Below are 57671 nucleotides of genomic sequence, written 5' to 3'. Positions count from 1 at the left end.
CCCTGAGCCTGAAAATCCTGCTGGACAACGCCGTCAAGTTCAGCCCGCAGGGCAGTCCCATCACCGTGTCGGCCAGGCTGGTGCCCGAGGGCGGCGTGGCGCTGTGCGTGCGCGATGCGGGGCCCGGCTTGCGGGAGGAAGAACTGGTGCAATTGTTCGAAAAAGGTTTCCGTGGAAGCTATGCCACGCATCCGGGCGCGGGCCTGGGCCTGTACATGGCGCGCGCCGTGGTGGACGTGCATGGCGGGAGTTTGCAGGGGCATAATCTGCCCGAAGGCGGGGCGCTTTTCCGCATTTGGCTGCCGCTTCCTGTCTAGACAAGGAAAAGCCTTGCTTCCGCTGAAGGCAACCGTGATAATTCCTTGACGTAAACATGGTCTGCCGTCCATCATGGTGCAGAAGTACATGGCATGGTCTGCCCACGGTAGCTCACTAACGGAAGAATGGCGTTGCAATGACGAAAATACTGATCGTCGAAGACAATCTCGACTACGCCGAAGACATGGCGGAGTTCCTCGTTGAGCTCGAACACGACGTCCATATCACCAGCTCCGCTGGCGGCATGTGGACCGCGTTGAGCCATGGCAATGTTGGCGTGGTTGTGCTGGACCTGGGCCTGCCCGATGAGGACGGCTTCAACGTCATCCCCCGCATGCGCCAGCTGTATCCGCAAATCGGCGTGCTGGTGCTGACGGGGCGCGTCGCCTTCGACAGCCGCATCCTGGGCTTGCGCCTGGGCGCCGACCACTATCTGACCAAGCCGATCAAATTCCCCGAACTGGCCGCCCACATCGAGGCGCTCGACCGCCGCGTCGGTCCGCAAGATCCCGTGCCCGAGCCAGGCAAGTGGACCTTGAAAGTGAGCGCTCGCCAACTTGAGCTGATGGGGGCCGTCATCGCCCTGACGGAAAAGGAATTCAACTTCCTGCACCTGCTGACCATCAACACCCGCCCGGTGCCGCGCGACGTCATCGTGGCCGGCATGGGCGGCGAAGACCCCGATGCGGGCCGCCGGGTCGACATGCTCGTGTATCGTTTGCGCAAGAAAGCCAAGACGGGCCTGGGCCAGGACTTGCCGCTGCGCAGCGCATATGGCGAGGGTTACAGCCTGTCGGCCAGTTTCAACCTGTCCTGATCGTCGCTATTGCGCCGCCCGCAAGTGGCTGGCGCAATAAAAGGGACAGAGTCAAACGCTTTTTTTGCGATTTCAAATAAAACAGGGTCAGAGTCGTTCCTGGCGCGCGCAAGTGTGTAAAATCAAGGCCTTAGCCTTCTTTTTACCGATTCTGCCATGGCCCGTCTGCCCCGTCTCATCATCCCTGTACTGCCCCATTACCTGATCCAGCGCGGCAGCAACCGCCAGCCCGTGTTCCAGGATGCGCTCGATTACGCGCAATGCTTGTCCTGGCTGAAAACGGGCGCGAAAATGTTCAAGGTGGCCATCCACGCCTATGTTTTGTTGCCGGATCAGCTACATTTATTGGCCACGCCGGCCGATGCGACGGGCCTGGGGCAGCTGATGCAGTGGCTGGGGCGCTATTACGTGCCGTATTTCAACCAGAAATACGGCCGCGAAGGTGCCTTGTGGCAGGGACGCTACAAAACTTCCGTTATCGATCCCGACAATTTCTTCCTCACCTGCTGCCGCTACCTGGAGTGCGTGCCCGTGCAGACGGGCCTGGCGAGCCAGGCGCTCGACTACAGCTGGTCCAGCTATGCCCACCATGCGGGTGTGCGTCCCGATCCCGTCATCACCGACCATGCGCTGTACTGGGCGCTGGGCAACACGCCATTCGACCGCGAGGCGGCCTACCTGCGCCTGTTCGAGCAAGGCCTGGGCGGCAGCCAGGTCAAGGTGGTGGAGCAGGCTGTATTGAAGGGCTGGCCGCTGGGTTCCGACGCTTTCAAGCAGGCGCTGGAGCAGAAAATGCAGCGGCAAGTGCTGCCGGCCAAGCGGGGCCGTCCCCGCAAAATCGTGCCCGCAGCGGACACCGTGAAAAGTATTGGCAGCTAAAACAAAAAATGGTTTCTTTCCGCGCTTTTATTGAAATTGCTTTGACTGTGTCCCTATTAAATTTTTAGGGCGACAGAATTGAATTTAATTCGACTCCGACCCTAATTTTTCTGGTTGAGTTTTTTGTTGCGTTGCACTACTCTAGTTTTTCGATAGTCATATGCAGCGGAGAAGCCCATGAAAGCGCAAGGCCTGTACGACCCAGCCAATGAACACGATGCCTGCGGCGTCGGTTTCGTCGCCCATATCAAGGGCAACAAGACCCATTCGATCGTCGAACAGGGTTTGCTGATTCTGAAGAACCTCGATCACCGGGGCGCCGTGGGCGCCGATGCGCTGATGGGCGATGGCGCCGGCATCCTGATCCAGATTCCCGACCAGTACTACCGCGAAGAAATGGCCAAGCAGGGCGTGGAATTGCCGCCGCCTGGCGAATACGGCGTGGGCATGGTCTTCCTGCCGAAGGAGCACGCGTCGCGCATCGCCTGCGAACAGGAAATCGAACGCGCCGTGCGCATCGAGGGCCAGGTCGTGCTGGGCTGGCGCAACGTGCCCATCGATACCGACATGCCGATGTCGCCCACCGTGCGCGCCAAGGAACCGGTGATTCGCCAGATCTTCATCGGCCGCGGCCCGGACATCATGGTCACCGATGCGCTCGAGCGCAAACTGTATGTGATCCGCAAATCGTCGGGCCACGCCATCCAGGCCTTGAAACTGCTGCACGGCAAGGAATTCTTCGTGCCGTCGATGTCGGCCCGCACCATCGTATATAAAGGCTTGCTGCTGGCCGACCAGGTGGGCGTGTACTACAAGGACTTGCAGGACGCGCGCTGCATCTCGGCCCTGGCCCTCGTGCACCAGCGTTTCTCGACGAATACCTTCCCCGAATGGCCGCTGGCCCACCCTTACCGCCTGATCGCCCATAACGGCGAGATCAATACGGTGAAAGGCAACTTCAACTGGATGCGCGCGCGCGAAGGCGTGATGAAGTCGGCCGTGCTGGGCGACGACCTGCAAAAGCTGTTCCCCCTGATCTATGAAGGCCAGTCCGACACGGCGTGCTTCGACAATGCGCTGGAACTGCTGTTGATGGCCGGCTACCCGATCGCCCAGGCGATGATGATGATGATTCCGGAAGCGTGGGAAAACCACACGACGATGGATGACAACCGCCGCGCCTTCTATGAATACCACGCGGCCATGATGGAACCGTGGGACGGCCCGGCCGCCATGGCGTTTACGGACGGCCGCCACATCGGCGGCACCCTGGACCGCAACGGCTTGCGCCCGGCCCGCTACATCGTCACGGACGACGACCTCGTCGTGATGGCGTCGGAATCGGGCGTGCTGCCGATTCCCGAGTCGAAGATCATCCAGAAATGGCGCTTGCAGCCTGGCAAGATGTTCCTGATCGACCTGGAAGCGGGCCGCATCATCGACGACCAGGAACTGAAAAACACCTACGCCAACGCCAAGCCATACAAGGCGTGGATCAACTCGGTGCGCATCAAGCTCGACGAGATCAAGCTGGCCGAAGGACAAGCGAAACAGGACCGCGCCCAGGGCGAAAAAGCCCAGCCATCGTTGCTGGACCGCCAGCAGGCGTTCGGCTACACGCAGGAAGACTTGAAATTCCTCATGGCGCCGATGGCGCTGGCCGGCGAAGAGGCGACGGGTTCGATGGGCAATGACTCGCCGCTGGCCGTCATGTCGAACAAGCTGAAACCGCTGTATAACTACTTCAAGCAACTGTTCGCGCAAGTGACGAACCCGCCGATCGACCCGATCCGCGAAGCGATGGTGATGTCGCTGGTGTCCTTCATCGGCCCGAAACCGAACTTGCTGGACACGAATAACGTGAATCCGCCGATGCGCCTGGAAGTGGCGCAGCCCGTGCTGGGCTTTGACGACATGGCGCGCCTGCGCAACATCAGCGCCCACACGGGCGGCAAGTTCAAGTCGTATGAACTCGATATCTGCTACCCGCTGGCCTGGGGCAAGGAAGGCGTGGAAGCGTGCCTGGCCTCGCTGTGCGCGGAAGCCGTCGACGCCGTCAAGTCGGGCCACAACATCCTGATCGTCTCGGACCGCGCCATCTGCGCCGATCAGGTGGCGATCCCCGCGCTGCTGGCCACCTCCACCGTGCACCAGCACCTGGTGAGCAAGGGCTTGCGCGCCTCCACCGGCCTCGTCGTGGAAACGGGCTCGGCCCGCGAAACGCACCACTTCGCCTTGCTGGCCGGCTATGGCGCGGAAGCCGTCCACCCCTACCTGGCCATGGAAACCCTGGCCGAGCTGGCGCACGGCTTGCCGGGCGACCTGTCGGCTGACAAAGCCATCTACAACTACACCAAGGCCGTGGGCAAGGGCTTGATGAAGGTCATGTCGAAGATGGGTATTTCGACGTATATGTCTTACTGCGGCGCGCAAATCTTCGAAGCCATCGGCTTGAACAAGTCGCTGGTGGACAAATACTTCAAGGGCACGGCCTCGAACGTGGAAGGCATCGGCGTGTTTGAAGTGGCGGAAGAAGCGCTGCGCCTGCACGCGCTGGCCTTCGGCAACGATCCCGTGCTGTCCGATAAGCTCGACGCGGGCGGCGAATACGCGTTCCGCGTGCGCGGCGAAGACCACATGTGGACGCCGGACGCGATCGCGAAGCTGCAGCACTCTACGCGCAGCAACAATTTCTCCAGCTATAAGGAGTACGCGCAAATCATCAACGACCAGAGCCGTCGCCACCTGACCTTGCGCGGCCTGTTCGAGTTCAAGCTCGACCCGACCAAGGCGATCCCGCTCGATGAAGTGGAACCGGCCAAGGAAATCGTCAAGCGTTTCGCCACGGGCGCCATGTCGCTCGGTTCCATCAGCACGGAAGCGCACGCGACCCTGGCCGTGGCCATGAACCGCATCGGCGGCAAGTCGAACACGGGCGAGGGCGGCGAAGATCCGAACCGCTACACGCAGGAATTGAAGGGCATCCCCATCCGCCAGGGCGACACCATGGCGTCCGTCGTGGGCGCCGAGCAGATCGTCGTCGATATTCCCCTGCAGGAAGGCGATTCCATGCGCTCGCGCATCAAGCAGGTGGCGTCGGGACGTTTCGGCGTCACGGCGGCCTACCTGAATTCGGCCGACCAGATCCAGATCAAGATGGCGCAGGGCGCGAAACCGGGCGAAGGCGGCCAGTTGCCGGGCCATAAGGTGTCCGAATACATCGCCAGCCTGCGCTTCTCCGTGCCGGGCGTGGGCTTGATTTCGCCGCCGCCGCACCACGACATCTACTCGATCGAGGATCTGGCGCAGCTGATCCATGACTTGAAGAACGCCAATCCGCGCGCCTCGATTTCCGTGAAACTGGTGTCGGAAGTGGGTATCGGCACGGTCGCGGCCGGTGTCACCAAGGCGAAAGCCGACCACGTGGTCGTCGCCGGCCACGACGGCGGCACGGGCGCGTCGCCTTTGTCGTCCGTGAAACATGCGGGCACGCCGTGGGAGCTGGGTCTGGCCGAAACGCAACAAACGCTGGTCTTGAACGGCTTGCGCAGCCGCATCCGCGTGCAGGCCGACGGCCAGATGAAGACGGGCCGCGACGTGGTCATCGCCGCCCTGCTGGGCGCCGACGAGATCGGTTTCGCCACGGCGCCGCTGGTGGTCGAAGGCTGCATCATGATGCGCAAATGCCACTTGAATACGTGCCCGGTGGGCGTGGCCACGCAAGATCCGGTGCTGCGCGCCAAGTTCTCGGGCAAACCCGAGTATGTCGTCAACTACTTCTTCTTCGTTGCCGAGGAAGCCCGTCAATTGATGGCGCAGCTGGGCATCCGCACGTATGACGAACTGATCGGCCGCGTCGACTTGCTGGACAAATCGAAGGCGATTTCGCACTGGAAGGCGCAAGGCCTGGACTTCTCGTCCATCTTCCACAAGCCGGCAACACCGGATGGCCAAGCCTGCCGCCACGTGGAGTTCCAGGACCATGCGCTGGAAAAGGCGCTCGACCACAAGCTGATCGCGCAGGCGCGCGCGGCGCTGGAAAAGGGCGAGCGCGTCTCCTTCATCTCGCCCGTGCGCAACCTGAACCGCACGGTGGGCACCATGCTGTCCGGCGAAGTGGCGAAGAAATACGGCCACGCCGGCTTGCCGGACGACACCATCCACATCCAGCTGCAAGGCACGGCGGGTCAGTCGGCCTGCGCCTTCCTGGCGCACGGCATCACGATCGACCTGGTGGGCGAGGGGAACGATTACGTGGGCAAGGGCTTGTCGGGCGGACGCATCATCGTGCGGCCGAATACGGAATTCCGTGGCTGGGCCGTGGACAACATCATCATCGGCAACACGGTGCTGTACGGCGCCATCGCCGGCGAAGCCTTCTTCAATGGCGTGGCCGGCGAACGCTTTGCCGTGCGCAACTCGGGCGCCACCACGGTGGTCGAGGGCCTGGGTGACCATGGTTGCGAATACATGACGGGCGGCACAGTCGTGGTGCTGGGCAACACGGGACGCAACTTCGCGGCCGGCATGTCGGGCGGCATCGCCTATGTATATGACCCGCTTGGTGACTTTGCCAGCAAGTGCAACACGGCCATGGTCAGCCTGGACAAGGTCGTGTCCGCGGCGGAACAGCACGTCGACCGCGACGCCTGGCATACGCAGCACCGCGACGGCGTGCCGGAAGCGGACGAGGTCATCCTCAAGCGCCTGATCGAGCGTCACTTCAAGCACACGGGCAGCACCCGCGCCCGCGTCCTGTTGGACGACTGGGCCGCGGCGCGCGGCAAGTTCGTGAAGGTCTTCCCGAACGAATACAAGCGCGCGCTGATCGAGATGGCTGCCGATGCCGCCATGGAAGTGCAAGCCGTCGCCGCCTGAGCAAGCCAAGCTCATTGCCAAATGAATGAGCAGGGAGCGGCCCGGCCGCTCCCCGCCAGCCAAATACAAAGGAAACATCGTGGGTAAAATTACCGGCTTCATGGAATTCAAGCGCCAGGACGAACACTATCTGGAGCCTGCCGCGCGTCTGAAGAACTACAAGGAATTCGTGCTGCACCTGTCGGACGCGCAAGCGACCGTGCAGGGCGCGCGCTGCATGGATTGCGGCATCCCCTTCTGCACCACGGGTTGCCCCGTGAATAACATCATTCCCGACTGGAATGACCTGGTGTACCGCGGCGCCTACCGCGAAGCGCTCGACATCTTGCATTCGACAAATAACTTCCCGGAATTTACGGGCCGCATCTGCCCGGCGCCGTGCGAATCGGCCTGCACCCTGGGCATCCACGAAGATCCGGTCGGCATCAAGTCCATCGAACATAAAATCATCGACATGGGCTGGGAGCATGGCTGGGTCACGCCGCAGCCGGCAAGCTTCAGCACGGGCAAGAAAGTGGCCATCGTCGGTTCCGGCCCGGCCGGCCTGGCGGCGGCGCAGCAGCTGGCGCGCGCCGGCCATGCCGTCACCGTGTTCGAGAAGAGCGACCGGGTCGGTGGTCTGCTGCGTTACGGCATTCCCGACTTCAAGATGGAAAAGTCGCACATCGACCTGCGCGTGAAACAGATGGAAGCCGAAGGCGTGGTGTTCCGCACCAGCGTGTTGGTCGGCAAGGATTTCCCTGCCCACGTGAACAACTGGGCCAAGGAAACCATTTTCCCGGAAGACCTGGAAAAGGAGTTTGACGCCGTCATCATGGCCGGCGGCGCCGAGCAGCCGCGCGACTTGCCCGTGCCGGGCCGCGAACTGAAAGGCGTGCACTTCGCCATGGATTTCCTGCCGCTGCAAAACAAGGTCAACGCGGGCGACAAGCTCAAGGACCAGATCAAGGCCACGGGCAAGCACGTGGTGGTGATCGGCGGCGGCGATACGGGTTCCGACTGCGTCGGCACCTCGAACCGCCATGGCGCCGCCTCGGTGGCCCAGTTCGAACTGATGCCGCAGCCGCCGGAACAGGAAAACAAGCCGCTCGTGTGGCCGTACTGGCCGACCAAGCTGCGCACTTCGTCCTCGCACGAGGAAGGCTGCGAGCGCGACTGGGCCGTGGCCACCAAGCGTTTCGAAGGCAAGGGCGGCAAGGTGGAAAAGCTGATCGCCTGCAGAGTCGAGTGGAAGGACGGCAAGATGAGCGAAGTGCCGAACTCGGAATTCGAGATGAAGGCGGACCTGGTCTTCCTGGCCATGGGCTTTGTTTCACCAGTGCAACAAGTGCTGGAAGCGTTCGGCGTCGATACGGATGCGCGCGGCAATGTCAAGGCGACAACGGATGGCGCCGGCTGCTACCAGACCTCGGTGGCCAAGGTGTTTGCGGCCGGCGACATGCGCCGCGGCCAGTCGCTGGTGGTGTGGGCCATCCGCGAAGGGCGCCAGTGCGCGCGCGCCGTCGATGAGTTCCTGATGGGGGCATCCCTGCTGCCGCGCTGATTAACGAGCAATTGTTCGTTTTTTGACAGGGCCACGGCGCCGAGCGCGACGTGGCCTTTGTTATTTTTGCCTGTCAAGTCAACAGCCGCGAAGACGATCGGGCAGGGACGCGATGGGGTGGCCAAATTTCCACTACAATATCTGACTTTCGATTCATTAGTGTTGTATTCTTCCCCTTTCCGGGGCTGTCCCAAGGGGTGTCTCAGCAGAGGTTGGCGTTTCTGCACTACAATACGCCATTAAAATAGTGAGTTTCGTCGTGCCAAATCTTGTTGAGATCCGTGATTTACACTTTGCCTATGGAGAACGTTCGATTTTATCGGGCCTTCAAATGGATTTCCCACGTGGAAAAGTTGTGGCCGTCATGGGTGGCTCCGGCAGTGGCAAGACGACCGTACTGCGCCTGATCGGCGGCCAGTTGCGCCCCGGTTCCGGCTCCGTGAATGTGGACGGCCAGATCGTGCATACGCTGGGGACCGACGAGTTATATCAGTTGCGCCGCAAGATGGGCATGCTGTTCCAGCACGGCGCCTTGTTTACGGACTTGACGGCGTTCGAGAACGTGGCCTTCCCCCTGCGCGAACACACGGATTTGAATGAAGAGCTGATCCGCACCCTGGTGCTGATGAAGCTGCACGCCGTGGGACTGCGCAATGCGGCGCAATTGAAACCGGCCGAGATATCGGGCGGCATGGGCCGCCGCGTGGCGCTGGCGCGCGCCATCGCGCTCGACCCCGAATTGATCATGTACGACGAGCCGTTCGCCGGCCTGGACCCGATTTCCATGGGCGTGACGGCCAATTTGATCCGCAATCTGAACGATGCGCTGGGCTCCACGTCTATCCTGGTATCGCACGACGTGAAGGAGTGTTTCGCCATCGCTGATTATGTCTATTTTCTGTCATCGGGCAAGATCGTGGCGCACGGCACGCCGGCCGAGATGGCCGTGTCGACGCATCCGTACGTGAAGCAGTTCGTCAATGCCGAGGCCGACGGTCCCGTGCCGTTCCACTATCCGGGCAAGTCGCTGGCCGACGACCTGGGTCTGCATGCGGGAGCGGGCCGATGATCGCGCGTTTCCTGGCGGCGATCGGAGCATGGTTGCGCAATGCGGTACAAGACCTCGGCTTTGCCATGCGGTCGTTTTTCATCATCATCGGCTCGTCGGGCGGCCTGTGGCGCCGTCCGCGCCTGGTGATCGAGCAACTGTTTTTTATCGGTAACCGCTCGCTGGTGATTACCGCCGTCTCCGGTCTGTTCGTCGGCATGGTGCTGGGGCTGCAAGGCTATTACACCCTCACTACGTATGGCGCCGAGCAGTCGCTGGGCTTGCTGGTGGCGCTGTCGCTGACGCGCGAACTGGGTCCGGTCGTCACGGCCCTGCTGTTCGCCGGCCGCGCCGGCACCTCGCTGACGGCGGAAATCGGCTTGATGAAGGCGGGCGAGCAATTGTCGGCCATGGAAATGATGGCCGTGAATCCGATCCAGCGCGTGCTGGCGCCCCGTTTCTGGGCCGGCGTGATCGCCATGCCGATCCTGGGCGCCATCTTCACGGCCGTCGGCATCATCGGCAGCTACCTGGTCGGCGTGGTGCTGATCGGCGTCGATGAAGGCTCGTTCTGGTCGCAGATGCAGGGCGGCGTGGATGTCTGGAAAGAAGTGGGCAACGGCACCATCAAGAGCCTGGTGTTCGGCATCGCGGTGACCTTCATCGCGCTGTTCCAGGGATACCAGGCGCAGCCGACGCCGGAAGACGTGTCCGGCGCCACCACGCGCACGGTGGTCATTTCGTCGCTGATGGTGTGGTGGCTCGATTTCATGATGACGGCGTTGATGTTCAGCAAGTAATTGCCCATCAACGGCAAACAGCGGGCCTGGGCAAGATGTTGCACAGGCGGCAGCAAGTAAAAATTATTTAGGATTGTTTATGCAACGTAAATCTTTGGATGTCTGGGTCGGCTTGTTCGTCTTGCTGGGTGTGGCGGCATTGATGTTTCTGGCGCTCAAGGCCGGCAATATGAGCTCGCTGTCTTTCAGCAAGACGTATACCATTAGTGCCAAGTTCGACAATATTGGCGGCCTCAAGCCGCAGGCGCCCGTCAAGGGTGCTGGCGTGGTGGTGGGGCGCGTGGCGGAAATCCGGTTTGACGACAAGACTTACCAGGCGCTGGTGAAACTCGACATCGAAGATGGCTACAAATTTCCGAAAGACAGCTCGGCCAAGATTTTGACGGCCGGTTTGCTGGGTGAGCAATATATCGGCCTGGAAGCAGGCGGCGATCTGGCGAACCTGGCGGAGGGCGACAAGATCGCCCGTACTCAATCGGCCACAGTGCTGGAAGACCTGATCAATCAGTTCATCTACAGCAAGGCAGCGGAAGGAAAGGACAGCAAATGAGCGAGTCGACCAAGCAATCCCAAGGCAGTCTGGTACGTATCGGCCTGGCCCTGGCCATCGCCGCCAGCGTGAGCGCTTGCGCCACCGGCACCAATCCGCGCGACCCGCTGGAAGGGTACAACCGCGCCATGTTCAAGTTCAACGACACCGTCGACCAGGTCGCCCTGAAACCGGTCGCCACGGCCTACAAGACCGTCACGCCATCGTTCGTGCAAACGGGCGTGGGCAACTTCTTCGGTAACTTGTCCGACGTGTGGAGCGCCGTGAACAATTTGCTGCAAGGCAAGGGTGAGGCGGGCTTGCAAGACGTCGTGCGCGTCAGCATGAACTCGACCTTCGGTATCTTCGGCCTGATCGACATCGCCTCGCAGGCCGGCATTCCCAAGCATAGCGAAGACTTTGGCCAGACCCTGGGCTGGTATGGCGTCCAGCCTGGTCCGTACGTGATGCTGCCGCTGCTGGGCCCATCGACCGTGCGCGACACGGTGGCCCTGCCGCTCGATATCACGGGCGACCCGTGGCGCTACAAGGACCCGGCGTATGTGCGCAATATCGGCACGGTGACGCGCGTGGTCGACAAGCGCGCCGCGCTGCTCGACGCGACCAACCTGATGGAAGCGGCCGCGCTGGACCGCTATGAATTCATCCGCGACGGCTTCCTGCAGGCGCGCGAAAGCAAGGTGTTCGATGGCGATACGGACCGCCGCGACCGCAAAGTGCCAAAAAACGACAGCAGCGATTATGAGCCGGAGTACGAGGCAAAACCGCAAGCCGTCCCAGCGGAAACGCCGCCCGCGACGGCAGCGGCCGACGTGGCTCCGGCTGAGCTCGTAACATCTGGTAGCAATACCGTGGCTTCCCAGGCAAGGCCTCAGGAGTAAACTACGGTACAGAAACACCATGGCTGCGATCGACGCCAGCCGGTGCATAGCAACACCATGAAAGGTAGAACCATGAAATTGATGAAACAACTGCTGGCGATGGCCACCATCGCCTTTGCCACCGCCGCGCAGGCCGCCCCCGCCATGGAAGCGCCGGACGTCCTGGTCAAACGCATCAGCCAGGACGTGATCGACACGGCCAAGTCCGACAAGGCCATCCAGGCTGGCGACATCAAGCGCGTCACCGAATTGGTGGAAAGCAAGATCTTGCCGTACGTGGATTTCCAGCGCATGACGGCCCTGGCCGCCGGCCGCCACTGGCGCGACGCCACCCCGGACCAGCAAAAGCAGCTGGCCGCGGAATTCCGCACCCTGCTGATCTACACGTATTCGGGCGCCCTGTCGCAGATCAAGAACGAAACCGTGGAATTCAAGCCGCTGCGCGCCGATCCTGGCGATACGGAAGTGGAAGTGCGCTCGCAGGTGAACGTGGCGCGCGGCGAACCCGTGCCCCTGAACTACCGCGTGGCGAAGACCCCGTCCGGCTGGAAGATCTATGACATCAACGTGCTGGGCGCGTGGCTGGTGGAAACCTACAAAAGCAGCTTTACCAGCGAAATCAGCAAGGGCGGCGTCGATGGCCTGATCAAGACCTTGCAGGCAAAAAACAAGGCTCTGGCCAGCCGTCCCGTCGCCAAAGCCAAATAATCGGCTATCATATAGCTCCTGACCCAGCTCCAGACCAGCGCAGCCCGACGCCATGCCCGACTCTCTCGACACCTTGCAGTCCCTGACTTCCCTGACCGTGCACAATGCCACTTCGGCATTGGAGCAGGGTCTGGACGCCATCCGCTCGGGTCAGACGAAGTTCGACCTGCGCAACGTCAAGGCCGTCGATTCGGCGGCCGTCTCCGTCATGCTGACGTGGCAGCGCGCCGCGCAGGATGCCGGCGCCGTGCTGGAGCTGAAAAACCTGCCGAACAACCTGAAAAACCTCACCAAGCTGTATGGCGTGTGCTCGCTCGTGTCGAGCACCCTGAGCGCCGACGACTGCGCCAGCGCCGGCGGCCACGCCGAACGCAGCCCGTCCGACCTGCATCATCATTGATCCTGTCCCACTCCCCGCATCAGCAGTAGCTTTCAAGCCGGCAGGCCAGCAGCGCCGCCGGATTGATCTCCAAGTGTTCCACGAAGTTTCCAACTATAATTGACTGTTGCGCCGTCCTCGCCTGAAGGCGGCGCCCTGCACCGGCCTGCCGGCCTGGATGTCCCCGGCAACTGGCGCATCACACCAGACGCATTACACTTGAAACAAGCACATGACCGCAATTCAAATCACGAATGTAGAAAAGAGCTATAAATCGCTCAAGGCGCTGGGCGGCGTGTCGCTGGCCATCGAGGAAGGCGAGTTCTTTGGCCTGCTCGGCCCGAATGGCGCCGGCAAGACGACCCTCATTTCCATCATCGCCGGCCTGATACGCCCCGACGCGGGCAGCGTCAAGATCCACGGCCACGACGTGGTCACGGACTTCCGCAATGCGCGCCGCAACCTGGGCGTGGTGCCGCAGGAACTGGTGTTCGATCCGTTTTTCACCGTGCGCGAAACCCTGCGTCTGCAGTCCGGTTACTTTGGCCTGCCGAACAACGACAAGTGGATCGACGAGGTCATGGAAAACCTCGACCTGACCGGCAAGGCCGACACGAATATGCGCGCCCTGTCCGGCGGCATGAAGCGCCGCGTGCTGGTGGCCCAGGCGCTGGTGCACAAGCCGCCCGTCATCGTGCTCGACGAGCCGACCGCCGGCGTCGACGTGGAGCTGCGCCAGACCCTGTGGAAGTTCATCTCGCGCCTGAACCGCGAAGGCGGCCACACGGTCGTGCTGACCACCCACTACCTGGAAGAGGCGCAAGCGATGTGCCAGCGCGTGGCCATGCTGAAGACCGGCAAGGTGGTGGCGCTCGACACCATGTCGGCCCTGATCCGCCGCATCGCCGGTTCGCAGCTGCAGCTGCACCTCAAGAATGGCAGCCTGCCGGCCGACCTGCAGCACCTGGTGCTGCACCCGGAAGAACGGCAGGCGCCGAACAAGTTCAGCCTGCGCGTCAACGAATACAGCGAAGTCGAGAAAATCCTCGCCCGCCTGCGCGAGGCGGGCGCCGAGATCGACGAAATGCAATTGCAACAAGCCGACCTGGAAGATATCTTCTTGCAGATCATGGATAAAGGTACCGTATGATTTCGACAGGATTTCGCACCCTCGTCTACAAAGAGACGCTGCGCTTCTGGAAAGTGGCGACGCAAACCGTGGCCGCGCCCGTGCTCACGTCGATGCTGTACCTGCTGGTGTTCGGCCATGTGCTCGACGGCCGCGTGGAACCGAGCCCCGGCGTCAGCTACACGGCCTTTTTGATTCCCGGCCTGGTGATGATGAGCGTGCTGCAAAATGCCTTCGCCAATTCCTCGTCCTCGCTGATCCAGTCGAAGATCACGGGCAACCTGGTGTTCGTACTGCTCACGCCTCTGTCGCACTGGGAAATCTTCTCGGCGTATGTACTCGCTTCCGTCGCGCGCGGCCTGGCCGTGGGCTTTGGCGTGTTTGCCATCACGTGCTGGTTCGCCGACCTGTCGTTTGTCGCGCCGCTGTGGATCGTCGTCTTCGCGTTTCTCGGCGCCGCCATGCTGGGCACCATGGGCCTGATCGCCGGCATCTGGGCCGAGAAATTCGACCAGCTGGCCGCCTTCCAGAACTTCCTGATCATGCCGGCTACGTTCCTGTCGGGCGTGTTCTATTCGATCCACTCGCTGCCCGCCTTCTGGCAGACGGTATCGCACCTGAACCCGTTCTTTTACATGATCGACGGCTTCCGCTACGGCTTCTTCGGCGTGTCCGACGTCAGCCCGTGGCTCAGTCTTTCCATCGTCGCCGGCTTCCTCGTGATCCTGGCGCTGGTGTCGATCCGCCTGCTGAAAAGCGGCTATCGTTTGCGCCATTGATTACGGCACATCACATCACTACATTATTCAATATCAAGGACTTATCGTGACCACCACTCCAGAACTGATCCACGGCTATCTGTCGGCCGGCCTCGAATGCACGCACCTCGAAGTGGAGGGCGATGGCCAGCACTTCCAGGCCGTGATCGTCTCGCCCGCGTTTGCCGGCAAGCGTCTGATCGCCCGCCACCAGATCGTCTACGCGGCGCTGGGCGACCGCATGCGCGAAGAAATCCACGCGCTGTCGATGAAAACCCTGACACCCGAAGAATTCCAAGGATAAGCACATGGACAAGCTCCTCATCAACGGCGGCAACCGCCTGAACGGCGACATCGCCATCTCCGGCGCGAAAAACGCCGCCCTGCCCATCCTGTGCGCGGGTCTCTTGACCGCGGGCGACCTGGACCTGACCAACGTGCCGCACCTGCACGACGTGGCCACCATGCTGAAGCTGCTGGGCCAGACGGGCCTGAAAGTACAGCAGGACGGCGACCGCGTGGTTCTCAACGGCGGCGCCATCGACACCCTGGAAGCGCCGTATGAACTGGTGAAAACCATGCGCGCTTCTATCCTCGTGCTGGGCCCCATGCTGGCGCGCTTCGGCGAAGCCAAGGTCTCGCTGCCGGGCGGCTGCGCCATCGGTTCGCGCCCCGTCGACCAGCACATCAAGGGCCTCGAAGCGCTGGGCGCCGAGATCCGCATCGAAGCCGGCTACATCTACGCCAAGTGCGCCAAGCTGAAAGGCGCGCGCATCGTCACCGACATGATCACCGTCACCGGCACCGAAAACCTGCTGATGGCCGCGACCCTGGCCGAAGGCGAGACCATTCTGGAAAACGCCGCCTGCGAACCGGAAGTGACCGACCTGGCGCACCTGCTGGTGGCCATGGGCGCGAAGATCGACGGCATCGGCACCAGCCGCCTGGTGATCCAGGGCGTCGATTCCTTGCACGGCGCCTCGCACGTGGTGATCGCCGACCGTATCGAAACGGGCACCTTCCTGTGCGCCGTGGCGGCCACCGGCGGCGACATCACCTTGCGCAACGTGCGCACCGACATCCTCGACGCGGCGCTCGACAAGCTGCGCGCCATGGGCCTGACGATGACCTTCGGCGCCGACTGGATCCGCGCCGAGATGTCGGCCCGTCCGAACCCGGTCAGTTTCCGCACCACGGAATACCCGGGCTTCCCGACCGACATGCAGGCGCAGTTCATGGCCGTCAACACCATCGCCAACGGCGCCAGCCGCGTCACCGAAACGATCTTCGAGAACCGCTTCATGCACGTGCAGGAAATGAACCGCCTGGGCGCCGACATCACCATCGAGGGCAACACGGCCATCATCGCCGGCGTCAAGCAGTTGCGCGGCGCGCCCGTGATGGCGACCGACCTGCGCGCTTCGGCGTCGCTGGTGATCGCGGCCCTGGCGGCCGACGGCGAAACCCTGATCGACCGCATCTATCACCTCGACCGCGGCTACGACCGCATGGAAGTGAAATTGTCGGCCGTGGGCGCGAACATCGTACGCATCAAGTAACGCCTGTCAAAACCTACTGCGCGTCGTGCTTTGCGGCCTGCGATGCTCACTGTACCTTCGTACAGTTGCGCTTCTCGACCACAAATCACTTTCGCTCGCTACGGTTTTGTCAGGTGTTGTAAATCATAAATGAGTAAGGAACGAGCATGAACGGATCGAACAACGGTGACAGCTCCCAGCTGATCCTGGCGCTGTCGAAAGGCCGCATTTTCGAGGACACCATGCCGCTGCTGGAAGCGGCCGGCATCAAGGTGCTGGAAAACCCGGAAACCTCGCGCAAGCTGATTTTGGCCACCAACGATCCGAACGTGCGCGTCATCATCGTGCGCGCCAGCGACGTGCCGACCTACGTGCAGTACGGCGCGGCCGATTTCGGCGTAGCGGGCAAGGATGTCTTGCTCGAACACGGCGGCGAAGGCCTGTACCAGCCGATCGACCTGAATATCGCCGCCTGCCGCATGTCGGTGGCGGTGCAGGCCGGCTTCGATTACGAAAAGGCCGTGCACCAGGGCGCGCGCTTGCGCGTGGCCACCAAGTTCGTGCACACGGCGCGCGAGCATTTCGCCGCCAAGGGCGTGCACGTCGACCTGATCAAGCTGTATGGCTCGATGGAGCTGGCGCCTTTGGTCGGCCTGTCGGACGCCATCGTCGACCTGGTCAGCACGGGCAGCACCCTGCGCGCGAACAACCTCGTCGAGGTCGAACACATCATGGAAATTTCGTCGCGCCTGGTGGTCAACCAGGCGGCATTAAAGCTCAAGCGCGAGCGCTTGCAGCCGATTATCGAGGCGTTTGAACGCGCCTCGCAAGCCTAGACACTCAGTAGCAGAAAGCCGATTATGCCGATACAGATACGCAAGCTCGATTCAAGCCAGGATGGTTTCCAACAATCGCTCGATACGCTGCTGGCGTTCGAGGCGGGCACCGATGCGGCGATTGAAACGTCGGTCGCGAAAATCCTGGCCGATGTGAAAACGCGCGGCGACGCCGCCGTACTGGAATACACCAACCGTTTCGACCGCATCCCGCATGGCGGCGCGGCGGAAATGGCGGCCTTCGATATTTCGCAAGCCGAATTACTGGCGGCCCTGAACGGCTTGCCGTCGGCGCAGCGCGAGGCGCTGCAGATCGCCGCGCAGCGCATCCGCGCCTTCCACGAACGCCAGCGCGAGGAATTGCGCGGGTTTAGCTACACCGAGCCCGATGGCACGGTGCTGGGGCAGAAGATCACGCCGCTGGACCGGGTCGGCATCTACGTCCCGGGCGGCAAGGCGGCGTATCCGTCGTCCGTGCTGATGAACGCCATCCCCGCGCATGTGGCGGGCGTGGGCGAAATCATCATGGTGGTGCCGACGCCCGACGGCGTGAAAAACCAGATGGTGCTGGCCGCCGCCGCGATCGCCGGCGTGACGCGCGTGATCACCATCGGCGGCGCGCAAGCCGTCGGCGCGCTGGCCTACGGCACGCAGACGATCGCCGCCGTCGATAAAATCGTCGGTCCCGGCAACGCCTATGTGGCCGCCGCCAAGCGCCGCGTGTTCGGCATCGTCGGCATCGACATGATCGCCGGACCATCGGAGATCCTGGTGCTGTGCGACGGCACGACGGACCCCGACTGGGTCGCGATGGACCTGTTTTCGCAGGCCGAGCACGACGAGCTGGCGCAAGCCATCCTGCTGTGCCCCGACGCCGCTTACATCGCCAAAGTGGAGGAGAGCATCGCCAGGCTGCTGCCGACGATGCCGCGCCAGGCCACCATCAGCACGTCGCTGGCCGACCGGGGCGCGCTGATCAAGGTGCGCGACATGGCCGAGGCGTGCGACATCGCCAACAGCATCGCCGCGGAGCACCTGGAAATATCGGCGGAGAATCCGCAGCAGTGGGCCGAGCAGATCCGCCACGCAGGCGCGATGTTCCTGGGCCGCTTCTCGTCCGAATCGCTGGGCGACTATTGCTGCGGTCCCAATCACGTGCTGCCGACGTCGCGCACGGCGCGCTTTTCGTCGCCGCTGGGCGTGTACGACTTCCAGAAGCGCTCGTCCATCATCCACGTCAGCGAAGCGGGCGCGCAAACCCTGGGCCGTGTCGCCGCCACCCTGGCGTACGGCGAAGGCTTGCAGGCGCACGCGCGCAGCGCCGAACTGCGTCTGAAGCCGCAGCCATGACGAATAGGGCGGAGCAGCCGGACTGGGTCAACCGGGTCTATTGCGAAGATGCGCTGGCGGGGCTGGCGCGCATTCCCGATGGCTCGGTGGACCTGATCCTGACGGATCCGCCGTACAACCTGGGCAAGGATTACGGCAATGCCTCGGACCAGCAGTCGGTGGCCGACTACCTGCGCTGGACGGAACAGTGGATCGATGCGGCGCTGCCCAAGCTGAAAGCCAACGGCAGCCTGTATATTTTCCTCACCTGGCGCTATTCGCCGGAGATTTTCGTCATGCTGAAACAGCGCATGGCGATGATGAATGAAATCATCTGGGACCGCCGCGTGCCGTCCATGGGCGGCAGCGTGCGCAGCTTTTCATCGGTGCACGACACCATCGGCTTCTTCGTCAAGCGCAAGGATTACTACTTCGACCTTGACGCGGTGCGCATCGCCTACGACGCGGCCACCAAGAAAGCCCGTTCGCGCTCGATCTTCATCGGCGCCAAATGGCTGGAAGTGGGTTACAACCCGAAAGACTTGTGGAGCGTGTCGCGCCTGCACAAGGAGCACCCGGAACGGGCCGACCACCCGACGCAAAAGCCGCTCGAAATCATCGAGCGCATGGTCAAGGCCTCGTGCCCGCCCGGCGGCGTGGTGCTCGACCTGTTCATGGGCAGCGGCACCACGGCGCTGGCGGCGAAGCGCTGCGGGCGCGCTTTCGTCGGCTTTGAACTGAACCCCGATTACTGCGCCATCATCGAACAGCGATTGACGGCGCTCGCGCAGGAGCTGGCCGAACCGGCCGCGACCAAGCCCGCCAGGGCGGCAGCGAAGAAACCGGCCGCCGTCAAGAAGCCGGCGGCGGCGAAAAAGCCGCCCGCCGCGAAAAAAGCACCGGCCCGCAAGGCGCGCAGCGCCGCCGTGCCGGAAGACGTCGTCATTTAGTCTCCATTTAATTCCATCAGGAGTGTTTGCAGCATGTCTTTCCTCGATCAGTTAATCAGCAACACCGTGCGCTCCGACGTGCGGGCCGTCAAGAGCTATCAGGTGGCCGACGCCAGCGGCTACGTCAAACTCGATGCGATGGAAAATCCGTATCCGCTGCCGCCGCATCTGCGCGAGGAACTGGGCGCGCGCCTGGCCGGCGTGGCGCTGAACCGCTACCCGCCGTCCTACGCCAGCCTGCAACAAGCCATATGCGCCAAGCTGGGCGTGCCCGCCGGCTACGACGTCATGCTGGGCAACGGTTCCGATGAACTCATTTCCATCCTGGCCATGGCTTGCGCCCGCCAGGAGCCGGGCAAGCGCGCCGTGCTGCTGGCGCCCGTGCCGGCCTTCGTCATGTATGCGCGCTCGGCGCAGTTCGCCGGCATGGATTTCGTCGGCGTGCCCTTGCAGGCCGACTTCAGCCTGGACATGCCGGCCATGCTGGCGGCCATCGAAGCGCACCGCCCGGCACTGGTCTTCCTCGCGTATCCGAACAACCCGACGGGCAACCTGTTTGCCGGCGCCGACATCGAACGCATCCTGGCCGCCCTGGGCGACTCCGGCATCGCCGTCGTCGACGAAGCGTACGAGCCATTCGCGCAGCACAGTTTCATGGGCCGCCTGCCCGAGTTCGAGAACCTGGTGGTGATGCGCACCGTGTCGAAACTGGGCCTGGCCGGCATCCGCCTCGGCTACATGTCGGCCGCGCCGGCCCTGCTGGCGCAATTCGAGAAAGTGCGTCCGCCCTACAATGTGAATGTGCTGACGCAGGCGGCGGCCGAATTCGCGCTCGAGCACCTCGACGTGCTCAATGCGCAGGCGGCCTTGCTCAACAGCGCGCGCGACGACCTGGCGCGGCGCTTGGCGGAGCTGCCCGGCGTGACCGTGTTTCCGTCGAAGGCAAATTTTCTTCTGATTCGTGTGGCCGATTCCGACGATGTTTGCGCAAAACTGCTTGCCCGCAGGGTTTTAATTAAAAATATGAGTAAAATGCATGCTGCGCTGGCCAATTGCCTGCGCATCAGCGTCAGCACCCCGGAAGAAAATTCCCTTTTTTACGATGCCTTCCAGGCATCCCTCGTTTAGCCTATCGCCAGAGCCTCCCATGAACCGCACCGCAGAAATCACGCGCAACACCAATGAGACGCAAGTTCGCGTCGCCCTCAATCTGGATGGCACGGGCCAGCAAAAGCTGAACACCGGCGTGCCCTTCCTCGACCATATGCTGGACCAGATCGCCCGCCACGGCTTGATCGACCTGGATATCGAAGCGACGGGCGACGTGCATATCGACAACCACCATACGGTGGAAGACGTGGGCATCACCCTGGGCATGGCCGTGGCCAAGGCCATCGGCGACAAGAAGGGCATCCGCCGCTATGGCCATGCGTATGTGCCGCTGGACGAGGCGCTGTCGCGCGTGGTGCTCGATTTCTCGGGCCGCCCGGGCATCGAATACCATATCCCGTTTACGCGCGCCATGATCGCCGGCTTCGATGTCGACCTGACGCTGGAATTTTTCCGCGGCTTCGTCAATCACGCGGGCGTGACATTGCATATCGACAACTTGCGCGGCACGAATGCCCACCATCAGTGCGAAACCGTGTTCAAGGCCTTCGGCCGCGCGCTGCGCATGGCTGCCGAGCTCGACGAGCGTGCGGCCGGCATCATTCCATCGACCAAGGGCAGCCTGTAAGCGCCGCTCTCGCTATACTGTAGATTCCGGGATCAAACATGAATAAAATTGTGGTGGTGGATTACGGCATGGGCAATTTGCGCTCGGTGGCGCAAGCGCTGCGCGCCGTGGCGCCGGAAGCCGACGTGCGCATTTCCGGCCTCGCTGCCGACATCGACAGCGCCGACCGCATCGTCTTGCCGGGCCAGGGCGCCATGCCCGATTGCATGCGCAGCCTGCGCGAATCGGGCGTGCTCGAAGCGCTGTTGCGCGCCGCCGACAGCAAGCCCGTGCTGGGCGTGTGCATCGGCGAGCAAATGCTGTTCGACGGCAGCGAAGAGGGCGACGCGGCCGGTCTGGGCTTGCTGCCAGGCAAAGTCGTGCGCTTCCAGCTCGACGGCCAGGTGCAGGAAGACGGTTCGCGCTTCAAGGTGCCGCAAATGGGCTGGAACCAAGTGCGCCAAACGGCGTCCCATGCCATGTGGGATGGCATCGCCGACCATGCGTATTTTTACTTTGTGCACAGCTATTTTGCTCAACCTCAAGAGGCGGCGCACACGGTGGGCGAGACTGTCTATGGCGCACCGTTCGCTTGCGCCGTCGCCCGTGATAATATTTTCGCGACACAGTTTCACCCTGAAAAAAGTGCTGCCGCTGGCTTGCAGCTGTACAAGAACTTCGTTCACTGGCAACCCTGACGTACCTTTTGATGTACCTTCGTGGCCTTTCCGGCTTCGCTCTTCACTTACTCTGACACCACACTGACCATGCTGCTTATTCCCGCCATCGACCTGAAAGACGGTCACTGCGTACGCCTGAAACAAGGCGATATGGAACTTGCCACCGTATTTTCCGAAGACCCGGCCGAGATGGCCCGCCATTGGCTGATGCAAGGCGCGCGCCGGCTGCACCTGGTCGACCTGAACGGCGCCTTTGCCGGCAAGCCGAAGAACGAAGGCGCCGTCAAGGCCATCCTGAAGGCCGTGCAGGATTTCGCCGTGGAAAATGACATCGAGGAAATCCCCGTGCAGCTGGGCGGCGGCATCCGCGACCTCGACACCATCGAGCGCTACCTCGACGCCGGCATCAGCTACATCATCATCGGCACGGCGGCCGTGAAAAGCCCCGGCTTCCTGCACGACGCCTGCGGCGCCTTCCCGGGTCACATCATCGTCGGCCTCGATGCCAAGGATGGCAAGGTGGCAACGGATGGCTGGAGCAAGATGTCGGGCCATGAGGTGATTGACCTGGCGAAAAAATTCGAAGCCTACGGCGTCGAATCGATCATCTACACGGACATCGGCCGCGACGGCATGATGGGCGGCATCAATATCGAGGCCACCGTCAAGCTGGCGCAAGCCGTCAAGATCCCCGTCATTGCCTCTGGCGGCCTGCACAATATCGGCGACGTGGAAGCGCTGTGCGCCGTCCAGGCCGAAGGCATCGAAGGCGTGATCTGCGGCCGTTCCATCTATGAAGGCACGATCGACCTGGCGCAGGCGCAGGAACGCGCCGACGAACTGACCGACGCCGCCGTTTAAGCCTGCCCGGCCCGGGCGTGCGCGCGCATGCCTGGCCTGGCGACAATCTGGATACCATCATGCTTGCAAAACGTATCATCCCCTGCCTCGACGTGACCAATGGCCGCGTCGTCAAAGGCGTCAATTTCACGGAATTGCGCGACGCCGGCGACCCGGTGGAAATCGCCCGCCGCTATGACGAGCAGGGCGCCGATGAAATCACTTTCCTCGACATTACCGCCTCGAGCGACAACCGCGGTTTGATCTTCGACATCATCGAAGCGGTGGCCTCGCAAGTATTCATCCCGCTGACGGTGGGCGGCGGCGTGCGCGTCGTGGAAGACGTGCGCCGCCTGCTCAACGCGGGCGCCGACAAGGTCAGCATCAACACCTCGGCCGTGACCAATCCCCAGCTGGTGTACGAGGCATCGCAAAAGCACGGCTCGCAATGCATCGTCGTGGCCATCGACGCCAAGCAGGTGTCGCCCGGCAAGTGGGAAGTGTTTACCCACGGCGGGCGCACCGCCACGGGCCTGGACGCGTTTGAATGGGCGCGTAAAATGGAAAGCCTGGGGGCCGGTGAAATCTTGCTCACCAGTATGGACCGCGATGGCACCAAGGTGGGTTTCGACCTGGGCCTGACGCGCGGCGTGTCCGATGCCGTCAGCATTCCCGTGATCGCCTCGGGCGGCGTGGGCGGCTTGCAAGACCTGGTCGACGGCATCAAGGTGGGCCGCGCGGATGCCGTGCTGGCCGCCAGCATCTTCCATTACGGCCAGCACACGGTGCAGGAAGCCAAGCGGTTCATGGCGCAGCAGGGCATACCCATGCGCCTGGCGTAAAGATCAGCAGTCAATACAGGCAGGATAGAAGAACATGCAAAATGGAACCATCGTAGCAAGCAACGCCAAGTGGCTGAAGAAGGTCAAGTGGGACGAGCACGGCCTGGTGCCCGTGATCGCGCAGGAAGCGGGCAGCAATGACGTGCTGATGTTCGCCTGGATGAACCGCGACGCGCTGGCGCGCACGGTGGAGCTGGGCGAAGCCGTGTACTGGAGCCGGTCGCGCAAGAAACTGTGGCACAAGGGCGAAGAATCGGGCCACACGCAAAAGGTGCTGGAAATCCGCCTCGATTGCGACGAAGACGTGGTCTTGCTGAAAATCGAACAAGCCGGCGGCATCGCCTGCCATACGGGCCGTCACTCGTGCTTCTTCCAGAAATTCGAAGGCGACGAAAAAACGGGCGAATGGCAAGTCACCGACCCGGTCCTGAAAGACCCTGAGACGATTTACGCGGAAAGCAAGAGCAAATGAGTGAAACCTTGAAACGCCTGGCCGCCGTGATCGAATCGCGCAAGCTGGCCAATGGCGGCGACCCCGCCACCTCGTATGTCGCGCGCCTGTTTGCCAAGGGCGATGACGCCATCCTGAAAAAAATCGGCGAAGAGGCGACGGAAACGGTGATGGCCGCCAAGGATGCGCGGCGCGACAACGACCCGTCGAAGGTCCTGTACGAATGCGCCGACCTGTGGTTCCACTCGCTGGTGATGCTGGCGCAGTTCGACCTGACGCCGCAGCAGGTACTCGACGAGCTGGCGCGCCGCGAAGGCCTGTCCGGCCTGGAAGAAAAGGCGGCGCGCAAGGATGTATTGCGCGACGCCGGCGAAACAGACCAACACTGACTGACTGGAGCGTGCGTGGATAACTGTATTTTCTGCAAGATTGCTGCAAAACAAATTCCTTCGTCCATCGTGTATGAAGACGACGACTTGCTGGCCTTCAAGGACATCAACCCGGCCGCCCCCGTGCATCTGCTGCTGATCCCGAAGCAGCACGTGGCGACCCTGTCCGACTGCGACGACAGCCATACGGAGATGCTGGGCAAGCTGCTGCGCCTGGCGCCGAAACTTGCTGCCGAGTTTGGCTGCGCCGTCACGTATGACGCCGATGGCACGCCTGCCGGCGGCTTCAAGACCATGATCAACAGCGGCCCGAACGGCGGGCAAGAGGTGTATCACCTGCACATGCATGTGTACGGCGGACCCCGCCCCTGGCGCGGCCAGCACTGATTTCGCCGTACACCGGGTTCGCGTGTATACTACCGGCATTGGTTGACGCTATTCGGGCACCGTCCCGCAAGGAGAATGTGATGGGTTCATTGAGTATTTGGCACTGGGTGATCGTTCTGGTCATTGTGATGCTGGTCTTCGGCACCAAGAAACTGGGCAACATCGGCGGTGATATCGGCAAGGCCGTCAAAGGCTTCAAGGATGGCGTCAAGGGCGACGATGACGCGCCAGCAGCCAATACCCCTCCTGCCGCGCCATCGCAAGTGGCCGACAAAAGCACCATCGACGTCGAGACGAAAGAGAAAAGCAAGTTCTGATAGCGTGGCGGGGCGCTAGCCCCGTCCGGTAACAGCCCTTGTCCGCTTATGATCGATCTCGGTCTCTCAAAAATCGCCATCATCGGCGTGGTTGCGTTGATAGTCATCGGCCCTGAAAAGTTGCCGAGAGTGGCGCGCATGGCCGGTACCCTGTATGGCCGCGCGCAACGCTACCTGAACCAGGTGAAATCCGAAGTCTCGCGCGAAATTGAGATGGAAGAGCTGAAAAACCTGCAGAAGGAAGTGCAGGATGCGGCTCATTCCGTCAAGCAAAGCGTGGAGAAATCCATGCATGGCGTGGAAAACTCGATCTCCGGCAACCTGGCCGAGGTGGAAAACGCCTGGCGCGGCGATGCCAGTTCGTATGAAGGGCATCACGATGCCCATGAAGCCATGCTGCGCGCCACCAACGATGACCTGGCCCGCAAGGCGCGCGAATTCCGCCGCAAGAAGCTGGTGCGCAATTCCGCCATCCCTGGCTGGTACAAGCAGCGCCATGGCGGCAAGCTGCACGTGCAGTCGGCGGCCGCCCGCGTGGCGCGCTTCCGTCCGCGCGCCAGTTCCTCCTCCTTTTACTCATGAGTAGCAAATCCCCGGTGGAAGAAACTTTTATCTCGCATCTGGTCGAGCTGCGCAACCGCCTGGTGAAAGCCTCGATCGGCATCGCCGTCGTCTGCGCCATCCTGTTTTACTGGCCCGGGCCATCGCATATCTACGATTTTATTGCCGCGCCGATGATCGCCTCGCTGCCGGCCGGCTCGAAAATGATCGCCACCGGCGTCATCTCGCCGTTCCTGGTGCCGATGAAAGTGACGCTGGTGATCGCCTTCATCGTCGCCTTGCCCTGGGTGCTGTACCAGATGTGGGCGTTTATCGCCCCCGGCCTGTACACGCATGAAAAACGCCTGATCGCGCCGCTGGTCATCTCCTCGTCCCTGCTGTTCATGGCCGGCGTGGCCTTCTGCTATTTCTTTGTGTTTGGCCGCGTGTTCCACTTCATCAGCGACTTTTCGCCGTCGTCGATCGCCGTGACGCCCGATATCGAAAACTACCTCGATTTCGTCATGTCAATGTGCCTGGCCTTTGGCGCCACCTTCGAGGTACCGGTGGTGGTGGTGATCCTCGTGCGCATGGGGCTTGTTTCTATCGCGAAACTCAAGGAAGTGCGTCCCTACATCATCGTCGGCGCCTTCGTGATCGCCGCCATCGTCACGCCGCCGGACGTCGTCAGCCAGTTCTCGCTGGCCATCCCGATGTGTTTGCTATTCGAACTGGGCCTGCTGGTGGCGCCCATCTTCGTCAGGGCCACCCAGGCGCCGGAAGAAGCGTCCTAGACGGCCCGCAACGCGTGCCGATACGAGCCGCTGGCCTCCCTCGGGAGCCGCGGCTTTTTTATCGCCAAGAAAGTTAGTGGGTGCTTACTGCAGCATCAGTTTGCTGAGGATGCCCAGGTTGAGCAGGATCAGGGTGCTCATCATCCAGTATACGTGTTTCATGTCGGCGCCATGGCGCAAGTCCATGCGTTCCAGACGGGCATCGAGTTTTTGCTCCAATGCCTCTAATTTGGTATCGAATTTTTGTTCCAATGCCTCTAACTTGGCATCGAATTTCTGCTCCAATGCGTCTAACCTGGTATTGAATTTGTGCTCCAGCGCATCGATCCGCGTATCGAGTCTGAGTTCCAACGCATCGATCCGGGTATCGAGTCTGAGTTCCAGCCCACCGATCTTCAACTCCAGGGCGCCCGCTTGGGTGTCGACCTTTTGCGCCACCAGCTTGATTTCCCCCAGCACATTGCGCTCCAGCGCCGCCAGTTCGCCATGCACGACCACAGCGGAGCCCAGTACTTCACCCAGTGCCGTCGCATGCGCTTCCGCCTGCTGGGTGGGCACGCCGGCCGAGGCGAGGCGTTTGGCGTAATCGAGGGTGTCGAACTGGATGGGCATATGCATGGACGCTCCTGTATCCAGCCTAGCAGGAAAATCGGCAATTGCCAGTGAGGAGTGCGGTGGCGCCTGCCTTCCCATGAGCTTAATGGACAGGCGCGCCAGTGGTTTGCGGTGGCGCAAACGCATGCAAAAAGGGCGCCGCGGCGCCCTTTGCAAGCTGACGGCGAGCGCCAGTTAATTCATCAATTCCTTGATGACTTTCACGGGCGCGCTGCCGTAGCTGAGGAATTGCTCATGGAAATCCTTCAGCACGAATTTGTTGCCCAGCGCTTGCTTGCGCTGTTCGCGCAAGTCCATGATTTCGCTGTAGCCGCTGAAATAGCTGGTCAGTTGCACCGAGCTCAGCTGCACGCGGCGCCATTTTTCCGTCGCTTCCCGCTTGGTCTGGAAGGCTTGGCGCGTCAGCAGGTCCAGCGCCTGCGCTTCCGTCATGCCCAGCACGTGCACGCTGTAGTCGAGGATGGTGTTGGTGACGCTGCGCAAGTTCCACTTCGAATACATTAGCCACATTTCCGGCGCGTTGTTGCCATAGCCCGATTCGAGCATCATGCGCTCGCCATACACGGCCCAGCCTTCGATCATGGCGCCGTTGCCGAAGATGGACTTGACCAGCGACGGCGACTTGTTGGCGTACACGAGCTGCGTGTAGTGGCCGGGAATGGCTTCGTGGATATTCAGGATCTGCAAGATCCAGTGGTTGTACTCGCGCAAGCTGCTTTCCGCCTGTTCCGGCGTTTCGCCATCGAGCGGCGTCACGTTGTAATAGGTGCGGTCCTGCGGGCGGTACGGACCGGGCGCCTCGATGCTGGCGCCGGCCACGCCGCGCTGGTAGGCGGGCGTTTCACGCACGACCAGGGGCTTTTTCGGGTCCATCGTCAGCAGGTTGTGACTGGTCACCCATTCCTGCAGCTCGGGAATCTGGCGGCGGATTTCCGGCACGAAATCGGCAGGGGCCACGTGGTTGCTGGACAGCTTGTCGATCACCATGCCGATCTTCGCCGTGCGGTCCGCCGGCTTGGCCGTGGCACCCATGGTTTTCACCCACAGTTCGTCGGACAGGCTATCCATGTGCTCGAGCAGCTTTTCGCGCGCCGCCAGGGCTTTCTGGTACATCTGTTCGGCGCTCACGCTGGCCTGGATATCGTAGGCGAATTTTTGCTCATATAGCTCCTTGCCGATGCGGAAGGAGCGCGCATTGCCGTGCTGCGCCAGCGCGGCATCCTGTTCCGTCAGCCAGGCCGCATAGCCTTGCACGGCCGTGCGGGCCGCGGCGATGCGCGCGTTGTACAGCTGCTTTTCCGCCGGCGTCAGGATGGAACCCTGTGCCGTCTTGTTCAGGTCGTCAAGCACGCTGAGCACGCCGGCGCTCTGGGCGATGGCCAGTTGCGTGTGTTCGCGCGTGGGGTTGACGATGCTGGCGCGCGCGGCCGCATAGTATTGCGGCACGGTGGCGATGCGCTTGAGCAAGGTGCGCAGGCGCTGCGGCTGGGCCGCGTATTCCGTGTTCAGGATGAAGTCGATGGAACCGGCCACGTTGTACTGGGCGGGATTCCATTCGAATTCGCGGAAGGTGGTCAGATACCAGCGGTCCGATTGCAGTTTATTCGTCAGCAAGGCCAGGTCGGTGCGTTGCTTGTCCGACATTTTGCCGGCATTCAGCTTGCCGAACTTGCCCAGCCATTCTTCGATGAAGGCCAGTTGCTTCTGGCGGCTGGCCGCGTCGGGAATGCTCAGGTTGGCGGCGCCATCGTACTTGCCGACCGAAATCGCGCTTTCCGGGTCCAGGCGCCACAGGGCCGTGAGGAACTGGCCGCTGAGGTTATTCATGGAGCGGTCGCTGCTGTTCTCGCTGGCGACGGCGGCCACCGTGGCTGCCGTGGCGGCGCTGACGACGGCCGCCTTCCTGGCGACGGTTTTTTTCTTGCTGCTGCTGCTCGTTGCCTTGCCTTGCTTCTGCGGCTTCTTGGCGGCGCTGGCCGGTGTCAGGGTAAAGGCCATCATCAATGCGGCGAGCGCAACTTTATTTTTTATCAGCATAGTTTATCTCTTGAATATTTTGTTGTTTGCCCTCATCAGAAAATAATAAACTGATAATATAGGTAACAAACAACTATTGAAAGGTTGGCCTTGCATGCCTGGGCGGCCCAAAGATTAGCATCAATTGCCGCCGCTGCGCAGTTTTTTGCGCCGGGCGCGCGCGGCGCTAGACGACGATGGCGCTGCCGTGCAGCAGTTCCTGGTGGCGCGCATTGATGGCCGCCACGGCATCCTTGCCGCGCGCCATGCCGGTGGCGTGGATGTCGATGTCCTGCGTGTAGCGCTGGCTGACTCTGACCGTGTAGGACTGGAACAGCCAGCTCCAGAAGTTCGTTTCATAGACGGCTTCATCCATGTCGCGCCATTTGACGCCCGTCAGTTTCTTTTTCCACGGCAAGATACCGGACGCCAGCCACACGCCCGCCTCATCAATGTACAGCTGATAGCTGCGTATCGTCAGCAGGCGGTAGCCGACGATCAGGGCCGAGCCGATCAGCACGACGAAAGCGGCGCGCGCGTTGTACTTGAAGGCCAGCGGCAGGGCGGCAAAAAACAGCAGCACGGCGATGAGGAAGGTGCTGACGTAGGCGGTCCAGGATTTGCCGCACAAAAAGGTGGCGCGCTGGCCGGCGCTGGTGGCGATATAGTCGGTCATGGCGTGGGAGAGAAACTGGGAAAAAGGATCATCGCATGGAACGCGGCGGCGCCGCTTATTTCTTCAATCTCATCGCTTCAAGCCCTCCTGCAGCATGCCCAGCATGTCATTGGCCGACATGCGCGCGGCCGCGTCGCTGCCTTCCAATAAACTGTCGGCCAGGTCGCGCTTGTGCTGATGCAATTCGACGATGCCTTCCTCGATCGTATGTTGCGCCACCAGCCGGTAAATGGTGACGGGGCGCAATTGCCCCATGCGGTGGGCGCGGTCCGAGGCCTGGTCTTCCACGGCCGGATTCCACCACGGGTCCATGTGGATCACGTAGTCGGCCGCCGTCAGGTTGATGCCCATGCCGCCCGCCTTCAGGCTGATCAGGAAGACATCGCCGTCGCCCGCCTGGAAGGCATCCACGCGGCGCTTGCGCTCCTGCATGGGGGTGCTGCCGTCGAGATACTGGTAGCCCACGCCATGCTGCTCCAGGTGCTGGCGGATCAGGGTCAAGTGGTCGACGAACTGGCTGAAGACGAGCACCTTGTGGCGGTTTTCCAGCAAGCCCGACAACAGCTCCGCGAAGGCCGCCAGCTTGCTGCTGGCCAGGCCCAGCTCGGGCGCCACCAGCTGCGGATTGCAGCAGGCGCGGCGCAGCTTCATGATTTCCGCCAGGATCTGGATGGCCTTTTTTGACGCCGGCCCTTCCACCATGGCCAGCTTTTCCAGCGCCTCGCGGCGCAAGGATTCGTACAGCGCCGTTTCCTGCGGCGACAATGCCACTTCCAGCACGATTTCCGTGCGCGACGGCAATTCCGACAGCACTTGCGTCTTCGTGCGGCGCAGGATGAATGGCGCGATCAGGCGGCGCAAGCGCAGGCGCGCACCGGCTGCCGCCCGCTTGTCTTGATCTTTCTCAATGGGGCCGGCGAAGCGCAAATTAAACTGGTCGAGGGTGCCCAGCAAACCGGGGTTGATGAAGCGGAACAAATTCCATAATTCGCCCAAGTGATTTTCCAGCGGCGTGCCGCTGGCCACCATGCGGAAGTCGCCCTGCAGCGCCATCACGGCTTGCGAGCGCTTGGTGGCGCCATTCTTGATCGCCTGCGCTTCGTCGAGCACGATCGTATGCCAGCGCACGCCGGCAAACAGCGCCGCTTCCTGCTGCAGCAAGCCGTAGCTGGCCACCACCACGTCGAACGGCTGCAAGGTGTCCAGCATGTCGGCGCGGTCGCCGCCGCCGAACAGTTTGACGTTCAAGGTGGGCGCGAAGCGCGTCGCTTCGCTGATCCAGTTCATGCACACGGACGTGGGGGCCACCACCAGGGTGGGGCCGTTCGGCGCGCGCGCCAGGATCAGCGCCAGCGCCTGCAAGGTCTTGCCGAGTCCCATGTCGTCGGCCAGGCAGGCGCCCACGCCCCAGTGCGCCAGGCGCGCCAGCCACTGGTAGCCAGCCAGCTGGTAGTCGCGCAAGTCGGCCTGCAGGGTGCTGGGCAGCTGCGGCTGATAGTCATCGAGGGCGCGCAGGCGCAGCAAGTGTTCGCGCCACAGTTTGTCGGCCTGTACGCCGCCCACATCGTTGGCCAGCTCTTCCAGCGCGAAGGCGGCCAGCGGGTGGATGTGTACGCCATCGGCATGCGCCTCGCCATATGCGGCCAGCTCCGACAGGCGCCGGTGCAACTCGTCGCTGAGCGCGAGGAACTGGTTGTCGCCCAGGGCCACGAAGCGGCTCTTATTGTTCTGCATCAAATCGAGCAGGGCGCGCAAATCCATCACCTTGTCTTCATCGATCTGCACTTCGCCGCTGGCGGCAAACCAGTCTTTCTCGCTCTTGATGTTCAGGCGCATCTGTCCGCTGTCGATGCGTTTCGACACGCGCATGGTTTCGCCTTCGGGCCAGGCCAGCACCATGCCGTCCGGCTCCAGCGCCTGCAGCTCCACCAGCAGTTGCAAGCCCAGCGCAGGCTGGCCCAGCAGCCACTCGCCATGCTCTTCTTCCGCCTCTTCCAGCACCAGGCAGCGACCAATGAGCTGGCGCTGCGCTTCGCGTTCCGCGTTCAAGTCGCGCCGCGCTTGCACGGCCCGGCCCGCCACATCGGCAAACACGCTCTCGGCGCCGCTGCCCGGCGCGTAATAGGCGCCATTGTCAAGCAGGGGGCGCACCAGAATCTGCATCTTGAGACCCTGCTGGTAGGGCAGCAGGTGCACGTGCAGGCGGTGGTCGGCCGTGATCGCTTCCGCGTCGCCGCTGCCGCCGCCGATATCCGATTGCACGGTGACCATGGACGAGATGGCGCCGATCGCCTGCAGCACCTGTTTTTCCGCATGCAGGGGCACGGACAGGCCCAGGCCCACGATGGCGCCGATGCGCCTGTGCTCGTCGAGGATGTGCACCACGCGCAAGCGCGTCGGCGTCTCGCGCTGCACCACGACATTGCTGCCGTTGTCGGGCAGGGGCGGCTGCATGCCCAGCCACAGCTGCCCCTCGTGCGACTTGATGAGGAGCTCGGGCGCACCGGCGATCAATTCCACGCGCGTGTCGGGATGATCGAGCCAGAAGACGAGCGGATGGCCCACCAGCAAGACGGCGGCCTTGTCCAGCTCGACTTCATAGCGCGGCGCCGACGAATAATATTGTTTAAAGGGCGCGATGCTGCCCGCCGCGCGCGCGTCCTGCGGCGTGAGGAAATCGATGTCGCCCGCTTCTTCGGCCAGGCGCTTCAAGCCCATGGCGCGACCCTTGCTCCAGCCGCCCCGTGCGTCGCGTTTCTGCTCGCGCACTTCCACCGCCGTCAAGCCGAAACGCGGGTCGAACGCCACCAGCCACACCAGGCGCGAGACGCCGCCCTGCGCCTCGGCGGGCGCGTTCTGTTGCAGGTTGATCAGGGCGCTCAGCTGGCGCTGCCACGCTTCCTGGCGCTCGAACCACGGCGCCATGTCCGTCATGCCGTGCCGCGCCCGCTTCGAGGTGGCGTAGCGCTCCTGCTGCGGTTCGCCCATCAAGCCCAGCAAGCCGGCCGCCTGCGCGGCGATCAGCTCGTAGCCGGCGGCATCGGCTTGTTGCACCAGCAGGCGTAGTTGATCCTTGCGTTCGCTCAATTGTGGCAGGGCCAGCCAGTAGTACAGCAAGGCCTGGAACAACTGCGCCTGCAGTGCCGTTTCCCAGCTGCGCGTGGGGATGCTTTCCGCCAGCTGCACGCCGGCGCGCACCAGGCGCAAGGTGTTGAGCTGATGGTAGACGATGCTGTCGTGGTTCGGCTGCGCGTGCAGGGCGATGTCGAGGTAGGTTTCCGCGCTTTTCAGCAGCTTGGCGTCGTTGCCGCGAAGCAGGGCCAGCACGTACAGGTGGCCGCCGATGCCCGTAAAGCACAGCTTGCGCTTGCCCGCTTCCTTGCGCAGCCCTTTCAGGGCCGTCTCGAAGCCCGCCACGGCGTGCGCATGTTCACCGCGCAACAGGGCGATACTGCTGTCGATAAACAGCACCTGCGGCCCCTGCTGGCCTGCCAGGTAGCGCGCGGCCGTGTCGAGTTCGCCGCACAGCAGGGCGTCTTCGGCCAGGGCCAGCGGCAGGGCGGCGCCGATATGGTCGCCGGCCGCCGCCTGGCGCGCGTGGTGGGCGCGCGCGTAGGCGCGGATGGCGTGCGCCGTGGCCGGCTCGCGCGGGGCGTTGCCCAGCAGCACGGCGAGGATGTCATCCTGCAGTTGCGGCATGACGAAAGACAACATCTCCGGCTCGAATGGGCGGCCGAAAATCTCGATCAGCGGATGCAGCTGCTGCGCTTCATAGCAGGCCATGCAGGCGGCCAGGATGGCGGCCACGTGGCGCACCTCGTCATTGCGCAAGAGGGCGATGCGCAGGCGCGCCACGCCTTGCCGGTAGCTGCGCAATTCCACATAGCCATCCCAGTTGCGGCGCACGGGATTGATCAGTTCGATGGCCTGGCACAGGTCGCGAAACACCAGGTGCTCGATGGCGGCGCGCATGGCGGGCCAGCGCAGCCGCGCTTCGCAGGCAAAGCCGCGTCCCACGATTTCCGACGCCAGCGCCAGGCGCGTCAGCCGCTGCAGCATGTTGGTGACCACCAGCAAGCTGAACGGCGTGCCGTCCGGCTCGACGACATTGGCGCGCTGCAAGTGTTCATACACGGCATGCTTGCCCACCGGTTCGCCCGTGATCGCCAGCAGGGCCAGGATCATCCGTTCGTGCTGCTCCAGTGCGGCGAACTCGTCCAGCAGCGCTTGCTCTGCATTCGATTCGCTCATGCGGGCAAGTTGGCGATCTGCACGGGCGCATCGCCGGCCGCCACGGGCAGGCCGAACACGCGCTGGTAGAAATACAGTTCCGCCTCCAGGGTGCGCGCGATGTTTTCCGCCTTGCGGAAGCCGTGGCCCTCGCCTTCGAGCGGGACGTAGGCGACGGGCACGCCGCGCGCCTGCAGGGCGTCGACCATCAGCTGCGACTGCTGCGGTGGCACCACCTTGTCGTCGAGGCCCTGGAAGAAGATCATCGGGCGCGACAATTTATCCGTGTGGTGGATGGGCGAGCGCTCGCGGTACAGCGCCTCGGCTTGCGGCTGCGAAGCGATCAGGTAATCGGTGTAGCGCGATTCGAACTTGTGCGAATCGTCGTCCAGGCCCTTCAGGTCGGACACGCCATAGTAGCTGGCGCCCGCCTTGAAGACGTCGTGGAAGGTCAAGGCGCACAGGGTCGTCAGGCCGCCCGCGCTGCCGCCGCGGATGATCAGGCGCTCGGGGTCGGCCAGGCCGTTGGCGGCCAGGTAGCGCGCGCCGGCGATGCAGTCTTCCACGTCGACGATGCCCCATTGGCCGCGCAGCGCGTCGCGGTATTCGCGGCCGAAACCGCTGCTGCCGCCATAGTTGACGTCGAGCACGCCGATGCCGCGGCTGGTCCAGTATTGCGTCGCCAGTTTCAAGGTATTGCTGGCCATGCTGGTGGGGCCGCCATGGCTGATGACGATGACGGGCGGTAACGTTCCCGCCGGCGCCTGCACGTCGCCATTCGTGGGCGCGTAAAAGAAGGCGTGGGCCGTGCGGCCGTTGTTGCTGGTAAAACTCAAGCTGCGCGGCACGGACAGATAATCGAGCGCGGGCAAGTGCGCGATCGACTGCGCCAGTACTTCGAGCTCATGGTTAGCCAAGTCGATGCGCGCCAGTTCCAGCGCGATGGTGGGGCTGCCGCCCAGCAGCGCGACGAAGCCGGGCCCCACGCGCAGTTCGCGGATTTCCTGGTACGGGTGGGGAATTGGCTCGAGCTTGGCCGCCGCCACGCTCAGCTGCGCCAGGTAGCTGATGCCGGCCTGGATGTACGTGCAGACGATCTCGTCGTCGGAAAGAAAGCCGTACATGCTGCCGCCGAAGGTCCAGTGCGGCGTGGCAAATTCCGCTTCCATCGGGCACAGCGCCTCGATGTCGGCGCCATGCAGGCGGTACAGATTCCACCAGCCGCTGCTGTCGGAAACGAAGTGCAGCAAGCCGTTCGGCGACCATTCCGGCTGGCAAATCGACTCGCGCGCGCCGCCGGCGATCAGGCGCGGCGAACCCAGGCTGCCGTCGGGATGCACGTCGGCCAGCCACAGTTCCGTGCCTTGCCACGGCAGGCGCGGGTGGTCCCAGCTGATCCAGGCCAGCTGGCTGCCGTCCGGCGACAGGCGTGGCGCCGCATAAAAATCGTGGCCGCGCGCCAGCACCGTTTCGCGCCCGTCGAAGCCGACGGCGGTCAGGCTGTTTTCCGGCTGCGCATGGCCTGCGTCCGGATGCTGTTCGCGCACGGCGATCAGGCGCGAACGGGCCGCATCGACGACGAAATCCGCATGGCGCGTGTTGCCGCCCGTGGTGAACGCTGCGGGCGCGCCGTCGCCGCTCACGCGGTACAGGCAATTGTCGGCGAAATGCGAAAAGTAGACGGTATCGCCGGCGACGGCATACGCGCCGCCGCCGTACTCATGCACGCGGGTACGTACATTGAAGGGCGCTGGCGTCAGTTCATCGATGCGCGCGCCGCGCTGGCGCAGCAGGGTGTTGCGGCCCGCCTCGCTGGCGCGCCCGGCCAGCCAGTACACGTCGTTCCCATCCGCACCGCCCAGGGCCAGCTGCGTCAGCGGCGAGGCGCCGGCGGCGACGATGGCCGCGCTGATCGGCGATGGCCAGGTGCCATAAGGGGTGCTGGATGCGGTCGAGGTCATGCGGGCTCCGTATAGTGAGGGGATCAAGGGCCGCCAGGCAGGGTCAGGGCGCGCGGCGGCGTGCATCATCATAATGGAAGGGCAGGCACAACGAAAGTCATCGCTGTGCGTGGCAAATGCTGCAAAGCGGCACCGGAATCAATGAAATGGCGACGATTGGATGCGATAATACCGCTTCTCCAAGCTCGATTGCCTGCCATGCCACAATTTGCTCCGCTCCAGAACGACACTTTCCTGCGCGCCCTGCTGCGCCAGCCGACCGAGCACACCCCCGTCTGGCTGATGCGCCAGGCGGGCCGCTACCTGCCCGAATACCGCGCCACGCGCGAGCGGGCCGGTTCCTTCCTGGGTCTGGCAAAGAATCCCGATTACGCCACCGAAGTGACCTTGCAACCCCTGGAGCGTTTCCCGCTCGACGCGGCCATCCTGTTTTCCGACATCCTGACGGTGCCCGACGCCATGGGCCTGGGCCTGTATTTCGCCGATGGCGAAGGGCCGAAGTTCGAGCGCCCGCTGCGCACGGAGCAGGACGTGAAGGCGCTGCAAGTGCCGGACCTGGCATCGCTCGACTACGTCTTCAAGGCCGTCACGCAAATCCGCACGGAATTGAACGGCCGCGTGCCGCTGATCGGTTTTTCCGGCAGCCCGTGGACCCTGGCGTGCTACATGGTGGAAGGCGGCGGCTCGAAAGAGTTCCACACCATCAAGAAGATGCTGTACAACCGCCCGGACCTGATGCACCACATCCTGGCCATCAACGCCACCTCCGTGGCGCAGTACCTGAATGCGCAAATTGATGCGGGCGCGCAAGCCGTGATGATTTTCGATTCCTGGGGCGGTGCGCTGGCCGATGGCGCCTACCAGGAATTCTCGCTGGCCTACATGCAGCAAGTGGTGGCGCAGCTGAAACGCGACAAGGATGGCGTCAAGATTCCCGCCATCGTGTTTACCAAGGGCGGTGGGCAGTGGATCGAGCAGATCGCCGACATCGGCGCCGATGCCGTGGGCCTGGACTGGACCGTCAACCTGACGCGCGCGCGCCAGCTGGTGGGCCATAAAGTGGGCTTGCAGGGCAATCTCGACCCGGCCATCCTGTTCGCCAGCCCGGAGCAGATCCGCGCCGAAGTGGCGAAAGTGCTTAACGCCTTCGGTGCGCCGTCGGCCGGCACGGGCCACGTGTTCAACCTGGGCCATGGCATTTCCCAGTTCACGCCGCCGGAATCCGTGGCAGCCATGGTGGAAGCCGTGCACAGCATGAGCCGCGCCATGCGCAGCGGCCAGTAATGCCCCATTTCCCCTGGCGCAGGGGGAGCAAAGGCAGGCTTTCCAGCGGAAGCCTGCCTTTTTCTTTGCTACGCCCTAGCAAGAAAATACCGACTTATGCACAATTTTTTTTGCTGCGGAAATAAGAGGCAGTCGAAAAGCCATGCCCGGGGGCTCTCTGCAAGTATTTGATTCTTAAGGAATAAAAAATACCTTGTTGGGCGGACTTTGTTGCAATTGATAAGGTTATTCTTCCGTTTCCCAGCCTTATTCCTTCATTGTCCACAAAGTTATCAACAGATTCTGTGGATAAAATTGAAAAGTATTTTGTTAACCGATACTTAGCATCGATGTTCAGGTTTCACCTGAAGTGCATGTTGCACTGCATGATAATTGAACAATGTTTCGCCGCTCAGCAGCTAAAAACCAACGCTTGCCCGGCAATTGTCAACTTTGCCTCGTGCGGCAGGTGTTTTTCCCGATTCAGCGCCTAAAAAGGGCGCATATCTCTATACAAAAAAATCATAAATGGTTCAGTTATGCACAGCGGCGCAAATGTCATGCGGATTTGCAGCTCCCCGGGCATCAATTTTCAAGTCATTGATTTTGAATGGTTAATTTTTCTTGCGTGCCGCTCTTGACGGCGATCGAAATTTTCTGTCCACATTTTTCTGAAAGTTAATTTTGCTTTGTCCACAAAGTTATCCACAGAATTTTCTTCAGGCACGAGGGCGCGCTGTCCTGTCTGCCGTTAGGCGTTTGAGGGGCGAAACAAGTATCATGGCCGGCTGGCTTGATGCCTGACATCCTGCCGCGCCATGGACCCTGCGGCGCGCTTTTTTTATTGAGATAGGCTCCTACCCCATGTCGCAGCGCATTTTGACGTCGTGCATCCTGAACATCGCGCTCGACACGCCCTTGAACGCCCTGTTCGACTACCGCTGGAACGCGGCGGCGGATGCGGACGCTGCCGTGCTGCCGCCGCAAGTGGGGCAGCTGGCGCTGGTGCCGTTCGGCCGGCGTGAAGTGATGGGGCTGATCGTCGGCGTGTCCGACAGCACCGACGTGCCCGCCGCGAAACTGAAGGACGTGCTGGCCGTGCGCAGCCAGCTGGCGCCCCTGTCGCAGCAGTGGCTGGCGCTGGCCGCCTTCGCCGCCGATTACTATCAGCGCCCGCTCGGTGAAGTGGCGCTGCCGGGCTTGCCGAAGAACTTGCGCGTGCTCACCACCGTGGCGCTCGACCGCGCCATCAAGAAGCTGGCCAAGCTGGCCGACGCGCACGACGGCACGCCGCTGAACATGCCGGCGCTCAATGCTGCCCAGCAAGAGGCGGCCGACGCCATCGGCGGCGCGCAAGGCTTCAAGCCGACCCTGCTGTACGGCGTGACGGGTAGCGGCAAGACGGAAGTGTATCTGCAGGCCTGCGCCCAGGTGCTGGCGCGCGAGGACGATGCGCAAATCCTGATTCTGGTGCCGGAAATCAATTTGACGCCCCAACTGGAAGGCAATATCCGCGCGCGCTTTCCCGGCGTCATGCTGGCCACCCTGCACAGCAGCCTGTCCGAAGGCGAGCGCATGCTGCACTGGCTGGCCGCGCACCAGGGCCAGGCGCGCATCGTGCTCGGCACGCGGCTGGCCATCCTGGCGTCCTTGCCCAAGCTCAAGCTGATCGTCATCGACGAGGAACACGACCCGTCGTACAAGCAGCAGGAAGGCTTGCGCTATTCCGCGCGCGACCTGGCCGTGTGGCGCGCCTGGCAATTGCAGATTCCCATCGTGCTTGGTTCGGCCACGCCGTCGCTGGAAAGCTGGCACCATGCACAGACGGGGCGCTACCGCAAGCTGGAATTGCGCGAACGGGCCGTCAAGAATGCGGTGTTGCCGCGCGTCAAGATTTTGGACATGGAGCGCGACAAGCCGAGAGACGGCCTGACTTCGCACTTGGTAGCCGCCTTGAAACTGCGCATGGAGCGCGGTGAGCAGTCGCTGCTGTTCCTGAACCGGCGCGGCTATTCGCCCGTGATCTGCTGCGAATCGTGCGGCTGGATCAGCAATTGCACGCGTTGCACCTCGTTCATGGTGCTGCACAAGCCCGAACACCGGCTGCGCTGCCACCATTGCAGCCTGGAATTGCGCATTCCGCGCCATTGCCCCACCTGCGGCAACGTCGATTTGCAGCCGCTGGGACGCGGCACGCAGCGCGTGGAAGAGGGCTTGCAGCAACTGTTTCCCGAGGCGCGGATTCTGCGCATCGACGCCGATTCCACGCGCAAGAAGGGCAGCGCGCAGGAAGCGTTCGACACCGTGCACCGGGGCGAAGTGGACATTTTGATCGGCACGCAGATGGTGGCCAAGGGGCACGATTTCAAAAAGCTGACCCTGGTCGGCATCTTGAATCCGGACACGGCCCTGTTTTCCCAGGATTACCGGGCCAGCGAACGCTTGTTCGCGCAATTGATGCAGGTGGCGGGCCGGGCCGGGCGCGCCGCGCAGACGGAAGGCGGCAGCGTGTCCGAGGTGCTGATCCAGACGCGCTATGCGCGCCATCCGCTGTACGACGCCGTCGTCAACCACGATTACGACCACTTCGCCACCACCTTGCTGGAAGAGCGGGCGCAGGCGGCGCTGCCGCCGTACCTGTTCCAGGCACTGCTGCGCGCCGAGGCGCCCGAGCTGGCCACGGCCATCGCATTCCTGCAGGCGGCGAAAGATTGCATGGAACACCCGCAGGTGACCATCAATGACCCGATTCCCATGAGCATGACGCGCGTGTACAACGTGGACCGCGCCCAGTTGCTGCTGGAATCGCCCTCGCGGCCCGCCTTGCAGGCATTTTTAAAAGAATGGCTGGCGCAATTGCGCGCCATGAAGACGCGCGTGAAATGGTCGCTGGAAGTGGACCCGCTGGATATTTAAATCAAGTCACTTCAAGTCACTCAATCAGTTCAGGTAGTCGCGCGCCGACTTGACGATCTGCTCGGACAGCAGCTTGGTAAACGGCGTGTCCAGGGTCCATGCATGCCAGCTCAGCGGTACGTCCAGGGTGCGGCCCGGCAGCAGATCGACGAGGCGCTCCGTCGCCAGCGCCTGCGCGGCCAGGCGCTGCGGCATCAGGCCATACGCCAGGCCGTCGAGCACGCAGGCGCGGCGCGCCGCTTCGACCGGCAAGCAGTGGTGCGGAAACGCTTCGCGCAGATTCAATTGTTCAGCGAGAAAACGCGCCAGCAAGCCGTGCTGGCCCACGACGGCGGGCGCCAGCTGTACCGCCTCGCTGCTGAAACCGTCGCCGAACCAGTGGCCCGCAAACACGGGCGTGGCCACGCAGACATAGCGCAAGGTGCCCAGCGGCGTGACGCTGGTGGCGGCGGCCGCGTCGAGCGCTGTGCCGGCCTCGGCCGACACGCAGCCAAACACGGAGCCGTCGCGCACCATCTGCAGGGCGCTGTCGCTGTCGGCCAGGCGCACGTCGAGCTGGCAGCGCGGCGGCGCCAGCAGGGCGGGCAAGGCGTCGGGGAACCAGGTGGCCAGGCTGTCGGCATCGATGGCGATGGCGATTTCCGGCATGCTGACGCTGTTGCCCAGGTCGATGTCGAGCGATGCCTCCATCAGCTTGACGTTGCGGTGATGCACGATCAGGCGCTGGCCCAGGCCCGTCGGCACGGCTGGCTGGCCACGGATGATCAGCAAGCGCCCGCTGGCGTCTTCCAGCGCCTTGATGCGCTGCGAGACGGCCGACTGGGTGATGCCCAGCGCCAGGGCGGCCTTGTCGAAACTGCCATGGCTGGCGACGGCGTCCAGCACGGCCAGCGCGCGATAATCGAGTGATCCCATTAGCTCAGCTTATAAATTTTGAAAATGATTAGTTATACTAATGCATATATTGCTGCAAAGTAAAACCTTATTTTCAGCAAACGGGTAGTATCGAACGCTGTGAGCAACCTCAGTGGATGGATGGCAGCATGAAGACGATACGAGTGGATGTGGCCGTGATCGGCGGCGGCACGGCCGGCATGACGGCGCACAGGGCGGCGCGCATGCAGGGCAAGCGCGTGCTGATGATCGAAAGCGGGCCGTACGGCACGACCTGCGCGAGGGTCGGCTGCATGCCCAGCAAACTCCTGATCGCGGCGGCCGAGGCGGCCCATGCCGTGGCCGCCGCGCCGGCGTTTGGCGTGCATCCTGGCGCCGTGCGCATCGATGGCCGGCAAGTGATGGCCAGGGTGCGCAGCGAGCGCGACCGCTTTGTCGGCTTCGTGCTCGATGGCGTCAACGCCATTGCCGACGAGGAAAAACTGCGCGGCCATGCGCGTTTTATTTCCCCCGGCAAATTGCAGGTCGATGCACACACCGTGGTGGAAGCGGCCAGCGTGGTGATCGCCACCGGTTCCACGCCCATCGTGCCACCCGAGTGGCAGGCGGGCGGCGACAGGGTCATCACGAGCGACGCCGTGTTCGCATGGACGGACTTGCCGCAATCGGTCGCCGTGGTCGGCAGCGGCGTGATCGGCCTGGAACTGGGCCAGGCGCTGGCGCGGCTGGGCGTGCGCGTGACCTTGTTTGCGCGCGGCAATAAAGTCGCGCAGCTGACGGACCCGCTGGTGCTGCGCGAGGCGGACGCCGTGCTGGCGCGCGAACTCGATATCCGCTTCATGACCGGCGTCGCGCACGTGGCAAAAACGTCGGACGGCAGCGGCATTCTGCTGACCAGCCGCGATGACGCGGGCGTGGAAAAAACCGAGCAGTTCGAGTATCTGCTGGCCGCCATCGGCCGCCGTCCGAACGTGGACCGGATCGGCCTGGAAACGGCGCAAATCGAACTCGACCGCCATGGCATTCCCCTGCATGACCGGCACACCATGCAGTGCGGCAAGAGCGCCATCTTCATCGCCGGGGATGCCGACAACGCCTTGCCGCTGCTGCCCGAGGCGGCCGACGAGGGCCGCATCGCGGGCGAGAACGCGGCGCGCTTTCCTGACGTCAAACCGGGCTTGCGCCGCACGCCGTTGACGATCGCCTTCACGGAGCCGCAGATCGCCACCCTGGGCGCGACGTACCAGCAATTGTGCGTGAGCCACGCGGGCCGCTTCGCCGTGGGCGCCGTGTCGTTCGGCAACCAGGGCCGCAGCCGCGTCATGCTGCAAAACCAGGGCTTGCTGCGCGTGTATGCGGAATTCGGCAGCAAGCGCTTTCTCGGCGCCGAGCTGATCGGTCCGAGAGCGGAACACCTGGGCCACTTGCTGGCCTGGGCTTGCCAGGCGCAGATGACGGTGCCGGCCATGCTCGACATGCCGTTCTACCACCCCGTCATCGAGGAAGGCGTGCGCACGGCCCTGCGCGAGCTGGCGCTGCACCTGGAAAAAGACCCGGAACACGCGCCCGGCTGCGCCGATTGCTCGCCTGGCGTCTGATGCAATTTTATTATTTATATAATTTTGTAGACAAGCTCACATGATTGCGCGATCATCGCTGCCACATTGAAATATTGATTGATAGCAAAAAATATTTCAAATGGTTCATGCCCGCGACACTCTGATGGTAAAAAGGGGAGCGGCTAGCGATGACGGAGACGATGTGAAAATTCGGCGCATTTACGCGGGAGAACTCGCGCTGGGCGTGGCCCTGCCCTGGGACGTGCACGGCGAAACGGGCGGCTTGCTGGCCAGGCTGGGCCATGTCATCAGCAGCGAGAACCAGATCGCCTTGCTGCTGGCGCGCGGCGTCATCGCCGATGCCAGTGCCGACGTGCCGCGCACGGCCACGGAAGCGCCGTCGGCACTGCGCATGCTGAACCTCGTCACGGCTGGCCTGGCCCTCGTCCTGCCGCTCATTGCCGCCGGGCAGGCGGGCAGCCATTTGTCGCTGGGGCCGCTGGCGCAGCGGGTGGAAGAGGCCGTTGTGCTGGACGCCGACGTGGCGCTGGCTTGCATCCTGCACAACCAGGGCGCGGGCGACTTTGCCGTGCGCCACAGCGTCGACACGGCCGTCATCACGGCCCTGCTGGCGCGCGCGCTGAAACTCGATGATGAGGTCGTGCGCAGCGTGGTGCTGGCCGCGCTGAGCATGAACGTGGGCATGCTGGAACGCCATGCGGATTTCCAGCACAAGGCGGGGCCGCTGGACGCAGATGAGCGCGCCTATTTGCGCGCCCATCCGCAAGCCGGTGTCGACTTGCTGCGCGCGACGGGCGTCACGGACGCCGTCTGGCTGCAGGCCGTGCTGCAGCACCATGAAAATATCGATGGCAGCGGCTATCCGCTGGGCACGCAAGGCGAGGCGATCGGCATCGGCGCGCGCCTGATCATGCTGGCCGACCGCTATTGCGCGCGCGTGTCGAAGCGCAGCTACCGCCAGCCCTTGCTGCCGAACGTGGCCCTGCGCGAGATGCTGATGGCCGACAAGGCCACCCTGGATGCGCCGCTGGCGTCGCTGCTGGTGCGCGAGCTGGGCATCTACCCGGTCGGCACCTTCGTCAAATTACTCAATGGGGAAATCGGCGTCGTCACGCGCAAGGGCTTGAATGCCACCACGCCCCATGTGCAGTCGCTGATCGGCCCGCGTGGCGCCCGGCTGGACGTGCCGCTGCGCCGTGACACGCGCGTGGACTTGCACGCCATCCGCGAAGTGCTCAGCGCGGAGCAGGCGGGACTGCAGTTCCGGCCCGACCAGTTGTGGGGCCGCAGCGCAAGAGTTTAGTTCAGCAGACCCGCATCGAGCCGTCCCTCGAGCGCCAGTTCGCGCATGATGCGCACGGTGTCGATGTCGGACTCCTTGTAGGCGGAGCGGCGGAAGTCGTCGTACAGGGCGTTGGCCGCATCGGTGGCCGCGTCGTGGCCGTCGTCGTACTGGAAGCGCACCCACAGGCTGGCCTCGTCGGGCATCTCGATGGTCATCACCAGCGAGGAGGCGCTGATATCCTGCTGTGCCGGCACTTCGTAGCGCACCTGCAGTTGCGGCACCAGCACCACCCTGTCGTTGATGACCAGTTCGCCATAGCGCAGGCTGCGCGCGAAACCGGCGTCGCTGCGCTCGCTGATCTGGCACTCGTCCAGGTGCGGCACGAACAGCCTGGGCGACTCGGCGCGCAAGACGAGGCCGCGCCAGACCTGTTCCAGGCTCAAGGTGTCGATCAGCGGGTTCAGCGGATCGTTAATTTCAATCAAGTGTTCAAATTTCATGGGACTGCCATTCGGTAAGTGGGCGCGCACGGGCGATATAGGCGGAATGGTACTCCAGGCGTGGCATCGCCGCACACATTGCATCGGCCAAGATGGCGGCATATGGCGATATATCAATGCCATTGCCTGTTTTTCAGGTATGGCTCGCCATGCAAATAGCCCACGCGACGCTGTTACAATGGGCTGCTGTTCCCTGCGGAAATACCCTGATGTCCAAAGCACCACAGTTCGGTCTGAATGCGCCCCAAAGCGAAGCGGTTACCTACCTCGACGGCCCCTGCCTCGTGCTGGCGGGCGCCGGTTCGGGCAAGACGCGCGTGATCACGCAAAAGATCGCCCATCTGATCGAAGACCGGGGCTATGACCCGCGCACCATCGCCGCCTTGACCTTCACCAACAAGGCGGCGCTGGAAATGCAGGAGCGCATCGCCAAGCTATTGAAACAGCCGCGCCAGGCCAAGCAGTTGACGGTGTCGACCTTCCACTCGCTGGGCGTGAAAATCCTGCGCCAGGAAGCCAATGGCGTGGGGCTGAAGGACCGCTTTTCCATCATGGACAGCGACGATTGTTTTTCGCTGGTGCAAGATCTTGCCATTACCACCGATAAACAGGTGATCCGCGGCATCCAGAATGCCATGTCGCTGTGGAAAAATGGCCTGATCGACCCGGACATGGCCCTGGCGCAAGCGAAGGACGAGGACGAGGCCAACGCGGCGCGCATCTACCGCAGCTATGTGGCGACGCTCTCCGCCTACCAGGCCGTCGATTTCGACGACTTGATCCGCCTGCCCGTGGAGCTGTTCCGCAACAACGGCCCCGTGCGCGACAAGTGGCAGCGCCGTTTGCGCTACCTGCTGGTCGACGAATACCAGGACACGAACACTTGCCAGTACGAACTGGTGAAATTGATGGTGACGGGCATCGGCAAGAAACCGATGTTTACGGCCGTGGGCGACGACGACCAGGCGATCTATGCGTGGCGCGGCGCCACCGTGGAAAACCTGAAAACCCTGGAAACGGATTTCCCCGACTTGCGCGTGATCAAGCTGGAACAGAATTACCGCTCCACCATGCGTGTGCTCAATGCGGCCAATGCCGTCATCGGCAACAACCCAAAGCTGTTTGAAAAGTCGCTGTGGTCCGAGCACGGCCTGGGCGAGCCGATCAAGGTGCTGGGCATGCAGACGGACGAGCAGGAGGCGGAGCAGGTCGCCATCATGATCTCGGCCGACCATTTCGAGAGAAAAAACAAATTTTCCGATTACGCGATCCTGTACCGGGGCAACCACCAGGCGCGCATCATCGAGCAGTGCCTGCGCAAGGAGCGCATTCCGTACACGATCTCGGGCGGCCAGAGTTTCTTCGACAAGGCCGAGATCAAGGACATCATCAGCTACTTGCGCCTGCTGGCGAACGAGGACGACGATCCGGCCTTCATCCGCGCCGTGACGACGCCGCGCCGGGGCGTGGGCCAGTCGACTTTGGAAGTGCTGGGCGCGTTTTCAGGGCAGTGGCAGTGCTCGCTGTTCCAGGCCGTGTTCAAGGGCGGCATCGAGGCCAAGCTGACGGATCGGCAACTGGGGCCGCTGCGCGACTTCTGCAACTTCATCAACGACCTCGAATCGCGCGCCAGCCGTCCCGGCGCGGCCGGCAGCGGCGACAACGCGGCCGAGGTGCTGGACGACATGATGAAGGAAATCCACTACGAATCGTATCTGTACGATGCTTTCGAGGAAAGGCAGGCGCAAAGCAAGTGGCAGAACGTGCTGGAATTCGTCAACTGGTTGAAGGAACGGGGCCGGGGCGGCAAGGACCGCGATGGCGAAGAAAAGAACGTGCTGGAACTGACGCAGATGGTGGCCCTGATGACCATGCTCGAGGGCAAGGACGAGGAGCAGGACGCCGTGCGCATGTCGACCTTGCACGCCTCGAAAGGGCTGGAGTTTCCGCACGTGTTTCTGGTGGGCGTGGAAGAGGGGATTCTGCCGCACAAGGGTGACGCCGACGCGCCGGCCGAAACCATCGCCGCGCGCATCCAGGAAGAGCGCCGCCTGATGTACGTGGGCATCACGCGCGCCCAGCGCACCTTGCACGTCACGTGGTGCAAGAAGCGCAAGCGGGCGGGCGAGCAAGTCCATTGCGACCCGTCGCGCTTCATCAAGGAAATGCAACTCGACGTGGGCGACGCCGTGCCGACGGAGGCGGAAGTGATTTCGCCGAAAGAGCGCTTGGCGCGCATGAAGGCCTTGCTGGCCGCGCCGAAGGCGTGAGCGGCGCTCAGGCGTCCACGGCGCCGTCGGGCGAGGCCTTCGGCACGATGGCCAGTTGCATGCCCAGCGCATCGAGCATCTTCAAAATGGTGTCGAAGCGCGGTTTGCTGCCTTCACGCAAGGCTTTATAGGCGCCTTCGCGCGTGATGTCGGCCCGGGCCGCCACCTTGCCCATGCCGTAGGCGCGCACCACGTCGTTCATGGCCGACTGGAACAGTTCGGCATTGCCGGTGGCGACGATCTCGCTCATGTAGGCGGCCACGGCGGCCTTGCTGGTCAGGTGTTGCGTCGGGTCAAATTTGCTCAGGCCCAGTGCGTCGAGGTCGTCGAGGTTGAAGCCGTCATCGTTGATATCCTGGTTCATTTCTTTCGTGCTCCTGTGGAGGGACTTGCCGCCGCTTTTTTGAGGGCCGCTTGCCGGGCTTTTAGCTCCCGGAGGATCGCTTGCGCCTGCCTGATGTCGCGTTGCTGGCTGGATTTATTGCCACCCAGCAGCAGCAAGATCAGGGTGCCCCGGTTCGTCTCGTGAAAATACACGCGCCAGCCCGGTCCCGTCTGTAAAAAACGCAGCTCGCACACGCCTTCGCCCACTGGCCGCCAGTCGCCCTTTTTACCGTGCTGCAAATGCTTGATGCGCGCATCAATGGCCGCGGCCGCCACGTCGTGCAGGGAGTCTTCCCAGCGCCGATATTCGGCCGTCTTGCGCGTGTCGATCAGCGGTGGCTCGGTTGGTGTTGGTGTTGGTTCAACCATTGTAATCGTTTGTTCTCATTCGTCAAGCGGTTTGATCCAGCTATAAGGAGAGAATAGGCAGGAATCGGCGCCGCAGCGGGAAGAATGCCGTTTGTTTGTCCTGGCGCACGCCGCTGCGGCGGTAGAATGCCGCTTTCAGTCAGGAATCACCGAGAGCACCATGGACAATGCAGAACAGATGGAAACACGTTTCGTCGATATCGAAATCAAGCTGGCGCAGCAGGAAGACCTGGTCGAATCGCTGAACCAGATGGTGTACCAGCAGGGCAAGCGCATCGACCAATTGGAAGCGATGCTGCACAAGCTGGGCGAGCACGTGCGCGACGGGGCGCAGCAGGCGAATGGCGGGCTGGTCAACGAGCGTCCGCCGCATTACTGAGCCGGCATCGTGGCGAGGAGCGCATGAAAACCGTTCGTCACCGGCCGGTGCGCTACCATCGGTTTTGCTGGTGACGCAAGTGTGTCAGGCTGTTATTATTTCAGGCTGGCCCGCGACACAATCGCGGCTCTCTTGCGTTTCTTGAAAGAAGACATGACCCGTCCAACTCTGCTCGTCATCGCCGCCAGCCTGATGCTGGCGCCAGCCGCCGCCGCTTTTGCTGCCGCCACCGCGCCTGCCACTGCCGCTACCGCGGCGGCAGCGCTGCCTGCCTCGAACCCGTTTGCGCAGGCCAGCAGCCTGCCCTTCCACTATCCACCGTTCGACAAGGTGCAGGACGCCGACTACGCGCCCGCCTTTACGGCAGGCATGGCCGCCAACCTGGCGGAAATCAACGCGATTGCGAACAACAAGAAGCCGGCGACCTTCGACAACACCATCGTCGCCATGGAACGCTCGGGCCAGTTGCTGAGCCGCGTGCGCACCGTGTTTTCCGTGATGTCCGGCTCGAACACGAATGAGACGATCCAGGGCCTGGAACGCGAGCTGGCGCCGAAAATGGCGGCCCACAGCGACGCGATCATGCTCAACGACAAATTGTTCAAGCGTATCGATACCCTGTACGCCAAGCGCGACAAGCTGGGACTCGATGCCGAATCGAAGCGCTTGCTGGAACGCTATCACACGGACTTCGTGCGCGCCGGCGCCAAGCTGTCGGCGGCCGACAAGGAAAAGCTGCGCGCCTACAATGGCCAGCTGGCCGCCCTGTCGACCAAGTTCGCGCAGAACGTGCTGAAGGAGTTGAACGCGTCGGCCGTTGTCGTCGATACGCGCGAAGAACTGGACGGCCTGTCGCCGGCCGCCATCGACGTGGCCGCCGGTCTGGCCAAGAAGCGCGGCCTGGATGGCAAATACGTGATCGCCCTCGTCAACACGACGGGCCAGGCGCCGCTGTCGCTGCTGACCAACCGCGCCGTGCGCGAACGCATCATGGCCGCTTCGCAAGCGCGCGGCAGCCGTGGCGGCGAGTTCGACAACACCCAGGAAGTGCTGGAACTGGCGAAACTGCGCGCCGAACGTGCCGCGCTGATGGGCTATCCGAACTACGCGGCGTATTCGCTGGAAGACCAGACGGCGCACGACACCACCGCCGTGAACGCCCTGCTGGGCGAGCTGGCGAAGCCGGCCGTCGTCAATGCGCGCCGTGAAGCGGACGATATCCAGAAGGTCATCGATGCGGGCAAGGGCGGCTTCAAGGTGGGCGCCGCCGACTGGGCCTTCTATAGCGACAAGGTACGCGCCGAACGCTACAACTTCGATGAAACGCAGTTGAAACCGTACTTTGAAATGCACAGCGTGCTGACCAAGGGCGTGTTCTTTGCCGCCGGTAAGTTGTACGGCTTGAGCTTCAAGCAGCGCACCGACTTGCCCGTCTACACGTCCGACATGCTGGTGTACGACGTCTTCAATGAAGACGGCACGCAGCTGGCCATTTTTACTTTGGACCCTTACGCGCGCAGCAACAAGCGCGGCGGCGCCTGGGCGAATGCCTACGTGGGCCAGTCGAGCTTGCTGAACCGCAAGCCGGTGATCGCGAATAACCTCAACATTCCGAAGCCGGAAGCGGGCCAGCCGACCCTGATGACGTTTGACGAAGTCAACACCATGTTCCACGAATTCGGCCATGCGCTGCACGGCATGTTCTCGAACGTGAAATACCCGCGCTTCGCCGGCACCAGCGTGCCGCGCGACTTCGTCGAATACCCGTCGCAAGTCAATGAAATGTGGGCGCTGTGGCCGGAAGTGCTGCAAAACTATGCCAAGCACTACCAGACGGGCGCGGCCATCCCGGCCGAGCTGCTGGCCAAGGTGACGGCGGCCGACAATTTCAACCAGGGCTACAAGACCACGGAATACCTGGCGTCGGCCCTGCTGGACCAGCGCTGGCACCAGCTGACCCCGGCGCAGATCCCCACCGACGTGCTGGCCTTCGAGAAAGCTGCCTTGACGGACGCGGGCGTCGATTTCGCCCCGGCGCCGCCACGCTACCGCACCACCTATTTCTCGCATGCGTTCGCGGGCGGCTATTCGGCCGGCTACTACGCCTACCTGTGGTCGGAAAAGCTCGACGCCGACACGGTCGAGTGGTTCAAGGAAAACGGCGGCCTGACGCGCAAGAACGGCGACTGGTTCCGCACTAAACTGCTGTCGCGCGGCGGCAGCGCCGATGCGCTCGACATCTACCGCAACTTCCGCGGCCGCGATGCGAAGATCGAGCCGCTGCTGGAACGCCGTGGCTTGAACGGCAAGTAATCCCCGTCACCGGCCTGGCCGGTGCTGAACATCGATGGCCGCCCCGCGACGGGCGGCCATTTTTATTTGGCGATTTTGCTCGTAAACCGTGGTAAACCGCGCAGTTGGCGGGATGCGCCACAGGATCGCCCATGTTGGATGACGCCTGTGTGACAGGCTGCTATGATCTGCCACTGGCCCGCGATGCGATCGCGGTTCTTCCCGCGTTTCCTGAAAGATGTCATGATCCGTCCACAACTGCTCGTCATCGCCGCCAGCGTCATGCTGGCCCACGCCGCTCCGTCCGCCATGGCTGCCGCCACTGCACCATCCGCGTCTGCCGCCGCCGTCAGCGCCCAGAACCCCCTGCTCAAAGCCAGTCCGCTGCCGTTCCAGATGCCGCAGTTCGGCCTGATCAAGGATGCTCACTACGCGCCGGCGTTTGCCGAAGGCATGAAGCGCCAGTTGGCCGAAGTCAACGCCATCGCCAACAACCGCCAGGCGCCCACGTTCGAGAACACCATCGTGGCCCTCGAGCGCACGGGGCAGCTGCTGCACCGCGTGCAGAGTATCTTCAGCAACATGACCTCGACCAATACCAATGCCGTGCTGGAAGCGGTGGAAGTGGACGTGTCGCCGAAGCTGGCCGCGCATGGCGACGCCATCACGCTCAATCCGAAACTGTTTACCCGCATCGACACCCTGTACGCCAAGCGCGACAAGCTGGGCCTCGACGCGGAATCCTTGCGCCTCTTGGCCCGCTATCACACGGATTTCGTGCGCGCCGGCGCCAAGCTGTCCGATGCGGATAAAGAAAAGCTGAAAGCCTACAACGCCGAGCAGGCGGGCCTGGAAACGGCCTTCGCGCAAAACGTGCTGAAGGAAACGAATGCCAAGAGCATCGTCGTCGACACGCGCGCCGAGCTGGCCGGCATGACGGACAGCGATATCGACACGGCCGCCGCCGCCGCCAAGGAACGCGGCTTGAACGGTAAGTTCGTCATCGCCCTGGTCAACACCAGCGGCCAGCCGCCATTGGCGGTATTGACGGATCGCAAGACACGCCAGCGCCTGATGGATGCGTCGCTGAACCGCGGCAGCCAGGGCGGCGAGTTCGACAACCGCGCCATCGTGCTGAAGCTGGCCAAACTGCGCGCCGAACGGGCCACCCTGCTCGGCTACGCCAACTACGCCGCCTACTCGCTGGAAGACCAGACGGCCAAGACGACCACGGCAGTCAACACCCTGCTGTCGGAACTGGCCAAGCCGGCCGTCGCCAATGCGCGCCGCGAAGCGGCCGACCTGCAGCAAGTGGTCGACGCGGAAAAGGGCGGTTTCCAGGTGGCAGCGGCCGATTGGGCCATCTACACGGACAAGCTGCGCAAGCAGCGTTTCAATTTCGATGAAAACGAGCTGAAACCGTACCTGGAACTCAACAGCGTGCTGAACAACGGCGTCTTCTTTGCCGCCAACAAGTTGTATGGCATCAGCTTCAAGCAACGCATTGATCTACCGGTGTACAACCCGGACGTGCGCGTCTACGATGTGCTGGACGCCAACGGCAAGCCGCTGGCCCTGTTCATCGCCGACTTCTATGCGCGCGGCAACAAGCATGGCGGCGCGTGGATGAATGAATACGTGTCGCAGTCAATGCTGATGGGCACGCATCCGGTGGTCGCCAACCAATTGAACATTCCAAAGCCGCCGGCCGGCCAGCCGACCTTGTTGACGTTCGATGAAGTGACGACCATGTTCCACGAATTCGGCCATGCGCTGCACGGCATGTTTTCGAACGTGAAATACCCGCGCTTCGCCGGCACCAGCGTGCCGAGCGACTTCGTCGAGTACCCGTCGCAAGTCAATGAAATGTGGGCCGTGTGGCCGGAAGTGCTGCAAAACTACGCCAAGCACTACCAGAGCGGCGCGGCCATGCCGCAGGAATTGCTCGACAAGGTGACGGCGGCGAAGAAATTCAACCAGGGTTTCATGACGACGGAATACCTGTCGGCGGCCCTGCTGGACCAGCGCTGGCACCAGCTGGCGCCGAGCCAGATCCCGACGGACGTGCTGGCCTTTGAAGCGGCGTCGCTGAAGGAGGCCGGAGTCGACTACGCGCCCGTGCCGCCGCGTTACCGCACCGCGTATTTCTCGCACAGCTTCTCGGGCGGCTACTCGGCGGCCTACTACGCCTACCTGTGGTCGGAAAAACTGGATGCGGAATCGGTCAACTGGTTCAAGGAAAACGGCGGCCTGACGCGCAAGAATGGCGACTGGTTCCGTAGCAAATTGCTGTCGCGCGGCGGCAGCGTCGATGCGCTGCAACTGTTCCGTGACTTCCGCGGCCGCGACGCCACCGTGGAACCGCTGCTGGAACGCCGCGGCTTGAACGTCAAGTAAGCCGTCCTCATCAGAAGCTTGCGTTGCGTTGACATGGCGCACGCAAGCTTTCCGTGCCGACGGCGTAGAATTGAGTAAGATGGAAACAACACGGCAGTCGAAAGAGTATATGAGTCAGCAAGATTTGAATGGCATCACCCTGGAAGCGATCGTGACGCGCCTGCACGCCCACTATGGCTGGGACGGCCTGGCCAAGCACATCGATATCAATTGCTTCATCAGCGATCCCAGCATCAAGTCGAGCCTGAAGTTTTTGCGCAAGACCCCGTGGGCCAGGAGCAAGGTGGAACAATTGTTCCTGGACACGCAATTTACTGACTGACAGGAAAAAAACATGGATAGCAAACTCAAGGAATCGCTGCAACAACTGCATTCGACACTGGCAACCAGCGGCCCCGTCGATGAAGAACTGCATGGTTTGCTGCAAAAACTCGATGTCGACATCAAGTTGCTGATGGAAAAGCGTGCCGCGCAGGAGCAGGAAGAAGAGTCGACCACCTATGGCCTGGCCGAACGCAGCCAGGAATTGTCGGCCAAGTTCGCCGTCAAGCATCCGAAACTGGAGCCGGCGCTGCGGGAACTTGGTGAGATTCTAGCCAATATGGGCATTTAAGCAAGTTGCGGGAAATGCTGGGCCTGGTCCTGCCGGGACGGGCCTTCTTTCCCCAAGTGTTTGAAAATTAAACGTTTTTTGTACTGAAATCCAACAGTAAAAAGCAGGCCGTCAGGTTGGAAATGGCCAATTCCGGTACAATCCGTACCCTATGAGCTCCCCTACCAATTTATTTGCGACCGTTCCCAAGCGGTCTGCCCGCGCTGCCGTGGCGCCTTTCCTGCCGATGTCGCGTGCCGAGATGGACGCGCTGGGCTGGGACCAGTGCGACGTCATCCTCGTCACGGGCGACGCCTACATCGACCATCCGAGCTTCGGCATGGCCCTGGTGGGCCGCCTGCTCGAAGCGCAGGGTTATCGCGTCGGCATCATCAGCCAGCCGGACTGGCTGTCGGCCGACGCCTTCCGCATCCTCGGCAAGCCGCGCCTGTACTATGGCGTTACCGCCGGCAACATGGATTCCATGGTCAACCAGTACACGGCCGACCGCAAGATCCGCTCCGACGACGCCTACACGGCCAACGCGGAACCGAACAAGCGCCCGGACCGCGCCGTCACCGTGTACGCCCAGCGCGCGCGCGAAGCGTATCCCGACGTGCCCATCGTCATCGGCAGCATCGAGGCCTCGCTGCGCCGCATCGCCCATTACGATTACTGGTCGGACAAGGTCCGCCGTTCCGTCTTGCCCGATTCCAAGGCTGATTTGTTGATCTTCGGCAATGCCGAGCGGGCGCTGGTCGACCTGACGCACCGCCTGGCCGCCGGCGAAGCCATCAAGGATATCCGCGACTTGCGCGGCACGGCCTTCATGGTGCCGTCCGGCTGGCTGCCTGGCGACGACTGGGGCGTGCACAATTCCACCCGCGTCGACGTGCCCGGCAAGATCGACCCGCACTACAGCCCGTACGAGATGGTGCAGGAAGACAAGACCGCCTGCGCGACCGAGAATGCGTCGAAATCGGCCGAAGTGATCAAGCCGATCCGCATCATGAGCCGCGAAGAGCGCTTGGCCATGGCCAAGGAAAAGCACGACAAGACCGTCGTGCGCCTGCCGTCCTACGACGTCGTCAAGGATGACCCCGTGATGTATGCGCACGCCTCGCGCGTGTTCCACCTGGAATCGAATCCTGGCAATGCGCGCGCCATGGTGCAGGCGCACGGCGAACGCGACGTGTGGCTCAACCCGCCGCCGCTGCCGCTGGCCATGGACGAGATGGATGGCGTGTACGACATGAACTACGCGCGCGCGCCGCACCCGAGCTATGGCAAGGCGCACATCCCCGCGTGGGAAATGATCCGCTTTTCCGTCAACATCATGCGCGGCTGCTTCGGCGGCTGCACCTTCTGCTCCATCACGGAACACGAAGGCCGCATCATCCAGAGCCGTTCGGAACCGTCGATCCTGCGCGAAATCGAGCATATCCGCGATAAAACCAAAGGCTTTACGGGTACCATTTCCGATATGGGCGGCCCGACGGCGAATATGTACCGCCTGGCCTGCAAGGAAAAAGAGATCGAAGTGTCGTGCCGCCGCCTGTCCTGCGTGTACCCGTCCATCTGCGTCAACCTGGGCACGGATCACAGCAAGCTCATTTCCCTGTACCGCAAGGCGCGCGCCATTCCGGGCATCAAGAAAGTGCTGATCAGCTCAGGCCTGCGCTACGACCTGGCAGTGCGTTCGCCCGAGTACGTCAAGGAACTGGTCACGCACCACGTCGGCGGCTTGCTGAAGATCGCGCCCGAGCACACGGAAGAGGGCACCTTGTCGAAGATGATGAAGCCCGGCATCGGCGCCTATGACGAGTTCAAGGAAATGTTCGACCGCTTCTCGCTGGAAGCGGGCAAGAAGCAGTATTTGATTCCCTACTTCATCGCCGCCCATCCGGGCACGACGGACCTGGACATGCTCAATTTGGCCCTGTGGTTGAAGAAAAACAATTTCAAATTGGACCAGGTGCAAACCTTCATGCCCACGCCGATGGCCATGGCCACGACCATGTACCACACGCGCAAGAATCCCCTGCGCAAGGTCACGGCGGACTCGGAAGTGGTGGAAACGGCGCGCAGCGGCAAGATCCGCCGCACGCACAAGGCTTTCCTGCGCTACCAGGACCCGGCCAACTGGCCGATCCTGCGCGAAGCGCTGGTCAACATGGGCCGTGGCGACCTGATCGGCAATGGCGACAAGCATCTGATCCCGGCATGGACCTCGTCCGAAGCGGGCGGTCTGGCCGCCGGCGAACGCAGCCGCCAGACGCATGGCGCCGGCACGCCGGACAAGTTCAAGGTGGCGCCAGGCAAGAGCCGCATCGCCCTGGGCGGCACGGCCGCCGCGCCGAAGGCCACGGCCGTCGAGTCGAAGGTGCGTCCATCGATCCTGTCGACCATCAAGACGAAGGCGAAACCCGCCGCCGCGCCGATGGGCCGCGGCGCCAAACCGGCAGCCAAGGGAACGCCAGCCCGCAGCGGGCGCCGCTAAGTTGTGCTGCTGCATCCAGAACCCGGCCAGCGCGCCGGGTTTTTTATTGTCCGCATGTCGCCGTATTTATCTTGACATCAAGATAGTTTGCGACCACACTGGAATTATCTTAACGTCGAGATAGTTCATGCTGACCTCTTCCTCCGTCCGCCCCGCCTGGGGCGATATCGTGCTCACGGCGCTGGCGCCCCTGATCTGGGGTTCCACCTACATCGTCACGTCCGAACTGCTGCCGCCGCACCGCCCGTTCACGGCGGCCCTGATCCGCGTGCTGCCGGCCGGCCTGCTGTTGTTGCTGCTCATGCGGCGCCTGCCCGCGCGGCGCGACTGGGGCCGCGTGCTGATCCTGTCGGCGTTAAATATCGGCGTGTTCCAGGCCTTGCTGTTCGTCGCCGCCTACCGCTTGCCCGGCGGCCTGGCGGCTGTGGTGGGGGCCATCCAGCCGCTGCTGGTGATGGGCCTGGCCTGGGGCGTGGAAGGGCGCCGCCCGGCGCGCCTGGCCCTGGGCGCCAGCGTGCTGGGCGTGTTGGGCATGGGCGTGTTGTTGTTGTCGCCGCGCACGGTGTGGGAACCCGTCGGTATCGCCGCCGCGCTGGGCGGCACGGCCTGCATGGCGGCTGGCACCTACCTGACGCGGCGCTGGAAGCCGGACTTGCCCGTGCTGGCGCTGACGGGCTGGCAATTGCTGCTCGGCGGCCTGATGCTGGCGCCCGTCGCCTGGCTGGCCGACGCGCCCTTGCCGGCGCTGTCCTGGCAGCAAGTGCTGGCCTACGCCTATCTGTGCCTGGCCGGCGCCCTGCTGGCGTATGCCCTATGGTTCCGCGGCATCGCCAGGCTGTCGCCCGTGGCCGTCTCCTCGCTGGGACTGCTCAGTCCCCTGATGGCCGTCGTGCTGGGCTGGGCTTTGCTGGGCCAGGCCATGACGGGTTGGTCGATGCTGGGCTTGCTGCTGGTGCTGGCCAGCGTGCTGGCCGTGCAGTGGGCCAGCGCCCGCCCCGCAACAAAGTCCTGATTTCCGCGCATTGTCCTTCGGCGGGCCGAGCGCATCGGCCCGCCCGTTTGCCTCTGGGCGCTCCCTTTTTGCTGCACCGCACATACTGTTTTGCTTGCACTGATATGGGGCATTGAGGCACTATTCGCTTCGCGCAAACGTTTGCGCGCAACGAATTTCCTAAAAAGCATGCAGTACACGTGCTTGACCAACAACTCTGGAGACGCTCATGACATCCCGTATTCGCCTGAAAATGATTGCCGCCGCTGTCCTGGTGTGTGCCTTGCCCGCCGTGCCGGCGATGGCGCAGACGCCTGCCAAACCGAAGGTGGCGCTGGTGATGAAGTCGCTCGCCAATGAATTTTTCCTGACCATGGAAAATGGCGCCAAGGCGCATCAGAAGGCCAATGCCGCCAAGTACGACTTGCTGTCGAACGGCATCAAGGATGAAACGGATACGTCGAGCCAGATCAAGCTGGTCGAGCAAATGATCGTCTCGCGCGTCAACGCGCTGGTGATCGCCCCGGCCGATTCGAAAGCGCTGGTGCCGGTGCTGAAGAAAGCCATCGACGCAGGCATCATCGTCGTCAATATCGACAACAAGCTCGACGCGGGCGCCCTGAAAGAGAAGGGCATCACCGTGCCGTTCGTCGGCCCAGACAACCGCAAGGGCGCCAAGGTGGTCGGCGACTACCTGGCCCAGCAGATCAAGAAGGGCGATCCGGTCGGCATCATCGAAGGCGTCTCCACCACCTACAACGCGCAGCAGCGCACCCTGGGCTTCCAGGACGCCATGAACGCGGCCGGCGCCAAGGTCGTCAGCGTGCAGTCGGGCCAGTGGGAAATCGCTCCCGCCAACACGGTGGCGGCCGCCATGCTGAACGCCAACCCGAACATCAAGGCTTTGCTGTGCGGTAACGACAACATGGCCATCGGCGCCGTGTCCGCCATCAAGGCGGCCGGCAAGACGGGCAAGGTGCTCGTCGTCGGTTACGACAACATCAACGCCATCAAGCCGATGCTGGCCGATGGCCGCGTGCTGGCTACCGCCGACCAGTTCGGTTCGCAGCAAGCCGTGTTCGGCATCGAGACCGTGCTGAAAGCCCTGGCGCAGAAGAAGAAACAGGCCGAGCTTGGTGGCGTCATCGAAACCAAGGTCGAACTGGTCGCCAAGGGCGCCAAGTCCTGATCGTTTGATCCCGCCGGGGCCGGCGCCTGCGCGTACTTGTGAGTACGCGCGCGCCGGCCCCGCCGCCACTACCG

51 protein-coding genes (1 of these 51 running past the window's edge) are annotated in these 57671 nt (G+C 62.8%); 42 read left to right on the top strand and 9 right to left on the bottom strand.

Translation table 11 applies throughout. The features are described 5' to 3' along the window. From J0O65_RS12305 to tatC, 29 genes are all read left to right on the top strand, one after another. A protein-coding gene (locus J0O65_RS12305; RefSeq protein WP_215407115.1) for a PAS domain-containing sensor histidine kinase crosses the window boundary here: on the top strand, positions 1-317 show its 3' portion. 811 nt of this gene lie to the left of the window's left edge; the window shows 317 of its 1128 coding nt (coding positions 812-1128); its start codon lies off the left edge, out of view; it ends in the stop codon at positions 315-317. 137 nt (positions 318-454) lie between these two features. Further along, the gene (locus J0O65_RS12300; protein ID WP_215407113.1) at positions 455-1135 is read left to right on the top strand and encodes a response regulator transcription factor; all 681 of its coding nucleotides are present in this window, start codon (positions 455-457) and stop codon (positions 1133-1135) included. A 156-nt stretch (positions 1136-1291) separates the two neighbouring features. After that, positions 1292-2014 carry a transposase gene (locus J0O65_RS12295; RefSeq protein ID WP_215407112.1) on the top strand — a complete coding sequence of 241 codons (723 nt, stop codon included), beginning with the start codon at positions 1292-1294 and terminating at the stop codon, positions 2012-2014. Between the two features lie 177 nt (positions 2015-2191). Beyond that, on the top strand, positions 2192-6892 hold the full coding sequence (locus tag J0O65_RS12290; RefSeq protein WP_215407110.1) for a glutamate synthase-related protein: 4701 nt from the start codon (positions 2192-2194) through the stop codon (positions 6890-6892). Between the two features lie 79 nt (positions 6893-6971). After that, complete coding sequence (locus J0O65_RS12285; protein ID WP_215407108.1) at positions 6972-8435, top strand: glutamate synthase subunit beta; 1464 nt, start codon at positions 6972-6974, stop codon at positions 8433-8435. A gap of 259 nt (positions 8436-8694) precedes the next feature. Then, a complete protein-coding gene (locus J0O65_RS12280) occupies positions 8695-9504 on the top strand; it encodes an ABC transporter ATP-binding protein (RefSeq protein WP_152252789.1) in 810 nt (269 codons plus the stop codon). Then, complete coding sequence (mlaE, locus tag J0O65_RS12275) at positions 9501-10283, top strand: lipid asymmetry maintenance ABC transporter permease subunit MlaE (RefSeq protein ID WP_215407106.1); 783 nt, start codon at positions 9501-9503, stop codon at positions 10281-10283. Before J0O65_RS12280 ends, mlaE begins: the two co-directional genes overlap by 4 nt. Before the next feature lie 79 nt (positions 10284-10362). After that, the gene (gene mlaD, locus J0O65_RS12270; protein WP_070346035.1) at positions 10363-10833 is read left to right on the top strand and encodes an outer membrane lipid asymmetry maintenance protein MlaD; all 471 of its coding nucleotides are present in this window, start codon (positions 10363-10365) and stop codon (positions 10831-10833) included. Next, entirely contained in the window at positions 10830-11714 is an 885-nt protein-coding gene (locus J0O65_RS12265; RefSeq protein ID WP_215407104.1) for an MlaA family lipoprotein, read from the top strand. The genes mlaD and J0O65_RS12265 overlap by 4 nt, the downstream gene beginning before the upstream one ends. Before the next feature lie 72 nt (positions 11715-11786). Beyond that, positions 11787-12422 (top strand): MlaC/ttg2D family ABC transporter substrate-binding protein, encoded by a 636-nt coding sequence (locus tag J0O65_RS12260; protein WP_215407102.1) that lies wholly within the window; start codon positions 11787-11789, stop codon positions 12420-12422. 52 nt (positions 12423-12474) lie between these two features. Further along, complete coding sequence (locus J0O65_RS12255) at positions 12475-12822, top strand: STAS domain-containing protein (RefSeq protein WP_035823111.1); 348 nt, start codon at positions 12475-12477, stop codon at positions 12820-12822. A 211-nt stretch (positions 12823-13033) separates the two neighbouring features. Further along, on the top strand, positions 13034-13951 hold the full coding sequence (locus J0O65_RS12250) for an ABC transporter ATP-binding protein (protein ID WP_215407101.1): 918 nt from the start codon (positions 13034-13036) through the stop codon (positions 13949-13951). Then, positions 13948-14709 carry an ABC transporter permease gene (locus tag J0O65_RS12245; protein ID WP_215407100.1) on the top strand — a complete coding sequence of 254 codons (762 nt, stop codon included), beginning with the start codon at positions 13948-13950 and terminating at the stop codon, positions 14707-14709. The genes J0O65_RS12250 and J0O65_RS12245 overlap by 4 nt, the downstream gene beginning before the upstream one ends. Positions 14710-14755: 46 nt before the next feature. Then, on the top strand, positions 14756-14992 hold the full coding sequence (locus tag J0O65_RS12240) for a BolA family protein (protein ID WP_010402134.1): 237 nt from the start codon (positions 14756-14758) through the stop codon (positions 14990-14992). A 4-nt stretch (positions 14993-14996) separates the two neighbouring features. After that, positions 14997-16247: a UDP-N-acetylglucosamine 1-carboxyvinyltransferase gene (gene murA, locus J0O65_RS12235; RefSeq protein WP_215407099.1), complete on the top strand. Its 1251-nt coding sequence runs from the start codon at positions 14997-14999 to the stop codon at positions 16245-16247. A gap of 146 nt (positions 16248-16393) precedes the next feature. After that, positions 16394-17062 (top strand): ATP phosphoribosyltransferase, encoded by a 669-nt coding sequence (gene hisG / locus J0O65_RS12230; protein WP_034753828.1) that lies wholly within the window; start codon positions 16394-16396, stop codon positions 17060-17062. Positions 17063-17086: 24 nt separating this feature from the next. Then, the gene (hisD, locus tag J0O65_RS12225; RefSeq protein ID WP_215407098.1) at positions 17087-18412 is read left to right on the top strand and encodes a histidinol dehydrogenase; all 1326 of its coding nucleotides are present in this window, start codon (positions 17087-17089) and stop codon (positions 18410-18412) included. After that, on the top strand, positions 18409-19341 hold the full coding sequence (locus tag J0O65_RS12220; RefSeq protein ID WP_215407097.1) for a DNA-methyltransferase: 933 nt from the start codon (positions 18409-18411) through the stop codon (positions 19339-19341). The genes hisD and J0O65_RS12220 overlap by 4 nt, the downstream gene beginning before the upstream one ends. A 33-nt stretch (positions 19342-19374) precedes the next feature. Next, positions 19375-20469, top strand: a complete 1095-nt coding sequence (gene hisC / locus J0O65_RS12215) for a histidinol-phosphate transaminase (RefSeq protein ID WP_215407096.1) — start codon at positions 19375-19377, stop codon at positions 20467-20469. Positions 20470-20488: 19 nt separating this feature from the next. Then, a complete protein-coding gene (gene hisB, locus J0O65_RS12210) occupies positions 20489-21079 on the top strand; it encodes an imidazoleglycerol-phosphate dehydratase HisB (protein ID WP_010402123.1) in 591 nt (196 codons plus the stop codon). A 38-nt stretch (positions 21080-21117) separates the two neighbouring features. Then, complete coding sequence (gene hisH, locus J0O65_RS12205; protein WP_215407095.1) at positions 21118-21756, top strand: imidazole glycerol phosphate synthase subunit HisH; 639 nt, start codon at positions 21118-21120, stop codon at positions 21754-21756. A 69-nt stretch (positions 21757-21825) separates the two neighbouring features. Continuing rightward, positions 21826-22599, top strand: a complete 774-nt coding sequence (gene hisA / locus J0O65_RS12200; protein WP_215407094.1) for a 1-(5-phosphoribosyl)-5-[(5-phosphoribosylamino)methylideneamino]imidazole-4-carboxamide isomerase — start codon at positions 21826-21828, stop codon at positions 22597-22599. 59 nt (positions 22600-22658) lie between these two features. Next, positions 22659-23420, top strand: coding sequence for an imidazole glycerol phosphate synthase subunit HisF (hisF, locus tag J0O65_RS12195; protein WP_034753845.1), 762 nt, complete (start codon positions 22659-22661; stop codon positions 23418-23420). A 34-nt stretch (positions 23421-23454) separates the two neighbouring features. Then, positions 23455-23892 carry a phosphoribosyl-AMP cyclohydrolase gene (hisI, locus tag J0O65_RS12190; protein ID WP_034753847.1) on the top strand — a complete coding sequence of 146 codons (438 nt, stop codon included), beginning with the start codon at positions 23455-23457 and terminating at the stop codon, positions 23890-23892. Beyond that, entirely contained in the window at positions 23889-24260 is a 372-nt protein-coding gene (locus tag J0O65_RS12185; RefSeq protein ID WP_215407092.1) for a phosphoribosyl-ATP diphosphatase, read from the top strand. Before hisI ends, J0O65_RS12185 begins: the two co-directional genes overlap by 4 nt. A gap of 15 nt (positions 24261-24275) precedes the next feature. Beyond that, positions 24276-24647 (top strand): histidine triad nucleotide-binding protein, encoded by a 372-nt coding sequence (locus J0O65_RS12180; protein ID WP_215407090.1) that lies wholly within the window; start codon positions 24276-24278, stop codon positions 24645-24647. Positions 24648-24727: 80 nt separating this feature from the next. Beyond that, positions 24728-24964: a Sec-independent protein translocase subunit TatA gene (gene tatA, locus J0O65_RS12175; RefSeq protein ID WP_071075001.1), complete on the top strand. Its 237-nt coding sequence runs from the start codon at positions 24728-24730 to the stop codon at positions 24962-24964. 48 nt (positions 24965-25012) lie between these two features. Further along, positions 25013-25546 (top strand): Sec-independent protein translocase protein TatB, encoded by a 534-nt coding sequence (gene tatB, locus J0O65_RS12170; protein ID WP_099379216.1) that lies wholly within the window; start codon positions 25013-25015, stop codon positions 25544-25546. Next, entirely contained in the window at positions 25543-26298 is a 756-nt protein-coding gene (tatC, locus tag J0O65_RS12165; RefSeq protein ID WP_215407088.1) for a twin-arginine translocase subunit TatC, read from the top strand. The genes tatB and tatC overlap by 4 nt, the downstream gene beginning before the upstream one ends. Before the next feature lie 84 nt (positions 26299-26382). On the opposite strand, the gene J0O65_RS12160 is transcribed toward tatC, so the two are convergent. The 5 genes from J0O65_RS12160 to J0O65_RS12140 form a co-directional block, all read right to left on the bottom strand. Then, positions 26383-26916: an apolipoprotein A1/A4/E family protein gene (locus J0O65_RS12160; RefSeq protein WP_215407086.1), complete on the bottom strand. Its 534-nt coding sequence runs from the start codon at positions 26914-26916 to the stop codon at positions 26383-26385. A 171-nt stretch (positions 26917-27087) separates the two neighbouring features. Beyond that, a complete protein-coding gene (locus J0O65_RS12155; RefSeq protein WP_215407154.1) occupies positions 27088-28947 on the bottom strand; it encodes a DUF885 domain-containing protein in 1860 nt (619 codons plus the stop codon). A 169-nt stretch (positions 28948-29116) separates the two neighbouring features. Beyond that, the gene (locus tag J0O65_RS12150; protein WP_215407084.1) at positions 29117-29605 is read right to left on the bottom strand and encodes a hypothetical protein; all 489 of its coding nucleotides are present in this window, start codon (positions 29603-29605) and stop codon (positions 29117-29119) included. Between the two features lie 69 nt (positions 29606-29674). Continuing rightward, positions 29675-33856: a DEAD/DEAH box helicase gene (locus J0O65_RS12145; protein ID WP_215407082.1), complete on the bottom strand. Its 4182-nt coding sequence runs from the start codon at positions 33854-33856 to the stop codon at positions 29675-29677. Next, positions 33853-35796 (bottom strand): dipeptidyl-peptidase 5, encoded by a 1944-nt coding sequence (locus J0O65_RS12140; RefSeq protein ID WP_215407080.1) that lies wholly within the window; start codon positions 35794-35796, stop codon positions 33853-33855. The genes J0O65_RS12145 and J0O65_RS12140 overlap by 4 nt, the downstream gene beginning before the upstream one ends. A 198-nt stretch (positions 35797-35994) precedes the next feature. Between J0O65_RS12140 and hemE the strand changes: the two genes are divergently transcribed. Further along, positions 35995-37080, top strand: a complete 1086-nt coding sequence (gene hemE, locus J0O65_RS12135; protein WP_070312001.1) for a uroporphyrinogen decarboxylase — start codon at positions 35995-35997, stop codon at positions 37078-37080. A gap of 843 nt (positions 37081-37923) precedes the next feature. Then, positions 37924-39975, top strand: a complete 2052-nt coding sequence (locus J0O65_RS12130; protein WP_215407078.1) for a primosomal protein N' — start codon at positions 37924-37926, stop codon at positions 39973-39975. Between the two features lie 24 nt (positions 39976-39999). Here the strand turns inward: J0O65_RS12130 and J0O65_RS12125 are convergent, their stop codons facing one another. Beyond that, the gene (locus J0O65_RS12125; RefSeq protein ID WP_215407076.1) at positions 40000-40890 is read right to left on the bottom strand and encodes an ArgP/LysG family DNA-binding transcriptional regulator; all 891 of its coding nucleotides are present in this window, start codon (positions 40888-40890) and stop codon (positions 40000-40002) included. Positions 40891-41018: 128 nt separating this feature from the next. On the opposite strand from J0O65_RS12125, the gene J0O65_RS12120 reads away from it, so the two are divergent. Both J0O65_RS12120 and J0O65_RS12115 read left to right on the top strand, forming a co-directional pair. Beyond that, positions 41019-42467: a dihydrolipoyl dehydrogenase gene (locus J0O65_RS12120; RefSeq protein ID WP_215407074.1), complete on the top strand. Its 1449-nt coding sequence runs from the start codon at positions 41019-41021 to the stop codon at positions 42465-42467. A gap of 163 nt (positions 42468-42630) precedes the next feature. After that, entirely contained in the window at positions 42631-43752 is a 1122-nt protein-coding gene (locus J0O65_RS12115) for an HD-GYP domain-containing protein (RefSeq protein WP_353056186.1), read from the top strand. Here the strand turns inward: J0O65_RS12115 and J0O65_RS12110 are convergent. After that, positions 43749-44234 (bottom strand): SRPBCC family protein, encoded by a 486-nt coding sequence (locus tag J0O65_RS12110; protein WP_133989062.1) that lies wholly within the window; start codon positions 44232-44234, stop codon positions 43749-43751. The genes J0O65_RS12115 and J0O65_RS12110 overlap by 4 nt on opposite strands. Before the next feature lie 209 nt (positions 44235-44443). On the opposite strand from J0O65_RS12110, the gene J0O65_RS12105 reads away from it, so the two are divergent. Further along, entirely contained in the window at positions 44444-46504 is a 2061-nt protein-coding gene (locus tag J0O65_RS12105; protein ID WP_086137636.1) for a UvrD-helicase domain-containing protein, read from the top strand. A gap of 7 nt (positions 46505-46511) precedes the next feature. Here J0O65_RS12105 and J0O65_RS12100 read toward each other — a convergent pair whose 3' ends face one another. Further along, positions 46512-46868, bottom strand: a complete 357-nt coding sequence (locus tag J0O65_RS12100) for an addiction module antidote protein (protein ID WP_215407070.1) — start codon at positions 46866-46868, stop codon at positions 46512-46514. Further along, positions 46865-47257, bottom strand: a complete 393-nt coding sequence (locus J0O65_RS12095; protein WP_215407068.1) for a type II toxin-antitoxin system RelE/ParE family toxin — start codon at positions 47255-47257, stop codon at positions 46865-46867. The genes J0O65_RS12100 and J0O65_RS12095 overlap by 4 nt, the downstream gene beginning before the upstream one ends. Positions 47258-47417: 160 nt before the next feature. Between J0O65_RS12095 and J0O65_RS12090 the strand changes: the two genes are divergently transcribed. From J0O65_RS12090 to J0O65_RS12055, 8 genes are all read left to right on the top strand, one after another. After that, a complete protein-coding gene (locus J0O65_RS12090) occupies positions 47418-47636 on the top strand; it encodes a SlyX family protein (RefSeq protein ID WP_070290273.1) in 219 nt (72 codons plus the stop codon). Between the two features lie 153 nt (positions 47637-47789). Beyond that, a complete protein-coding gene (locus J0O65_RS12085; protein WP_215407066.1) occupies positions 47790-49949 on the top strand; it encodes a M3 family metallopeptidase in 2160 nt (719 codons plus the stop codon). Between the two features lie 222 nt (positions 49950-50171). Then, complete coding sequence (locus tag J0O65_RS12080) at positions 50172-52325, top strand: M3 family metallopeptidase (protein WP_215407064.1); 2154 nt, start codon at positions 50172-50174, stop codon at positions 52323-52325. A gap of 109 nt (positions 52326-52434) precedes the next feature. Continuing rightward, positions 52435-52647: a VF530 family protein gene (locus J0O65_RS12075; protein ID WP_152252812.1), complete on the top strand. Its 213-nt coding sequence runs from the start codon at positions 52435-52437 to the stop codon at positions 52645-52647. A 12-nt stretch (positions 52648-52659) separates the two neighbouring features. Beyond that, positions 52660-52938, top strand: coding sequence for a DUF4404 family protein (locus tag J0O65_RS12070; protein WP_099411273.1), 279 nt, complete (start codon positions 52660-52662; stop codon positions 52936-52938). Positions 52939-53089: 151 nt separating this feature from the next. Then, positions 53090-55417, top strand: coding sequence for a YgiQ family radical SAM protein (locus J0O65_RS12065; protein ID WP_502793560.1), 2328 nt, complete (start codon positions 53090-53092; stop codon positions 55415-55417). 127 nt (positions 55418-55544) lie between these two features. After that, positions 55545-56429: an EamA family transporter gene (locus J0O65_RS12060; RefSeq protein WP_215407062.1), complete on the top strand. Its 885-nt coding sequence runs from the start codon at positions 55545-55547 to the stop codon at positions 56427-56429. Between the two features lie 208 nt (positions 56430-56637). Next, positions 56638-57597 (top strand): sugar ABC transporter substrate-binding protein, encoded by a 960-nt coding sequence (locus J0O65_RS12055; RefSeq protein ID WP_215407060.1) that lies wholly within the window; start codon positions 56638-56640, stop codon positions 57595-57597. Positions 57598-57671: the final 74 nt, after the last annotated feature.

It is taken from the genome of Janthinobacterium sp. JC611, assembly GCF_018682595.1.
Classification (GTDB): domain Bacteria; phylum Pseudomonadota; class Gammaproteobacteria; order Burkholderiales; family Burkholderiaceae_D; genus Janthinobacterium.
This window is presented reverse-complemented; position numbering and strand designations above follow the sequence as displayed.

Bases quoted from the DNA above. Each gene is read 5' to 3' on its own strand.
- J0O65_RS12300 (WP_215407113.1), top strand. From the start codon at position 455: ATGACGAAAATACTGATCGTCGAAGACAATCTCGACTACGCCGAAGAC.
- J0O65_RS12295 (WP_215407112.1), top strand. From the start codon at position 1,292: ATGGCCCGTCTGCCCCGTCTCATCATCCCTGTACTGCCCCATTACCTG.
- J0O65_RS12290 (WP_215407110.1), top strand. From the start codon at position 2,192: ATGAAAGCGCAAGGCCTGTACGACCCAGCCAATGAACACGATGCCTGC.
- mlaE (WP_215407106.1), top strand. From the start codon at position 9,501: ATGATCGCGCGTTTCCTGGCGGCGATCGGAGCATGGTTGCGCAATGCG.
- mlaD (WP_070346035.1), top strand. From the start codon at position 10,363: ATGCAACGTAAATCTTTGGATGTCTGGGTCGGCTTGTTCGTCTTGCTG.
- J0O65_RS12265 (WP_215407104.1), top strand. From the start codon at position 10,830: ATGAGCGAGTCGACCAAGCAATCCCAAGGCAGTCTGGTACGTATCGGC.
- J0O65_RS12260 (WP_215407102.1), top strand. From the start codon at position 11,787: ATGAAATTGATGAAACAACTGCTGGCGATGGCCACCATCGCCTTTGCC.
- J0O65_RS12255 (WP_035823111.1), top strand. From the start codon at position 12,475: ATGCCCGACTCTCTCGACACCTTGCAGTCCCTGACTTCCCTGACCGTG.
- J0O65_RS12250 (WP_215407101.1), top strand. From the start codon at position 13,034: ATGACCGCAATTCAAATCACGAATGTAGAAAAGAGCTATAAATCGCTC.
- J0O65_RS12245 (WP_215407100.1), top strand. From the start codon at position 13,948: ATGATTTCGACAGGATTTCGCACCCTCGTCTACAAAGAGACGCTGCGC.
- murA (WP_215407099.1), top strand. From the start codon at position 14,997: ATGGACAAGCTCCTCATCAACGGCGGCAACCGCCTGAACGGCGACATC.
- hisG (WP_034753828.1), top strand. From the start codon at position 16,394: ATGAACGGATCGAACAACGGTGACAGCTCCCAGCTGATCCTGGCGCTG.
- hisD (WP_215407098.1), top strand. From the start codon at position 17,087: ATGCCGATACAGATACGCAAGCTCGATTCAAGCCAGGATGGTTTCCAA.
- J0O65_RS12220 (WP_215407097.1), top strand. From the start codon at position 18,409: ATGACGAATAGGGCGGAGCAGCCGGACTGGGTCAACCGGGTCTATTGC.
- hisC (WP_215407096.1), top strand. From the start codon at position 19,375: ATGTCTTTCCTCGATCAGTTAATCAGCAACACCGTGCGCTCCGACGTG.
- hisB (WP_010402123.1), top strand. From the start codon at position 20,489: ATGAACCGCACCGCAGAAATCACGCGCAACACCAATGAGACGCAAGTT.
- hisH (WP_215407095.1), top strand. From the start codon at position 21,118: ATGAATAAAATTGTGGTGGTGGATTACGGCATGGGCAATTTGCGCTCG.
- hisA (WP_215407094.1), top strand. From the start codon at position 21,826: ATGCTGCTTATTCCCGCCATCGACCTGAAAGACGGTCACTGCGTACGC.
- hisF (WP_034753845.1), top strand. From the start codon at position 22,659: ATGCTTGCAAAACGTATCATCCCCTGCCTCGACGTGACCAATGGCCGC.
- hisI (WP_034753847.1), top strand. From the start codon at position 23,455: ATGCAAAATGGAACCATCGTAGCAAGCAACGCCAAGTGGCTGAAGAAG.
- J0O65_RS12185 (WP_215407092.1), top strand. From the start codon at position 23,889: ATGAGTGAAACCTTGAAACGCCTGGCCGCCGTGATCGAATCGCGCAAG.
- tatA (WP_071075001.1), top strand. From the start codon at position 24,728: ATGGGTTCATTGAGTATTTGGCACTGGGTGATCGTTCTGGTCATTGTG.
- tatB (WP_099379216.1), top strand. From the start codon at position 25,013: ATGATCGATCTCGGTCTCTCAAAAATCGCCATCATCGGCGTGGTTGCG.
- tatC (WP_215407088.1), top strand. From the start codon at position 25,543: ATGAGTAGCAAATCCCCGGTGGAAGAAACTTTTATCTCGCATCTGGTC.
- J0O65_RS12160 (WP_215407086.1), bottom strand. From the start codon at position 26,916: ATGCATATGCCCATCCAGTTCGACACCCTCGATTACGCCAAACGCCTC.
- J0O65_RS12150 (WP_215407084.1), bottom strand. From the start codon at position 29,605: ATGACCGACTATATCGCCACCAGCGCCGGCCAGCGCGCCACCTTTTTG.
- J0O65_RS12145 (WP_215407082.1), bottom strand. From the start codon at position 33,856: ATGAGCGAATCGAATGCAGAGCAAGCGCTGCTGGACGAGTTCGCCGCA.
- J0O65_RS12140 (WP_215407080.1), bottom strand. From the start codon at position 35,796: ATGACCTCGACCGCATCCAGCACCCCTTATGGCACCTGGCCATCGCCG.
- hemE (WP_070312001.1), top strand. From the start codon at position 35,995: ATGCCACAATTTGCTCCGCTCCAGAACGACACTTTCCTGCGCGCCCTG.
- J0O65_RS12130 (WP_215407078.1), top strand. From the start codon at position 37,924: ATGTCGCAGCGCATTTTGACGTCGTGCATCCTGAACATCGCGCTCGAC.
- J0O65_RS12125 (WP_215407076.1), bottom strand. From the start codon at position 40,890: ATGGGATCACTCGATTATCGCGCGCTGGCCGTGCTGGACGCCGTCGCC.
- J0O65_RS12120 (WP_215407074.1), top strand. From the start codon at position 41,019: ATGAAGACGATACGAGTGGATGTGGCCGTGATCGGCGGCGGCACGGCC.
- J0O65_RS12110 (WP_133989062.1), bottom strand. From the start codon at position 44,234: ATGAAATTTGAACACTTGATTGAAATTAACGATCCGCTGAACCCGCTG.
- J0O65_RS12105 (WP_086137636.1), top strand. From the start codon at position 44,444: ATGTCCAAAGCACCACAGTTCGGTCTGAATGCGCCCCAAAGCGAAGCG.
- J0O65_RS12100 (WP_215407070.1), bottom strand. From the start codon at position 46,868: ATGAACCAGGATATCAACGATGACGGCTTCAACCTCGACGACCTCGAC.
- J0O65_RS12095 (WP_215407068.1), bottom strand. From the start codon at position 47,257: ATGGTTGAACCAACACCAACACCAACCGAGCCACCGCTGATCGACACG.
- J0O65_RS12090 (WP_070290273.1), top strand. From the start codon at position 47,418: ATGGACAATGCAGAACAGATGGAAACACGTTTCGTCGATATCGAAATC.
- J0O65_RS12085 (WP_215407066.1), top strand. From the start codon at position 47,790: ATGACCCGTCCAACTCTGCTCGTCATCGCCGCCAGCCTGATGCTGGCG.
- J0O65_RS12080 (WP_215407064.1), top strand. From the start codon at position 50,172: ATGATCCGTCCACAACTGCTCGTCATCGCCGCCAGCGTCATGCTGGCC.
- J0O65_RS12075 (WP_152252812.1), top strand. From the start codon at position 52,435: ATGAGTCAGCAAGATTTGAATGGCATCACCCTGGAAGCGATCGTGACG.
- J0O65_RS12070 (WP_099411273.1), top strand. From the start codon at position 52,660: ATGGATAGCAAACTCAAGGAATCGCTGCAACAACTGCATTCGACACTG.
- J0O65_RS12065 (WP_502793560.1), top strand. From the start codon at position 53,090: ATGAGCTCCCCTACCAATTTATTTGCGACCGTTCCCAAGCGGTCTGCC.
- J0O65_RS12060 (WP_215407062.1), top strand. From the start codon at position 55,545: ATGCTGACCTCTTCCTCCGTCCGCCCCGCCTGGGGCGATATCGTGCTC.
- J0O65_RS12055 (WP_215407060.1), top strand. From the start codon at position 56,638: ATGACATCCCGTATTCGCCTGAAAATGATTGCCGCCGCTGTCCTGGTG.